The 54,408-nt window shown below is 71.3% G+C and carries 63 protein-coding genes (2 of these 63 only partly in view); 36 read left to right on the top strand and 27 right to left on the bottom strand.

Translation table 11 applies throughout. From position 1 onward, the window contains the following. On the top strand, positions 1–32 hold the final stretch of the coding sequence (locus ACFMQL_RS37850; RefSeq protein WP_364069183.1) for an isochorismatase family cysteine hydrolase. Its footprint begins 622 nt before the window's first position; the window shows 32 of its 654 coding nt (coding positions 623–654); its start codon lies off the left edge, out of view; its stop codon occupies positions 30–32. On the opposite strand, the gene ACFMQL_RS37845 is transcribed toward ACFMQL_RS37850, so the two are convergent. Beyond that, entirely contained in the window at positions 19–906 is an 888-nt protein-coding gene (locus ACFMQL_RS37845; protein ID WP_364069185.1) for a LysR family transcriptional regulator, read from the bottom strand. The genes ACFMQL_RS37850 and ACFMQL_RS37845 overlap by 14 nt on opposite strands. 84 nt (positions 907–990) lie before the next feature. On the opposite strand from ACFMQL_RS37845, the gene ACFMQL_RS37840 reads away from it, so the two are divergent. Further along, positions 991–1,719, top strand: a complete 729-nt coding sequence (locus ACFMQL_RS37840; protein WP_364069187.1) for an amino acid racemase — start codon at positions 991–993, stop codon at positions 1,717–1,719. Between the two features lie 43 nt (positions 1,720–1,762). Here ACFMQL_RS37840 and ACFMQL_RS37835 read toward each other — a convergent pair whose 3' ends face one another. Then, a complete protein-coding gene (locus tag ACFMQL_RS37835) occupies positions 1,763–2,431 on the bottom strand; it encodes a response regulator transcription factor (RefSeq protein ID WP_364069189.1) in 669 nt (222 codons plus the stop codon). Beyond that, positions 2,428–3,606 (bottom strand): sensor histidine kinase, encoded by a 1,179-nt coding sequence (locus ACFMQL_RS37830; RefSeq protein ID WP_378789604.1) that lies wholly within the window; start codon positions 3,604–3,606, stop codon positions 2,428–2,430. Before ACFMQL_RS37830 ends, ACFMQL_RS37835 begins: the two co-directional genes overlap by 4 nt. A gap of 204 nt (positions 3,607–3,810) precedes the next feature. Between ACFMQL_RS37830 and ACFMQL_RS37825 the strand changes: the two genes are divergently transcribed. Continuing rightward, a complete protein-coding gene (locus tag ACFMQL_RS37825) occupies positions 3,811–4,029 on the top strand; it encodes a DUF5957 family protein (protein ID WP_364069193.1) in 219 nt (72 codons plus the stop codon). After that, positions 4,026–5,543, top strand: a complete 1,518-nt coding sequence (locus ACFMQL_RS37820; protein WP_364069195.1) for a multicopper oxidase family protein — start codon at positions 4,026–4,028, stop codon at positions 5,541–5,543. Before ACFMQL_RS37825 ends, ACFMQL_RS37820 begins: the two co-directional genes overlap by 4 nt. A 41-nt stretch (positions 5,544–5,584) precedes the next feature. Here the strand turns inward: ACFMQL_RS37820 and ACFMQL_RS37815 are convergent, their stop codons facing one another. Both ACFMQL_RS37815 and ACFMQL_RS37810 read right to left on the bottom strand, forming a co-directional pair. Next, positions 5,585–5,956 (bottom strand): cupin domain-containing protein, encoded by a 372-nt coding sequence (locus tag ACFMQL_RS37815; RefSeq protein ID WP_378789602.1) that lies wholly within the window; start codon positions 5,954–5,956, stop codon positions 5,585–5,587. Positions 5,957–6,008: 52 nt separating this feature from the next. After that, positions 6,009–6,473 carry a hypothetical protein gene (locus tag ACFMQL_RS37810; protein WP_364069199.1) on the bottom strand — a complete coding sequence of 155 codons (465 nt, stop codon included), beginning with the start codon at positions 6,471–6,473 and terminating at the stop codon, positions 6,009–6,011. A 471-nt stretch (positions 6,474–6,944) separates the two neighbouring features. Between ACFMQL_RS37810 and ACFMQL_RS37805 the strand changes: the two genes are divergently transcribed. Beyond that, entirely contained in the window at positions 6,945–7,121 is a 177-nt protein-coding gene (locus ACFMQL_RS37805; RefSeq protein ID WP_364069201.1) for a hypothetical protein, read from the top strand. Between the two features lie 108 nt (positions 7,122–7,229). Here the strand turns inward: ACFMQL_RS37805 and ACFMQL_RS37800 are convergent, their stop codons facing one another. The 4 genes from ACFMQL_RS37800 to ACFMQL_RS37785 all read right to left on the bottom strand — a co-directional run bounded on the left by ACFMQL_RS37800 (position 7,230) and on the right by ACFMQL_RS37785 (position 9,176). After that, positions 7,230–7,727 carry a hypothetical protein gene (locus tag ACFMQL_RS37800; protein WP_364069203.1) on the bottom strand — a complete coding sequence of 166 codons (498 nt, stop codon included), beginning with the start codon at positions 7,725–7,727 and terminating at the stop codon, positions 7,230–7,232. A 90-nt stretch (positions 7,728–7,817) separates the two neighbouring features. Then, positions 7,818–8,186 (bottom strand): DoxX family protein, encoded by a 369-nt coding sequence (locus ACFMQL_RS37795; protein ID WP_364069205.1) that lies wholly within the window; start codon positions 8,184–8,186, stop codon positions 7,818–7,820. After that, positions 8,183–8,959, bottom strand: coding sequence for an SDR family oxidoreductase (locus tag ACFMQL_RS37790; protein WP_364069207.1), 777 nt, complete (start codon positions 8,957–8,959; stop codon positions 8,183–8,185). Before ACFMQL_RS37790 ends, ACFMQL_RS37795 begins: the two co-directional genes overlap by 4 nt. Before the next feature lie 76 nt (positions 8,960–9,035). Further along, complete coding sequence (locus ACFMQL_RS37785) at positions 9,036–9,176, bottom strand: hypothetical protein (protein ID WP_364069209.1); 141 nt, start codon at positions 9,174–9,176, stop codon at positions 9,036–9,038. A gap of 90 nt (positions 9,177–9,266) precedes the next feature. Between ACFMQL_RS37785 and ACFMQL_RS37780 the strand changes: the two genes are divergently transcribed. The 3 genes from ACFMQL_RS37780 to ACFMQL_RS37770 all read left to right on the top strand — a co-directional run bounded on the left by ACFMQL_RS37780 (position 9,267) and on the right by ACFMQL_RS37770 (position 10,884). After that, positions 9,267–9,767, top strand: a complete 501-nt coding sequence (locus ACFMQL_RS37780) for a SigE family RNA polymerase sigma factor (protein WP_364069211.1) — start codon at positions 9,267–9,269, stop codon at positions 9,765–9,767. Beyond that, on the top strand, positions 9,764–10,039 hold the full coding sequence (locus ACFMQL_RS37775) for a hypothetical protein (protein WP_378789599.1): 276 nt from the start codon (positions 9,764–9,766) through the stop codon (positions 10,037–10,039). Before ACFMQL_RS37780 ends, ACFMQL_RS37775 begins: the two co-directional genes overlap by 4 nt. Positions 10,040–10,146: 107 nt before the next feature. Continuing rightward, positions 10,147–10,884, top strand: a complete 738-nt coding sequence (locus ACFMQL_RS37770; protein ID WP_378789597.1) for a hypothetical protein — start codon at positions 10,147–10,149, stop codon at positions 10,882–10,884. Here ACFMQL_RS37770 and ACFMQL_RS37765 read toward each other — a convergent pair. Next, positions 10,817–11,317, bottom strand: a complete 501-nt coding sequence (locus tag ACFMQL_RS37765) for a hypothetical protein (RefSeq protein WP_378789596.1) — start codon at positions 11,315–11,317, stop codon at positions 10,817–10,819. The genes ACFMQL_RS37770 and ACFMQL_RS37765 overlap by 68 nt on opposite strands. Positions 11,318–11,709: 392 nt before the next feature. On the opposite strand from ACFMQL_RS37765, the gene ACFMQL_RS37760 reads away from it, so the two are divergent. Next, the gene (locus ACFMQL_RS37760; RefSeq protein ID WP_364069217.1) at positions 11,710–12,384 is read left to right on the top strand and encodes a DNA alkylation repair protein; all 675 of its coding nucleotides are present in this window, start codon (positions 11,710–11,712) and stop codon (positions 12,382–12,384) included. Positions 12,385–12,854: 470 nt separating this feature from the next. Here ACFMQL_RS37760 and ACFMQL_RS37755 read toward each other — a convergent pair whose 3' ends face one another. Continuing rightward, on the bottom strand, positions 12,855–13,199 hold the full coding sequence (locus ACFMQL_RS37755; protein WP_364069219.1) for a VOC family protein: 345 nt from the start codon (positions 13,197–13,199) through the stop codon (positions 12,855–12,857). A 16-nt stretch (positions 13,200–13,215) separates the two neighbouring features. Then, complete coding sequence (locus ACFMQL_RS37750; protein ID WP_364069494.1) at positions 13,216–13,959, bottom strand: response regulator transcription factor; 744 nt, start codon at positions 13,957–13,959, stop codon at positions 13,216–13,218. Between the two features lie 467 nt (positions 13,960–14,426). Between ACFMQL_RS37750 and ACFMQL_RS37745 the strand changes: the two genes are divergently transcribed. Genes ACFMQL_RS37745 through ACFMQL_RS37665 form a run of 17 tightly spaced genes read left to right on the top strand, consistent with a single transcriptional unit; the run spans position 14,427 to position 31,439 of the window. After that, positions 14,427–14,660 carry an acyl carrier protein gene (locus tag ACFMQL_RS37745; protein ID WP_364069221.1) on the top strand — a complete coding sequence of 78 codons (234 nt, stop codon included), beginning with the start codon at positions 14,427–14,429 and terminating at the stop codon, positions 14,658–14,660. A gap of 11 nt (positions 14,661–14,671) precedes the next feature. Beyond that, positions 14,672–15,505: a cupin domain-containing protein gene (locus ACFMQL_RS37740; protein ID WP_364069223.1), complete on the top strand. Its 834-nt coding sequence runs from the start codon at positions 14,672–14,674 to the stop codon at positions 15,503–15,505. Next, positions 15,502–16,785 (top strand): beta-ketoacyl-[acyl-carrier-protein] synthase family protein, encoded by a 1,284-nt coding sequence (locus tag ACFMQL_RS37735; protein WP_364069225.1) that lies wholly within the window; start codon positions 15,502–15,504, stop codon positions 16,783–16,785. The genes ACFMQL_RS37740 and ACFMQL_RS37735 overlap by 4 nt, the downstream gene beginning before the upstream one ends. Then, on the top strand, positions 16,782–18,029 hold the full coding sequence (locus ACFMQL_RS37730) for a beta-ketoacyl synthase N-terminal-like domain-containing protein (protein WP_364069227.1): 1,248 nt from the start codon (positions 16,782–16,784) through the stop codon (positions 18,027–18,029). Before ACFMQL_RS37735 ends, ACFMQL_RS37730 begins: the two co-directional genes overlap by 4 nt. Beyond that, positions 18,026–18,925, top strand: a complete 900-nt coding sequence (locus ACFMQL_RS37725) for a cyclase family protein (RefSeq protein WP_364069229.1) — start codon at positions 18,026–18,028, stop codon at positions 18,923–18,925. The genes ACFMQL_RS37730 and ACFMQL_RS37725 overlap by 4 nt, the downstream gene beginning before the upstream one ends. Next, entirely contained in the window at positions 18,922–20,322 is a 1,401-nt protein-coding gene (locus ACFMQL_RS37720) for a B12-binding domain-containing radical SAM protein (protein WP_364069231.1), read from the top strand. Before ACFMQL_RS37725 ends, ACFMQL_RS37720 begins: the two co-directional genes overlap by 4 nt. After that, entirely contained in the window at positions 20,319–21,695 is a 1,377-nt protein-coding gene (locus ACFMQL_RS37715; RefSeq protein ID WP_378789592.1) for a coproporphyrinogen-III oxidase family protein, read from the top strand. The genes ACFMQL_RS37720 and ACFMQL_RS37715 overlap by 4 nt, the downstream gene beginning before the upstream one ends. A 23-nt stretch (positions 21,696–21,718) precedes the next feature. Then, positions 21,719–23,089, top strand: a complete 1,371-nt coding sequence (hemW, locus tag ACFMQL_RS37710; RefSeq protein WP_364069236.1) for a radical SAM family heme chaperone HemW — start codon at positions 21,719–21,721, stop codon at positions 23,087–23,089. 13 nt (positions 23,090–23,102) lie between these two features. Continuing rightward, entirely contained in the window at positions 23,103–24,284 is a 1,182-nt protein-coding gene (locus tag ACFMQL_RS37705) for an NAD(P)H-dependent oxidoreductase (RefSeq protein WP_364069238.1), read from the top strand. Then, positions 24,281–25,135: an alpha/beta fold hydrolase gene (locus ACFMQL_RS37700; RefSeq protein WP_364069240.1), complete on the top strand. Its 855-nt coding sequence runs from the start codon at positions 24,281–24,283 to the stop codon at positions 25,133–25,135. The genes ACFMQL_RS37705 and ACFMQL_RS37700 overlap by 4 nt, the downstream gene beginning before the upstream one ends. A 33-nt stretch (positions 25,136–25,168) precedes the next feature. Further along, the gene (locus tag ACFMQL_RS37695) at positions 25,169–26,425 is read left to right on the top strand and encodes an MFS transporter (protein WP_364069242.1); all 1,257 of its coding nucleotides are present in this window, start codon (positions 25,169–25,171) and stop codon (positions 26,423–26,425) included. Then, on the top strand, positions 26,422–26,697 hold the full coding sequence (locus ACFMQL_RS37690; protein WP_364069244.1) for a hypothetical protein: 276 nt from the start codon (positions 26,422–26,424) through the stop codon (positions 26,695–26,697). Before ACFMQL_RS37695 ends, ACFMQL_RS37690 begins: the two co-directional genes overlap by 4 nt. A gap of 5 nt (positions 26,698–26,702) precedes the next feature. Continuing rightward, positions 26,703–27,797 (top strand): LLM class flavin-dependent oxidoreductase, encoded by a 1,095-nt coding sequence (locus tag ACFMQL_RS37685; RefSeq protein WP_364069246.1) that lies wholly within the window; start codon positions 26,703–26,705, stop codon positions 27,795–27,797. 1 nt (position 27,798) lies between these two features. Further along, positions 27,799–29,034: an alpha/beta hydrolase gene (locus tag ACFMQL_RS37680; protein ID WP_364069248.1), complete on the top strand. Its 1,236-nt coding sequence runs from the start codon at positions 27,799–27,801 to the stop codon at positions 29,032–29,034. Next, complete coding sequence (locus ACFMQL_RS37675; RefSeq protein WP_378789589.1) at positions 29,031–30,506, top strand: acyl-CoA carboxylase subunit beta; 1,476 nt, start codon at positions 29,031–29,033, stop codon at positions 30,504–30,506. Before ACFMQL_RS37680 ends, ACFMQL_RS37675 begins: the two co-directional genes overlap by 4 nt. Positions 30,507–30,543: 37 nt before the next feature. Continuing rightward, on the top strand, positions 30,544–30,873 hold the full coding sequence (locus ACFMQL_RS37670; RefSeq protein WP_364069252.1) for a non-heme iron oxygenase ferredoxin subunit: 330 nt from the start codon (positions 30,544–30,546) through the stop codon (positions 30,871–30,873). Then, entirely contained in the window at positions 30,870–31,439 is a 570-nt protein-coding gene (locus ACFMQL_RS37665; RefSeq protein WP_378789587.1) for a flavin reductase family protein, read from the top strand. Before ACFMQL_RS37670 ends, ACFMQL_RS37665 begins: the two co-directional genes overlap by 4 nt. Positions 31,440–31,712: 273 nt before the next feature. On the opposite strand, the gene ACFMQL_RS37660 is transcribed toward ACFMQL_RS37665, so the two are convergent. After that, positions 31,713–32,885 (bottom strand): NAD(P)/FAD-dependent oxidoreductase, encoded by a 1,173-nt coding sequence (locus ACFMQL_RS37660; protein ID WP_378789585.1) that lies wholly within the window; start codon positions 32,883–32,885, stop codon positions 31,713–31,715. A 12-nt stretch (positions 32,886–32,897) separates the two neighbouring features. After that, positions 32,898–34,109 carry an erythromycin esterase family protein gene (locus ACFMQL_RS37655; protein WP_364069258.1) on the bottom strand — a complete coding sequence of 404 codons (1,212 nt, stop codon included), beginning with the start codon at positions 34,107–34,109 and terminating at the stop codon, positions 32,898–32,900. 90 nt (positions 34,110–34,199) lie between these two features. Between ACFMQL_RS37655 and ACFMQL_RS37650 the strand changes: the two genes are divergently transcribed. Further along, complete coding sequence (locus ACFMQL_RS37650) at positions 34,200–35,099, top strand: AraC family transcriptional regulator (RefSeq protein WP_378789583.1); 900 nt, start codon at positions 34,200–34,202, stop codon at positions 35,097–35,099. Positions 35,100–35,184: 85 nt separating this feature from the next. Here the strand turns inward: ACFMQL_RS37650 and ACFMQL_RS37645 are convergent, their stop codons facing one another. From ACFMQL_RS37645 to ACFMQL_RS37625, 5 genes are all read right to left on the bottom strand, one after another. Beyond that, positions 35,185–35,391, bottom strand: coding sequence for a hypothetical protein (locus ACFMQL_RS37645; protein WP_364069260.1), 207 nt, complete (start codon positions 35,389–35,391; stop codon positions 35,185–35,187). Positions 35,392–35,494: 103 nt separating this feature from the next. Then, positions 35,495–35,947 carry a VOC family protein gene (locus ACFMQL_RS37640; protein WP_364069262.1) on the bottom strand — a complete coding sequence of 151 codons (453 nt, stop codon included), beginning with the start codon at positions 35,945–35,947 and terminating at the stop codon, positions 35,495–35,497. 130 nt (positions 35,948–36,077) lie between these two features. After that, complete coding sequence (locus tag ACFMQL_RS37635; RefSeq protein WP_364069264.1) at positions 36,078–36,368, bottom strand: hypothetical protein; 291 nt, start codon at positions 36,366–36,368, stop codon at positions 36,078–36,080. Between the two features lie 260 nt (positions 36,369–36,628). After that, positions 36,629–37,564 carry an NADP-dependent oxidoreductase gene (locus ACFMQL_RS37630; RefSeq protein WP_378789581.1) on the bottom strand — a complete coding sequence of 312 codons (936 nt, stop codon included), beginning with the start codon at positions 37,562–37,564 and terminating at the stop codon, positions 36,629–36,631. Between the two features lie 8 nt (positions 37,565–37,572). Then, positions 37,573–38,184, bottom strand: coding sequence for a TetR family transcriptional regulator (locus ACFMQL_RS37625; protein WP_364069268.1), 612 nt, complete (start codon positions 38,182–38,184; stop codon positions 37,573–37,575). A 200-nt stretch (positions 38,185–38,384) separates the two neighbouring features. On the opposite strand from ACFMQL_RS37625, the gene ACFMQL_RS37620 reads away from it, so the two are divergent. Then, entirely contained in the window at positions 38,385–38,996 is a 612-nt protein-coding gene (locus ACFMQL_RS37620) for a class I SAM-dependent methyltransferase (RefSeq protein ID WP_378789579.1), read from the top strand. A gap of 167 nt (positions 38,997–39,163) precedes the next feature. On the opposite strand, the gene ACFMQL_RS37615 is transcribed toward ACFMQL_RS37620, so the two are convergent. Continuing rightward, on the bottom strand, positions 39,164–39,436 hold the full coding sequence (locus ACFMQL_RS37615; RefSeq protein ID WP_364069272.1) for a GlsB/YeaQ/YmgE family stress response membrane protein: 273 nt from the start codon (positions 39,434–39,436) through the stop codon (positions 39,164–39,166). Positions 39,437–39,610: 174 nt separating this feature from the next. On the opposite strand from ACFMQL_RS37615, the gene ACFMQL_RS37610 reads away from it, so the two are divergent. After that, positions 39,611–40,348, top strand: coding sequence for a PH domain-containing protein (locus ACFMQL_RS37610; protein ID WP_378789577.1), 738 nt, complete (start codon positions 39,611–39,613; stop codon positions 40,346–40,348). Between the two features lie 75 nt (positions 40,349–40,423). Here ACFMQL_RS37610 and ACFMQL_RS37605 read toward each other — a convergent pair whose 3' ends face one another. From ACFMQL_RS37605 to ACFMQL_RS37585, 5 genes are read right to left on the bottom strand one after another with little or no spacing between them, the layout of a single operon-like run. Then, positions 40,424–41,230, bottom strand: coding sequence for an LLM class flavin-dependent oxidoreductase (locus ACFMQL_RS37605; protein ID WP_378789576.1), 807 nt, complete (start codon positions 41,228–41,230; stop codon positions 40,424–40,426). Positions 41,231–41,285: 55 nt separating this feature from the next. Further along, positions 41,286–41,822 (bottom strand): hypothetical protein, encoded by a 537-nt coding sequence (locus ACFMQL_RS37600; RefSeq protein WP_378789574.1) that lies wholly within the window; start codon positions 41,820–41,822, stop codon positions 41,286–41,288. Between the two features lie 17 nt (positions 41,823–41,839). After that, positions 41,840–42,931, bottom strand: coding sequence for an MAB_1171c family putative transporter (locus ACFMQL_RS37595; RefSeq protein WP_378789572.1), 1,092 nt, complete (start codon positions 42,929–42,931; stop codon positions 41,840–41,842). A gap of 9 nt (positions 42,932–42,940) precedes the next feature. Beyond that, positions 42,941–43,411, bottom strand: coding sequence for a hypothetical protein (locus ACFMQL_RS37590; protein ID WP_364069282.1), 471 nt, complete (start codon positions 43,409–43,411; stop codon positions 42,941–42,943). A gap of 56 nt (positions 43,412–43,467) precedes the next feature. After that, positions 43,468–43,902 carry a helix-turn-helix domain-containing protein gene (locus tag ACFMQL_RS37585; RefSeq protein WP_364069284.1) on the bottom strand — a complete coding sequence of 145 codons (435 nt, stop codon included), beginning with the start codon at positions 43,900–43,902 and terminating at the stop codon, positions 43,468–43,470. 687 nt (positions 43,903–44,589) lie between these two features. Here ACFMQL_RS37585 and ACFMQL_RS37580 point away from each other — a divergent pair. Next, positions 44,590–45,942 (top strand): MFS transporter, encoded by a 1,353-nt coding sequence (locus ACFMQL_RS37580; protein WP_364069285.1) that lies wholly within the window; start codon positions 44,590–44,592, stop codon positions 45,940–45,942. Between the two features lie 51 nt (positions 45,943–45,993). Here ACFMQL_RS37580 and ACFMQL_RS37575 read toward each other — a convergent pair whose 3' ends face one another. Further along, positions 45,994–47,400, bottom strand: coding sequence for a glycoside hydrolase family 6 protein (locus tag ACFMQL_RS37575; protein WP_378789569.1), 1,407 nt, complete (start codon positions 47,398–47,400; stop codon positions 45,994–45,996). Positions 47,401–47,932: 532 nt separating this feature from the next. On the opposite strand from ACFMQL_RS37575, the gene ACFMQL_RS37570 reads away from it, so the two are divergent. From ACFMQL_RS37570 to ACFMQL_RS37550, 5 genes are all read left to right on the top strand, one after another. Beyond that, positions 47,933–48,526: a hypothetical protein gene (locus ACFMQL_RS37570; protein ID WP_378789567.1), complete on the top strand. Its 594-nt coding sequence runs from the start codon at positions 47,933–47,935 to the stop codon at positions 48,524–48,526. Positions 48,527–48,538: 12 nt separating this feature from the next. Then, positions 48,539–49,429 carry a hypothetical protein gene (locus tag ACFMQL_RS37565; RefSeq protein WP_378789566.1) on the top strand — a complete coding sequence of 297 codons (891 nt, stop codon included), beginning with the start codon at positions 48,539–48,541 and terminating at the stop codon, positions 49,427–49,429. A gap of 96 nt (positions 49,430–49,525) precedes the next feature. Then, the gene (locus tag ACFMQL_RS37560; protein ID WP_378789564.1) at positions 49,526–49,840 is read left to right on the top strand and encodes a hypothetical protein; all 315 of its coding nucleotides are present in this window, start codon (positions 49,526–49,528) and stop codon (positions 49,838–49,840) included. A 301-nt stretch (positions 49,841–50,141) separates the two neighbouring features. Beyond that, entirely contained in the window at positions 50,142–52,067 is a 1,926-nt protein-coding gene (locus ACFMQL_RS37555) for an AAA family ATPase (protein ID WP_378789562.1), read from the top strand. Next, positions 52,064–53,566, top strand: a complete 1,503-nt coding sequence (locus ACFMQL_RS37550; protein WP_378789560.1) for an ABC transporter substrate-binding protein — start codon at positions 52,064–52,066, stop codon at positions 53,564–53,566. The genes ACFMQL_RS37555 and ACFMQL_RS37550 overlap by 4 nt, the downstream gene beginning before the upstream one ends. Positions 53,567–53,573: 7 nt before the next feature. Here the strand turns inward: ACFMQL_RS37550 and ACFMQL_RS37545 are convergent, their stop codons facing one another. After that, the gene (locus tag ACFMQL_RS37545) at positions 53,574–53,768 is read right to left on the bottom strand and encodes a hypothetical protein (protein ID WP_364069297.1); all 195 of its coding nucleotides are present in this window, start codon (positions 53,766–53,768) and stop codon (positions 53,574–53,576) included. A 396-nt stretch (positions 53,769–54,164) separates the two neighbouring features. Here ACFMQL_RS37545 and ACFMQL_RS37540 point away from each other — a divergent pair, with 396 nt between their 5' ends. Then, on the top strand, positions 54,165–54,408 hold the beginning of the coding sequence (locus ACFMQL_RS37540) for a hypothetical protein (protein ID WP_364069299.1). It continues 545 nt past the right edge of the window; the window shows 244 of its 789 coding nt (coding positions 1–244); its start codon is at positions 54,165–54,167; the stop codon falls past the right edge of the window.

Here is a 54,408-nt window from a genome sequence, read left to right as displayed (position 1 = left end):
AGACCATCACCGACGGGCTCACGGCCGCCTGAGGAGCGGCAGCGCCCGCGCGAGCAGAGGGCTCGCGTCGTCCGCCCGGTACACCAGGTGCAGCCTGCTGACCGTGCCGCGGATCGGCCGCGCCGCGACGCCTTCCCGGCGCAGGGTGCGGTAGGAGCCGGCCATCACGGTGGCGCCGAACCCGGCGGCCACCAGCGCGAGGATGGTCTGCACGGTACGCCCCTGCTGCGCCACCCGGGGCGCGAACCCGGCCCGGTGGCACAGCGCGATCACCTCGTCGTACGAGCGGGGCGCGGACTCCCGCGGCCACAGCAGCAGCGGGAGGTCCGCGAGCGCGGAGGCGTCCACCGGCCCGGTGTCCCTGGCGAGGGGATGGGCGGCCGGGAGGAAGAGCACGAGCGGCTCGCTCGCCCACGGCTCGGCGACCAGCCCCGCGTGGCGCACCGGCAGCCGGTGCACCGCCAGGTCGAAGGAGCCGTCCAGCACCCCCTTGGACATCTCGACGTCGTCGAACAGCTCGACCAGGTCGAGCCGCACGCCGGGCAGCTCGTCGCGGAGCCGGCCGAGCGCCGTGCCGAGCCTGCCGTTGATCCCCGACCCGGCGAACGCCACCGTCAGCCGCCCGCTCAGCCCGCGCGCCGCCGCCGCGACGTCGTCGAGGATCGCCTCCGCCTCGGCGAGCACCCGCGCCGCGCGATCCACCAGCGCCCGCCCGGCCGCCGTCGGCGTCAGGCCGCGCCTGCCCCGGACGAACAGCTCGACGCCCAGCCGGTTCTCCAGCTCGCGCAGTTGCCTGCTGAGCGTCGGCTGGGTGAGGTGCAGCCGGCGGGCCGCCGCGCCGATCGAGCCCTCCTCCGCGATCGCGGTGACGTACGACAGCACCCGCAGGTCATACTTCCAGGGCATGACCGCGATGCTAATCCATGCCCGGCGCGTCGCCCCTGCCGTGCGCTCCGGGAGGATGGAGGGGCACCACGACAGGGAGGCCGCATGACCAGGCACCTCGGCATCCTCGGCCACAGCGCGGAGGGCGCGGCGCTGTGCTTCCGTACGTTCTGCCGGCTGGGCGAGGAGGCGCTCGGCGAGCACGAGCATCCGGACGTGACGCTGGACTGCATCTCGTTCGCGCGCTGCATGCCCGCCTACGACCGGGGCGACTTCGACGAGATCAGGGCGACCATGGAGGTCAGCCTCGACCGCCTCGCCGAAGCGGGCGCCGACTTCTTCGTCTGCCCGGACAACACCGTGCACCAGGCGCTGGAACGGCCGGGCCGCGACTTCCCCATCCCCGGACTGCACATCGCCCACGTGGTGGCCGGCCACGCGGCACGCGCCGGATATCGCCGGGTGGCCCTGCTGGGCACCCGCTACACCATGGACGGCCCGGTCTATCCGGCGGCGCTCGGGGCGCACGGCATCGAGGCGGTGGTGCCCGATCCCGGCGACCGCGAGCTGGTCAACGAGATCATCTTCAGCGAGCTGGTCAAGGGCGTCTTCACCGACGCCTCGCGCGAGACGTACCGGAAGATCATCCAGACGCTCGCCGGGCGCGGCTGCGACGCGGTGGCACTCGTCTGCACCGAGATCCCGCTGCTCGTCACCCCCGAGTCGTCGCCGCTGCCCACGCTCGACTCGACCAGGCTGCTCGCCAGGGCGGCCCTCGACGTCGCCGTCGGCCGCCGCCCGATGCCGGCCTGGCGCGGCGGCCCGCACCCGTAGATCAGCCCGTCCCCATGAGACGACCCGTCCACATGACCGGCGCTCACGCCTGACCGGCGCGGCCGGGAGGCACCAGCCCGCTCTCGTATGCGATGTGCACGAGCTGCGCGCGGTCGCGGGCGCCCAGCTTGGTGAGCAGCCGGCTGACGTACGTGCGCACGGTCGCCGGGCTGATGAACAGCCGCCCGGCGATCTCGTCGTTCGGGCGGCCCGCCGCGATCTCGGCGAGCAGCTCCCGCTCCCGCTCGGTGAGCTGGGCGATCAGCCCGGAGTCGGCGGGCCGGTACGTGCCGGCGACCGCGGCCATCACCCGCTTGGTCACCGACGGCGACAGCAGCGCCTCACCGGCCGCGACCGTGCGGACGGCGGCGCGCAGCTCCTCCGGCCGGGTCGTCTTGATGACGAAGCCCGCCGCCCCGGCCCGGATCGCGTCGAAGATGTGCTCGTCGGTGTCGAACGTGGTCAGCATGATCACCCGCACGTCGCGCAGCCGCTCGTCGGCGACGATCCTGCGGGTCGCCTCGATGCCGTCAACGCCCGGCATGCGGATGTCCATGAGCACCACGTCGGGCCGCTCGGCGAGGACCAGCTCGTACGCCGCCGCGCCGTCGCCCGCCTCGCCGGCCACCGTGATGTCGTCGGCACGTTCGAGCAGCGCGGCGAGCCCCGCGCGCATGAGGTCCTGATCGTCGACCAGCACCACCCGGATCACTGTCGTCCGACCTCCACAGGCAGCCAGGCCTCCACCACGAACCCGCCGTTCTCCGGCGCCTCCGCCACGTCCACCCTGCCACCGAGCAGCGCGGCACGCTCGCGCATGCCTTCGATGCCGAAGCCGGAGCCGCCGCCGGGATCATCATCGCGCCGGCCCGCGCCCCGCCCGTCGTCGGTCACCCGGATGCCCAGCCCGCCGCGCTCGTAGCGCAGCTCGACCTCGGCCCTGCTCGCCTCGGCGTGGCGGAGGGTGTTGGTCAGGGCCTCCTGAACGATGCGGTAGGCGGTGGTGTCGACGACGGCGGGCAGCGGCACCGGCTCGCCCTCGGCGCGCAGCTCCACCGCAAGGCCGCTCTCGCGGGTGGCGGCGAGCAGGCTGCCGAGGTTGCGCAGCGTCCCCGTCGGCGCCCGGTCCTCCGGCTCGCCGGGCGAGCGCAGCAGCCCGAGCGTGCCGCGCAGCTCGTGGATCGCCTCCTCGCCGGCGGACCTGATGGTCTTGAGCGCCGCCCGGACCGTCCCGGGGTCGTCGTCCAGCGCCTCCTCGGCCACGTCGGCCTGGACGGCGACCAGCGCGATCGTGTGTCCGATCACGTCGTGCAGGTCGCGGGCGATGCGCAGCCGCTCGTCCTGCACGCGCCTGCGCGCCTCCGCCTCGCGCTCGGCCGCCGCCTGCCGCGCCGTGCGCAGCTGCTCGGCGCGCAGCAGCCGGGTCGCCCGTACGGCGGCGCCGAGCGCGATGGCCGCGAACATCAGCCCGGCGGTCGAGGCCAGCTCGAAGCCGAGCAGGTAGGCGAGGCTCTCGCCCTCGCGCAGCCGGAAGAACGTGCTGACCGCGATCAGCGCGGCCCCGGTCACCGCCGAGATCAGCAGCTTGCCCGCCTCGGCCGCGGAGTAGAGCGCGGCGGCCACGGGCAGCGCCAGCCCGATCGCGGGATAGCCGGCCGCGTAGTAGGCGAGCAGCCCGGCCGCCGTCGCCACCAGCGCCAGCACGGGGAAGTGGCGTCGGACGAACATCAGCGCGCCGAGGCAGACGGCGAACAGGTACGCCAGGAAGTCGGGGCTCCGGGCGCCGCCCAGGTCCATCGCGATCGCCACGGTGACCACCAGCGACGTGCCCAGGCCGATCGCCGCGTCGGTCAGCACCGCGCGCCATCCGCTTCTTCCCAGCTCCACCCGGCACAGGATAGGCGAGCGGCGCTGACGGCCACAGTCGTCAGAAGTTGACACTTGATGTCGTCGAAAATCACCTCATGGCGCCGCACGTCATCCCCCAGAAGTCGACGCCGATCGACGACCGTGCGCCGATGTGCGCGGCACCCCCGCCTGCCTAAGGTCGTCGCCGTCCATGACTTACGGAAAGCAGAAGGGACACACGACATGCGCACCCTCGGCGTCGCCATCCTCGGCCTGTTCGTCGGACTGGCGGCCGGATTCCTGCTGTTCAGCGAGCTGGTGGCCAGGCTCGTCGTGCACGACGGCACGGTGGACCCGCCCTGGGCCTTCGTGATCGGGTTCGGCCCGCAGGTCCTCGCGGTGGCGGGCGCGGTGGTCGCCGTCGTCATCGATCGGCGCAGGGGCGGGGGTGAGGCGCGATGACGCTCTCGCGCCGGGAACTGCTGCGGATGGCCGCGGGCGGGCTGGTGCTCGCGCCGTTAACGGCCGCCTGCTCGGGCATCGTGGTCAGCGGCGGGGCCAACGTCGAGACCGAGTCCAGCGCGGGCGCCCTGCTGCGCAGCAAGGCGAAGCTGCCCGCGCCGTTCACGCTGCCGTTCCGGGTGCCGCCGGTGCTGCGGCCGGCCCGCAGCGACGGCGACACCGACCATTACGAGATCACCCAGCGGGCGGCGCAGGTGGAGATCCTGCCGGGGCTGCGCACGGAGGTGTGGGGGTACAACGGCATCTTCCCCGGGCCCACGATCGTCTCGCGGCGCGGGCGGCGCACCGTCGTACGGCACCGCAACGAGCTGCCCGTCCCCGTCGTCGTGCACCTGCACGGCGGCCGCACACCGCCGGAGAGCGACGGCTACCCCACCGACCTGGTCAAAGCCTCCGGCGGGACCAAGGAGTACGCCTACCCGCTCGACCAGCCCGCCGCCACGCTCTGGTACCACGACCACCGCATGGACTTCACCGGGCCGCAGGTCTATCGCGGCCTGGCCGGGCTCCACCTGCACCACGACGACGAGGAGGAGGCGCTGCCGCTCCCGCGCGGCGACCGCGACGTCCCCCTGATGATCACCGACCGGGCGTTCGACGAGGACGGCTCGTTCAGCTACCCCTCTGTGGACCCCTCGCTCCAGGGGAAGCCGGGCGTGACCGGCGACTTCATGAGCGGCGTGCTCGGCGACTGCGTGCTGGTGAACGGCGTGCCCTGGCCGGTCATGGAGGTCACCGCGGCCCGCTACCGCTTCCGCGTGCTCAACGCCTCCAACGCCCGGCGCTACCTGCTCGCGCTCGACCCGCCGCCGCCGGACGGCGCCGCGTTCACGCAGATCGGCAGCGACCAGGGCCTGCTCGCCGCCCCGGTCGGCCACGACGAGCTGCAGATCGCCCAGGCCGAACGCTTCGACGTGATCGTCGACTTCTCCCGCTACCCGATCGGCACGCAGGTCACGCTGCGCAACAAGCTCGGCAAGGACGGCACCGGCGACGTCATGCGGTTCATCGTCGCGCGCAGGGGCAGCGACGACAGCCGCATCCCGGACCGGCTCGCCGACATCCGGCCGCTGTCACGGTCGGACGCCGTGGCCGAGCGGGAGTTCACGTTCGAGCGCGGCGGCGCCGAGCACGACGGGGTGACATTGTGGACGGTGAACGGCACGCCGTTCAGCCCCGACACCATCGCCGCCACGCCCAGGCTCGGCACGGTGGAGCTGTGGAAGCTGCGCGCCCAGAACGTGCCGCACCCGATCCACATCCACCTCGCGCCGTTCCAGGTGCTCGACCCCGGCCCGTACGCCGGCGGCTGGAAGGACACCGTCGACCTGCGCAGCGGCGACCAGGCCGAGGTGCTGGTGAAGTTCGACGGCTACCGGGGCAAGTACGTCTTCCACTGCCACAACCTGGAGCACGAGGACATGATGATGATGGCCAACTTCGACGTGCGTTGAGGCGGGGCCGCCCGGCCGCTGCCGGGCGGCCCCGCCTCCCGCTAGCGGTTGCCGTACTGCTCGGTCTCCGGACGCTCGATCATCAACGCGTGCGCCGGCTGCTCGGCCACCGGGCGGTGCCGCACGCCCTTCGGCACCACGAACAGCTCGCCGCCGGACAGCGTCACCGGGTCGCGCCCCTCCATCTCGATGCGGAAGGAACCGTCCCAGCACAGGAACAGCTCGTCCTCGTCGTGCTCGTGCCAGGGGAACTCGCCCTCGAACCTGGCGATCCGCACCACGGTGTCGTTGGCGGCGGCGAGGTCGCGCGGCTGGAAGGGGCCGGGCAGCGTGGCGGCGACCTTCTCGATCGACACGGGCTCGATCGACACGGGCTCGATCGACACGGGCTCGATCGACACGGGCTCCGTCATGACGTTCATCCTCCGGATGACATCGAACGATCAACAGAGCCACCCAGGATATTCACCGCAGCCGCCACCGAGGTTTGAACACCGACAGCGTCGTCGCGGCCAGCAGCATGACGATCTGCGTGCTCAGCGCCGCGACCTGCCCCCACTGGCGGGAGGCCGCGACCTGCCGCGCGCCCTCGGTGGCCGCGGCCATCCCCTCGGGGTCGAACACGAAGATGCCCACCCCGATGACGGCCAGGAGCAGCACCAGCTTGATCGCCACCCAGTAGTAGCGCAGCAGTCCCCAGTGGCTGCCCAGGCCCAGTGCGACGCCGGTGATGAACGCGGTCATGCTCAGCGGCACGCCGCCCGCGAAGATCATGAAGGGCATCAGCCGGTACGCCGTGTGCGCCAGCGCCAGGTCCTCGGTCAGCGTGGCGACCGTGTTGAGCACCACCAGCCCCCACACCTCCCCGGCCAGCGCGACCGAGACGACGATGTGAACGACCAGCAGGGTCTTACGGATGCGCGGTGCCATTGCTCTCGCCTCACCTCTGTCATCGGCATGTGCGGCCATCGTCGCGGCTTCGCATCCGCGCGGCGTCCGCCCATGGATGGCGCTCCCGGTACGCCGTGAGGTGTAGGCGAGGCGTCAGGCGGAGGGCCCAGCAGAGGACCCGCGGAGGACGCCGCAGAGGACGCCGCGGAGGACGCCGCGGAGGACGCCGCCGACGACTCCGAGGGGGACTCCACGCCGCCCGCGATGATCTCGACGGCGCGCCGGCCCGCCGCCAGGACCTCCCCGGGCGAGGCGCCGTGCTGCTGCGCGACGAGGCCGGCCACGCCCATGGCGCCCCAGAAGCCGCCGACCACGGCGGCCGCCGTGATGAGGTCGAGCCGGTCGGGGTAGGTCCGGTGCAGCGCCTCGGCGAGGCGCGGCTGCTGGTCGAACATCAGCGACAGCCCGCGTGCGCGCAGCGCCGGCTCGGACAGCAGCAGCCGCGAACGCGTGGTGGACAGGGCGACGTCCAGCTCGTCGTCGGCGGCGAACCCCTGCACGAGCAGGTCGTGGAGCCGGAGCAGCAGCGTCCAGCGGCTCGCCGGGCTCGCGCTCCGCGATCGCCGCGACGAGCCGGTCCAGGCGGTCCTCCGCCTGCAGGAAGAGCGGCTCCCGGTCACCTGGTGACACGACCGCGTCCCGGCACGCGCGAGGCGTACCGGGAGGTCGCACGGAGTCTTGAGCGAGGCCGCGCGCGGGGTCCGGCCCCGGCGGGCCGGCCGCTGCGCGCCGGGTTCAGCGGGCGGACCGGCCGCCGCGGAGCCTGCGCCACACCTGGGCGCACCAGGCGACCACGCCGACGGCCGCGCCGCTGCCGAGACCGATCATCATCGCGATCCCGCTGGTGTACACGCGGAGCGCGAGCTCCCGCCAGGCGGGGTCGAAGCCGGCGGCGAAGGCGACCGCGCTCTCCGGCGGGCTGTGGCCGAGCGAGGGCCCGACGTCCCAGAGAACCTGGTGGACGATCAGCAGCGACAGGCCGTACAGGGCTCCCAGCACGAGGAAGTCCAGGAACGGCCGGCGCGTGCCGCGTACCAGCGCGACCACCACCCACGCCGCGAACGGCGCGAGCGCGAGCACGTAGTACAGCAGCGAGCTCTCCGGGGCGACGATGCCCAGGTCGGCGAGTACGGTGCGGGGCAGCCCGGCCGCGACCAGCGCCAGCATGAGCCCCACCGGCATGTCGGTGGCGGGGAAGCGGCGGGCGGTGGAGTTGAGGATGTCAGCGGTCATGGCCCGAGTGTGTTCCCGGACCGAGGGCCGGGACATCGGCTCCGGGGCGCGCCCTCCGCCGCGCTCTCTACACCCTGCGGTGTATCCCCGTCACGTCTGCACGGCGTAGACGCCGAAACCGATCACGGCCACGCACGCCGCGGCCGCGAACAGCGGCACGTTGACCGCCACGGACAGGTACTCGCGCCGCCGGAGATGCAGCCGCATCGCCAGCACCATGATCACCGCGAGGCCGGCGGCGGCCAGCGGGGTGAGCGCCGACGCGATGCCTGTGGCGGCCGGCAGCACCACGCCCGCCGCGCCGGCCGCCTCCGCGAGCGCGATCAGCCGGACCGACCGCACCGAGTAGCCGCTCAGCGCCTCGGGCAGGGCGTCGGGGGCCCGGACGACCTTCAGGAGCGCGGAGACCAGGAAGATCGCCGCCAGCGTGCCCTGGACCGCCCAGAGGAAGGCGTTCACAAGCCGGCCGCGGACACGCCGCCGTCGATGGTGAAGACCGCGCCGGTGGTGTAGGCGGAGCGGTCGGAGGCGAGGAACGCGACCAGGTCGGCGACCTCGCGGGGGAGCGCGGCACGGCCCAGCGGGAACATGGCGGTCAGCTCGGTGTGCCGCGACTCGTCGCCGAAGCGGGCGCGGGCCTGGGCCTTCATCAGGGTCTGGATGCGTTCGGTCGCGACCGGACCCGGGTTGACGCCGACGACGCGGATCCCGTCGGCGAGGCTGCGCCCGCCCAAGGCCTTCGTGAACGTCATCAGCGCGGCGTTGCCGGTACTGCCGGCGATGTAGTTGGCGTCGTAGCCCTCGCCGGACGCGCCGATGTTGTTGATGATCACACCGTGGCCGCGCTCCTTCATCCGCGCGTACAGGTGGCGGGTCAGGTTGATGTAGCCGTACACCTTCAGCTCCCAGCCGTGCCGCCACGCCTGCTCGTCCACCGCGTGCAGCGGGCCGCCGGGGATGTCGCCGGCGTTGTTGACCAGGATGTCCGGCACCTCGACCGTCGTCGCGAACCGGTCGAGGTCGTCGCCGCGCCGCAGGTCCACGACGTGGGCGCGGGCGTCCACCCCGTGCTCGTCCGTCAGTCTGGCGGCCAGCTTCTCCAGGTCGGGGCCGCTGCGGGCGGCCAGGTCGAGGTCGCAGCCCTCCTCGGCGAGCACCTCGGCGATGGCCGCGCCGATGCCGCGCGACGCACCCGTGATGAGGGCACGCTTGCCCCGCAGATGCAGGTCCATGTCGTCCACCTTTCGGGAACCGTCAGTTTCGACAAGCATTGACGAAACTAGCGGTTCCGTCAACTGGGCGGCATGATCACGGATCGCCGTGACCCACGCCCCCGCCGGAGCGGGCGCGGAAGGCGCGGAACGCGGCGTCCGGATGCTCGGAACGGGAGGCGTAGGCGGCGGCGATGCGGTCGTACGTCGCGGTGGCCCGTGCGGTGAGATCGTCCATCACGCGAGTATCCGCCGGGCACGCCATGCTTCAACAGTTCGGACCTCCCGGCCGTCTACCCCGTGACGGTACGAGGAAAGGCAGAAGTCATTGGACGACGAGCCCCGCTTCGAGGACTTCGTGGCGGAACGAGCCGACGCGCTCCTGCGCTACGGCTACCTGATCAGCGGCGACCCGCACGACGCGGCCGACCTGACGCAGGAGGCGCTCATCCGGCTGCATCAGGCGTGGCCCCGCGTACGCCGCAAACACGCCCCGGAGAGCTACACCAAGATGATCATGGTGCGGCTGCACATCAGCACGTGGCGGTTGCGCAGGCGCGAACGGCCCGGCTGGGCGCTGCCCGAGGTCGCGGGCTTCGACGCACCGCCGTCCGACAGCGACGAGGGCCTGTGGGAGGCGCTCGCCACACTGCCCCGCAAACAGCGGGCCGTGCTGGTGCTGCGCTACTACGAGGACCTGTCCGACGCCGACATCGCCGCCGTGCTCGGCATCTCGCGCGGCACCGTACGCAGCCACGCCTCGCTCGGCCTGGCCAAGCTCCGTTCCATGCTGCCCAGCACCTCAGAGATCAACGGGAGCCCCGCATGACCGACCCCCTGGAGTCCCGCCTGCGCGCCGCGCTGGGCCGCGCCGCCACCCGCGCGCCGCAGGCCCCGCCGAGGTTCTCGGCCGAGCTGGTGGCCAGGTCCCGGCGGCGCAGGATGCGCAAGAACGCGGTGCTGGCCGGCGTCTGCGTCGCCGCCATCGCCGCGCCCGTCACGATGCTGATCGCGGGCGGCGGCGATCCCGGCTACGTCGCCGCCGTCGTCGCGTCCACCCCGGCCCCGCCCAGCGAGCCGGCCCCATCGGCGAGCGCCTGACGATCGAGAACCCCTCAGAGCGGCGCCCCATCTCGTTCTGGTACGCCAGGACGGCGAACGGCGACACCGTCCTGTGCCACCAGCGGCTGTCGCGGACGGGAGCGAGCGTGGAATCCTGCGGCGACCGGCCGGTGGACGGCGAGCAGGCCACCGAGCAGGGCGACACCAGGACGTTCCCGCCCCCCGCCACGGGCGAGGTGCTGCACTTCGGCAGCGCGGGAGCCGAGGTCGCCCGGGTCACGGCCGTACTGAAGGAAGGAGAGCGCGTCACCGGCACGCTCGCCACACCCCGGGGCGCCCCGCAGGCCGTCTGGACCGTGACCGTCCCCGCGGACGAGCCGGTCACGGCGATCGAGTTCGCCGGCCGCGACGGCAAGACGATCAAGCGGATCGCGCCACGGCCGCTGACGGTGCCCGAGGCGACGGCCAAGCCGGTCGGCGACACGGTGAGGATGCCCGCCAAGCTCGAGGCCGGCCTTTACGAGACCCCCGGCAGGACGCTGATCTGGAAGCTCGGCGGGCAGGCCGTGGGCCTGCACCACCTGGACGGCGCGCGGACGCCGCTCGGCATGGGCGGCGACCGCAGGAACGCGGAGCTGCGCGAGCACGGCAAGCGCTGGTTCGGCATCACCGGCGAGGAGACCGCCCGCGTCGCGCTGGTCTTCGCGGACGGCACGTCGGTCAGCGCCGCCACCAGACCGGATCCGTGGAAGCTCGGCGGCTTGCGGATGTTCGCGGGGACGCAGGAGCGCACCGGCGACCTGTACGCCGAGGGCTTCACGATCGTCGGCTACGGCGAGGACGGCGCCGAGCTCTGGCGTGAGAAGCACGATCCCGCGCGCTGAACGCCCCGGCAGGCGGGCCGGGCCATCCGAGCGCTCCGGCGGGGAGGACGAGGCTCACCGTGGTCCCCTCACCGCGTACGGCGTTCACGCTCAGCCCGCCGCCCAGCCGCGCGGCCTCGGCCCGGCGCGCCTCGCACGTCTCGGCCGCCGTTCCCTGCCCGTCGTCGCTCACCGTCAACCGCAACCCGCCGGAGCCCACGGTGAGCGCGACGCAGACCGCACGGGCGCGCCCCTGCCGCTCCACCTCGTCCAACACATCGCCGATCACGCCGTGCACGAGACCGTCCACCCGGCTCGGAAGGGCCCGGCCGGGCAGGGCCCACACCTCCACCGCGACCCCGGTCCGCGACGACCACTCCGCCAGCCGCTCCTCCAGCGCAGCCGCCCGGCTGACCGGCTCGGTTCCCTTGACCACGTGTCTCACTCCGATCATCGTCCGCGAGGAGACCGGGCGGCTTGCTCACCACGCGGCTCCATGGCCAAGATCATCCCACCGATTCGCACGTTCCGTTTCCACCCCAGGCTGACACGGTCACCTGATCCCGTTCGCAGCCCGCTGAACCTCTCAGACCTTGAGAGCGCGCCTCGGCGAAAACGCGGCGACCGGATCAGCGACGCGTCCACGCCATGTTGACGGTCTCGGCCGCGACCACTTCGACGGCAGGCGGAGCGCCGCCCTCACGCTCTTCGTGACGATCACCGGGATGGGATGGAAGGCGGCCGTCCGGACGGTGAGAACCGCCCCGTGATCGTCTCTCGACACTCTGCCGTCCGACCGCGCCTTTTGGCCGCGCTCGACCAGCCCCGGCTCGTAAGGTAGGCGGCGTGACGACTGGCACGGTGGACGAGCTGCGCGCCGCGCTGGCAGGGGCTTCGGTGCCCGAGTTGCGGCGCAGGACGGAACGGCTCTGGCGGGAGTGGCAGGACCGGCCGGGCGAGCTGCTGGAGGCGCTCGTGGCGCTGTGGGAGCCGGACGGCGAACGTGAGGTGCGCATGGGCGCCGCCATGCTGCTGGGCGCGGTGGCGGTGGCGGAACGGGCGGCCCTGGAGGTCATGACCACGACCTGTGCCGATGACGCCGACTGGCGGGTGCAGGAGGCGCTGGCCAAGGGGCTCGACTGGCACTGCGCGCTGCGGGGCTGGGCGGAGAGCGTGCCGCTGCTGGAGTCGTGGCTGACGCACGGGCATCCGAACGTGCGCAGGGCGGCGGCCGAAGGACCTCGGGTGTGGACCGCCCGCCCTCACTTCAAGGACCGTCCCGATGAGGCGTTGCGGCTGCTCGGTCTGGTGCGCGCCGATGACAGCGCGTACGTGCGCAAGTCGGCCGCCAATGCGATCAGCGACATCAGCAAGAAGCATCCTGAGCTGGTGCTGGCCACGCTCTCCGGCTGGACGGACACCACCTCGGCCGGCGCGTGGACGATCAAGCACGCCTGCCGGCACCTCACCAAGTCCCACCCCGGCGAAACCGCCGAGATCCTGGCCGGACTCGGAGGATGACCGCGAGTCGGGACCACGGGCCGGCCCGCGGTCAACGCTCGAATCGAGCGACCGTCACCGCACCTTTTTCGCGTGCCGCCGGATGTGCTCCTGCGCGGCGGCGATCACCGAGGCGTGCCGGGCCGCCGTGCTCGCCTGCGCGAACGGACGCCCGGGATGGACCCGCGCCGGCTGCTCCTCGCAGGTCGCCCTCGGCCAACGCCTTCGAATGCCGCTCCGGCCTCGCGCCAGGCGCCCACCGCCGCCGCGCCACGACACCGGCCCCGCCCGCGCTGCCCGGCCCGCGGCGCTTCTCGCGCGACTGCCGCGCACGCACGGCCCCGCACTATGACCGAGCGTATTCGACAACTCAGAGCCGCGATCCGGGCGAATCCACCCCTGAGGTCGAATTGCGCGAAGAAAGACAGCGCTTTCCGCCATGCAGATCCCGGAAAATCATCCGATTTTCGATGGTTCTTCGGTAATAACGGTCAGCCTACGCAGAACTCGTTGCCCTCCGGGTCGCGCATCACCGTCCAGGTGAGTTCGTCCATGCGGCGCGTCGCGACTGCCGTGGCTCCCAGCTCGCGCAGCCGCCGGATCTCGGCTTCGGGGTCGGAAGCGGCCAGGTCGAGGTGGAGACGGTTCTTGGCGATCTTGCGTTCGGGCACCTTCACGAGGATGAGGTGCGGGTCCTGTCCGCCGGGGCCCGGCGTGAGCCGGGCCGAGCGCTCGTCGGCGTGGGTGATGCCGTAGCCCATGGCCGCGCTCCAGAAGCGGGCCAGGCGCGGTGGGCTCTCGCAGTCGATCACGATGTTGTGCACGGACAAGGCCATCGCACCACCCCGGACGTCAGCTCTGCCGGACGCCGTTGAGCACCAGGCGTTTGCGCTGTGCGGTGGGGGAGCGGTCATACTCCATGTGGCCGCACATCATGCGGTGATGTAAGCCATGCTCGTGCGCGAAGATGACCAGCTGGACCCGGTCGCGCACGTTGAGCTTGGTGCACAGGCTTCGCACGTGCGACTTCACCGTGCTCTCGCTGACCCGCAGCATCCGGGCGATCTCGTCGTTCCGTAAGCCCCGGAGCACCAGCCCGAGGACCTCACGCTCCCGGGGTGTCAGGCTCTCGACCTCCGGCAGCGCCTGGGGAGGCCGGGCCTGGGTGCGGCTGAACTCGGCGACCAGCCGCGTCAGGCCATGACTGGTCAGCACCGCCTCGCCGGCCCGGACACGGTGGATCGCCGAGATGAGCTGTTCAGGTCCGATGTCCTTGAGGAGGAAGCCGCGGGCGCCGAGGCGGAGCGCGCGGAAGAGATCCTCATCCGGGTCGGTCGGGCCGAACATCAGGACCTTGACGCCCGGGACGCCGCCAGGGCCGCAGATCTCGGCTGTGGCCTGAAAGCCGTCCATCTTGGGCATCAGCGTGTCCATGAGCACCACGTCGGGCCGCAGCTGCCGGCACAGCCGGACCGCATCGAGGCCGTCGACGGCTTCCGCGACCACCTTGATGCCGGTGCGTTCGCAGAAGGCGGTGCGCAGCCCGATGTGGATCACCGGTTGGTCGTCGGCCACCACCAGTCTGATGACGCTCATCAGCACACCGCGGGTGAAGTAGCGCCTGTAGGGTCGATCATGATCATTTCGGCTCCCCCAGTGAATGATCGATACAGGGTCTGTGATAGCAGCCCACCCGTTCGCGCATCATCGCGTCCAATTGACCACATCTGCTCCAGAAGCGTCAAACAGTCGTATATCTGGAGATTGACGGCGATAGTTACTTTTCGTCATTCGCATAGTTGCTCCGGCACGTCACCGGTGGAAAAGCGGCCTCTCCCGTTGCCCGATGGGCGACGAACGCCTCAGCCAAGAGACACGCCGGCGAAGCGGGCATCGTCCGGCGGACGAGTACGGGGTGTCCGAAAGGCGAGGGCCACTTCAGCGGCTCGGTTGAAGACGGGCCGTGCCGTCCTTTCCTAGGCTGACCGCGCCATGGAGATGGTCACGCCGTCACCGGCACAAGGACCATCGCGGGTAAAGGCGGGAAAGGCCAGGTGGTCGCCATGAACGTCGAGATCGTCACGCAACTGATGGCCGCAGTGGGAGCGGACGTGACACCGGAGCAGTTCGACCGGACGTTCGAGTCGCTGAACATCGACTCGCTGGCCAGGGCGGAGATCTCCGCAAGGGCCGAAGAGCGGTACGGGGTCGTCATCGAGGACCGGTTGACCGCCGACACCACGCCGGCCCAGCTCGGTGCACTGCTCGGTGAGCACGCACCCGCCGAGAAGGGCTGAGGGGACGCGTCATGGGCCACACCGACAACAGCATCGTGATCGAGGCGCCGATCGCGTACGTCTGGGCCAGGACCAACGACCTCCGCTCGTGGACGGACCTGTTCACCGAGTACGCCAAGGTCGAGGTGCTGTCCGAAGAGCCCGGCCACATCACCTTCAGGCTCACCACCCATCCCGACGAGGAGGGCAAGGTGTGGTCGTGGGTGTCGGAGCGCCGGCTGGACCGCGAGCACTGGACGGTGCGGGCCCGGCGCGTGGAGCCGGGCCCGTTCCAGTTCATGAACCTCTACTGGACCTATGAGGCGCTCACCCCCGACACCACGCGGCTGCGCTGGGTCCAGGACTTCACCATGCGGCCCGACGCGCCAGTGGACGACGCGGCGATGGAGGCCCGGCTCAACCGCGGCTCGGCCGAACAGCTCCGCGTCATCGCCCAGCGGATCAAGGCCTCACGCTCCCGGCCGCAGAGCTTCGCTTCCACCCGCTCGGTGCGGCAACGGGGCGGGGACATGCGCACCCTGCTCAACCCCGCCTCGACCGGCAGCGCGCACGGCATATCCGGCGCTGTCGAACTGGCACCGGGCGAAAAGGTCAACGAGCACTACCATCCCTACTCCGAAGAGCACCTGTTCGTCGCCGAGGGCACCGTACGCGTCGACATCGACGGCGAGCCCCACACCCTCAAGCCCCGCGACGCGGTGTTCGTGCCCCGCGAGGTCCGCCATCGGGTGACCAACGTCGGGACCGGCCCGGCACTGGTGGTCTTCGCGCTCGGCCCCCTTGCGCCCAGCCCCGAGCTGGGCCACGTCGACACCGAGGACGCGCCCTCGCCGGCGGCGACATGAGCCGGCGGGTAGTGGTCACCGGCATCGGGGTGCAGGCGCCCGGAGGGGCGGGGGCCGACGCGTTCTGGGCGAGGCTCGTGTCCGGACGCTCGGCGATCCGCCGCATCAGCACCTTCGACCCGGCTCCCTTCCGCTCCCAGATCGCGGCGGAGTGCGACTTCATCCCTGAGGAGTGGGGCCTGACGCCGCGCGAGATCCGGCGCTGCGACCGGTTCGTGTTACTCGCCCTGGCCGCGGCCCGCGAAGCGGTCACCAGCAGCGGACTCGACCTCGAGGGCGCGGACGCCGGCCCGGCGGTCGGCGTCTGCCTCGGCAGCGCGGTCGGCGCGACGATCCGCCTGGAGGAGGAGTACGTCGTCGCCAGCGACGCCGGCCGGGACTGGACGGTCGCCGCCGACCACAGTCTCCCCTTCCTCTACCAGGCACTGGTCCCCTCCAGCGCGGTGAGCGAGCTGGCCGCCCGCTACGGCGCCCACGGCCCCGCCCTCATGGTCTCGACCGGCTGCACGTCGGGCATCGACGCCATCGGCACCGCGTACGAGCTGATCGCCGACGGCGAGGCCGACGTGATGATCGCGGGCGCCTCCGACGCGCCCATCTCGCCCATCACCGTGGCCTGTTTCGACGCCATCCGCGCCACCACGGCAAGGAACGACGCGCCGGAGACCGCCTCCAGGCCGTTCGACGCGACCCGCGACGGGTTCGTGCTCGGAGAGGGCAGCGCCGTTCTGGTGCTGGAGGAACTGGAGCACGCCAGGCGGCGCGGCGCGCCGATCCACTGCGAGATCAGCGGCTACGCCGGCCGCGCCAACGCCCACCACATGACCGGCCTGCGCCCGGACGGAATCGAGATGAGCGAGGCCATCCTCGACGTGCTGCGGCAGGCCAGGCTCGCGCCCGGCGACCTCGGCTACATCAGCGCACACGGCTCCGGCACCAAGCAGAACGACCGGCACGAGACGGCCGCCTTCAAGCGGGCGCTCGGCCCGGCCGCCGCTCAGGTGCCGATCAGCTCGATCAAATCGGTGGTCGGTCACTCGCTCGGCGCCATCGGAGCGATCGAGATGGCCGCGTGCGCGCTGGCCATCCGGCACCAGGTCGTGCCGCCCACGGCCAACCTGACCACGCCCGATCCCGAGTGCGACCTGGACTACGTGCCGGTGACCGCGCGCGAGCACCGTATCGGCCACGCCCTGTCGGTCGGCAGCGGGTTCGGCGGGTTCCAGTCGGCCATGGTCGTCTCCGCCCTGGCGAAGTCACGGAAGGAAGGCATCGCGTGACGGAACCCGCCTCGCTCGTCATCAGTGGCATCGGCGTCGTCGCACCCACCGGTATCGGCGTCGCCGCGCACTGGAAGAACACCCTCGACCGGCGTGCCGGCATCCGGCCCGTCGACCCGGCCACGGCCGGCGACAGCGGCATCCGCGTGGCCGGCGTGGTCAGCGACTTCGACCCGGCGGATTTCGTGCCCCGGCGGCTGCAGGTGCAGACCGACCGGTGGTGCTGGATGGGCCTGGCCGCGGCCGAGATGGCACTCGCCGACGCGGCGATCAGCGACTTCGACCCCTACCGGCTGGCGATCCTGACCGCCGCATCCGAAGGGGGCAACGAATACGGCCAGCGCGAGATCCAGGCGCTGTGGCGCGACGGTCCCCGGGCGGTCAGCGCCTATCAGTCGATCGCGTGGTTCTACGCCGCGCTCGCCGGCCAGGTCTCCATCCGCCACGGCGCGAAGGGCCGCTGCGGCGTGGCCGTCGCCGACGCGGCGGGCGGCCTGCACGCCGCGGCCCAGGCACGCCGCCTGCTCCTGCGCGGGCAGGCCGACCATGTGCTGCTCGGCGCGGCCGAAGCGCCGCTTTCGCCGTACGCGCTCCTCTGCCAGGCATCGCTCGGCCGGCACAGCACCGCCGGTGCCGCCGCGGGGGCCTACCTGCCCTTCAGCGAGCAGGCGGCCGGGTGGGTCCCCGGCGAGGGCGGCGCCATGCTGGTCCTGGAGCGCGCGGAGACGGCGCGCGCCCGCGGCGCGCAGATCTACGCCGAGCTGGCCGCCGTGGCGAGCACCCACGACGCCCACCACCCCGCCGACCCGCCGCCGACGGCCGCGCACATGGCCGCGGCCATCGCGCTCGCGCTCGAACGAGCCGGCGTGACGCCCGGCGAGGTGGACCTGGTCCTCGCCGACGGCGACGGCAACAGGCGATGGGACGCGCTCGAGGCCGAGGCCCTGATCTCGGCACTCGGCCGGCGGGCCGCGGACGTCCCGGTGGCCGTGCCCAAGACGCTCACCGGCCGGCTGAACTCCGCCTGCGGCGTGCTCGACCTCGCCTGGGCCGCGCTCGCACTCTTCCACGACGTCGTCCCGCCCGCCTGCGAAGACCTCGATGGACGGCCGGTCATCGCCGGCCTCGACGTCGCGCGCGCCCCTCGCCGGGACGCGAACCTGCACACGGCACTGGTGTTCACCCGCGGCGTGGGCGGCTTCAACGCCGCCGCCGTGCTCAAAACGGCTGGAGGCCCGTCATGACGACCGTCGAGCCGCACCGGACGGGCCGCGTCGCCCTGCCCGCCACCGGCCGGCTGATCGACCTGAGCATGCCCATCGAACCCAGCCCCTTCGACCCCGCCGTCATGCGCAGGCGGCTGTGGCGCCACGAGCACGGGGGACGCCGCATCGGCCGCAAGGCCGTCTTCAACCGCCGCCTGCCCCTCCGGCTCAGGCTGGCCAGGGCCGCCCGGTACGTCGCCGGCGGCCGCCGCATCGGTCCCGGCTGCTTTCCCGACGGCCTGTTCCTCGGCAACGAGGTGTTCACGCTGTCCGTGCACGCGGGCTCCCATGTGGACGCACCCTTCCACTACGGGCCGCGTACCGGGGATCGCCCGGCGCTGCGGGTGGACGAGATCCCCCTCGACCGCTGCGTCGGCCCGGGCGTGCTGCTGCGGCTGACCCACAAGCTGACCGATCACGGACCGGCGCAGAGCATCACCGCCGCCGACATCCGGCAGGCACTGGCCAGGATCGAGCACACGCTTTCCCCCGGTGAGGTCGTCCTGATCCACACCGGGGCCGATCGCCTGTGGCCGGGGCCGCGCTACTTCACCGCTCATCCCGGCATGACCGTCGAGGCCACCGAGTACCTCCTCGAGCAGGGCGTCACGGTCATCGGAGTGGACACCGCGGGCTTCGACCTGCCCGCGCCGGTGATGATCGAGCGCTACTACCGTTCGGGGGACGCGGCCCACCTGTGGCCGTGCCATCTGCTCGGCCGGCGCCGCGCATTCCTGCAGATCGAGCGGCTCGGCGGGCTCGACCGGCTGCCGCGCCCGACCGGCTTCACGGTCATGTTCCTGCCCATCCACGTCAGGGGTGCGGGCGCGGCCTGGACCCGCCCCGTCGCCATCGTCCCCGAGGAGGGCACGTGAAGGTCCTGCTCATCGCCACCAACAGGGAACGGCGGCCCTCCTTCGCCGTGCCGGCGGGAGTCGCCTACCTTCAGACGGCTCTCATCGACGCCGGCCACGAGGCCCGCATCCTCGACCTCTGCTTCGACCCCGACGACCGCCTGGCAAGCCACGTCACCGAGACGATCGAAGAGTACGGGCCCGACCTGATCGGCATCTCCGTCCGCAACATCGACAACGAGACCTACCTGCAGTATCGCGGCAACCTTGGCGACGTGCGGATCGTGCTGGAGGCATGCCGCGCGGCCTGCTCCGCGCCGGTCGTGCTCGGCGGGTCGGCCTTCTCGCTGATGCCGGTCGAGATCATGAACGTGCTGGACGCGGACCTCGGCGTCGTCGGTGAGGGCGAGCCCGCCATGGTGGCCATCGCCGACGCACTGGCGGAAGGCCGGCCCATCACCGACGCGCCGGGACTGCTGCGGCGCGAGGGGACGCAGGTGGCGGTCTCGGAGCCGGCCAGGGTGAGCGACCCCGGCTCGATCGTCGCGCCGCGCTACTTCGTCCCCGACAGCCGGTATTTCAGCACCCAGGTGGTCGGGCCGCAGCCCACGTACGGCATCCAGACCAAGCGCGGCTGCGCCTTCCGCTGCTCCTACTGCCCGGTGCCCTCGATCGAGGGCAAGCGGTTCCGGCTCCGCTCGCCCGCGCACATCGTGGACGAGATGCGGCACGTCCGCGATCTGGCCGGGGTCAGGCGGTTCTTCATCACCGACAGCATCTTCAACCTCCCCAGGCGGCATGCGATCGCCGTGTGCGAGGAGATGGTGGCCGCCGACCTCGGCGTCACGTGGATGGCCTACACCAACCCGCTGCAGTACGACGACCACCTGGCCCAGCTGTTCAAAAGGGCCGGCTGCGAGACGCTCAACTTCGGCTTGGACGCCGGCTGCGACGAGATGCTGACCAGCCTCCAGAAGGACTTCACCGTCGCCGACATCGAGAACGCCACGGCGTGCGCCCGAAGGGCCGGTGTCCGCATCATCCACTCGCTGCTCCTGGGCGGTCCGGGCGAAACGGCCGACACCGTGGCGCGGACGCTGGAGACGATGGATCGCTGCGCCCCGGACATCCTCACCATCGCCTTCGGCATCCGGGTGTACCCCCAGACCCCGCTGTGGCGTGGCATCGCCGGCAGGAGCGGCCGGCCCGACATCGACATGCTGCAGGCCGTTTTCTACGTCGACGAGGCGCTCGGGCCCGCCGAGTGCCGCACGATCCTCCGGCTCATCGAAGAGTTCGTCGAGAGCCACCCCAAGATCATGGTCCGCATGAACTTCGACCCCAAGAACCTGGAGGCGGAGGTCTCCACGAGCTCGCTCCGCATCTCCGCGCAGGCTGGCGCAGGAAGGAAGGCATGATGAGCGCGACCGCCGCTCTCCCGTACGCCGCCCGGGACCGCTACCCGGTCATGTGCTACCCGATGCCGTGGGCCCCGCCGCAGTACGAGCGGATCGCCGAGCAGATGGAGCTGGACCGGCCGAGCCGGGCCCCTCAACCGGCCGCCATGTACATGCACATCCCGTTCTGCGATTACCTGTGCGGCTTCTGCCCGTTCGTGAAGTACCTCAAGGACGAAGGCCGGGTCCGCAAGTACCTGGACGATCTCAAGTCCGAGATGGCCATGTACGCGCGGACGCCGTACTTCCGCAGCACCGTCTTCGGCTCCCTCTACATGGGCGGCGGGACCGCGAGCAGCCTGTCGGCCACGCAGCTCGCCGAGATCATCTCCTTCGCCCGCGAGCAGTTCACCTTCGCGCCCGACGCTGAGATCACCCTGGAGTGCAGCCCGATCACCGTCGGCCCGGAGAAGTTCGCCGCCGTCCGCAAGGCGGGCGTCAACCGGGTCAGCTTCGGCGTGCAGACCTTCGATAAGGAGATCGGCCAGGCGTCGGACGTCGCCCAGGACGGCGAGACCTCGCTGCGGGTGATCCGGCAGGCGCAGGAGGCGGGCATCGACCACATCAGCATCGACCTGATCTACAACCTGCCGGGCCAGGGCGTCGCTCCGCTGCTGACCGACCTGGACATCGCGCTGGACGCCGGGGTCAAGCAGATCACGCTGTTCCCGCTGTCGATCATGCCGCACACCAAGCTCTTCAGGGACGTCAACGAGGGCAAGGCCGGCCGCCCGGGCGACCTCGCCCATGAGCTCGAGCTGTGCCAGCAGGCCGGCGAGCACCTGGCCGCGCGCGGCCTGCGCCAGACCTCGGTGCCCGACTACTCGCTGCCCGACGTCACCTACCGGCACGCTCGCATCCACTTCACCGACTTCGGCGACCTGCTCGGCCTCGGGGCCGGAGCGATGGGCACGGTCAACGAGTACACCTACGTCAACGTGGCCGAACTCAAGCGCTACACCGAGCTGACCGCGCAGGGCGTGCCACCGGTCAACGCCGGTCAGCTCACCCCGCACGAGGAGCGGCCGCGCGCGACGATGGCCATGGGCCTGCGGATGCTCTCTGTCGCCCGGCAGACCTTCCGCGATCGCCACGGCCAGGAGCCCGAAGACGTCTTCGGCCCGCTGCTCGACGACCTCACCCGTCGTGACCTGCTGGTCTGCGACACCGACGAGATCCGCCTGACCGAGCTGGGCGCGCTGTTCGGCTACGACGTGGCCAAGGAGTTCTACTCCGACGAGATCAGAGCCCGCGGCCAGAAGCTCGCGGAATCGCTGGCCAGGAAGCGCGACGTGGCGGCGCCGGCCTCCGCCCGCCCCGCCACCACCAAGTAGCCCGCCACCCGAAGGAGCCCGGCGTGAGCACCGCAACGAAACCGTACGACAAGCGCGAACGCATCTGCGTCTCGCACTACCCGCTGCCCGCTGACCCGCCCGACGTCAGCGAGGTGCCGATGCTGATGAACCTGAACTCGCCGTCCACCCGCGACGGCGAGAAGGCCATGTACATCCATATCCCGTTCTGCGACAAGATCTGTAACTTCTGTCCCTTCAACAAGCAGCTCATGGACGAGGCGAAGCTGGAGAGCTACCTCGTCCGGCTGAAGCGGGAGATCACCACGTACGCGGAGAGCCCGCTGGTCAGGTCGTTCACCTTCGGCTCCCTGGCCATCGGCGGCGGCACGCCGAGCTGCCTGTCGGCCGAACAGCTGCACGACTTGATCACCCACTGCAGGACGGTGCTGCGCTTCAGCCCGGAGGCGGAGATCAGCGCCGAGGGCAACCCGTCCAACTTCACCCGCGAGAAGCTCGTCGCGGCACGGGAGGCCGGCTGCAACCGGATCAGCTTCGGGGTCCAGACCTACAACGACCGCTACGCCGGCATGCTGGAGATCCCGCAGGACCCGGCCACCTCCCGTGTGGCCACCCAGGTCGCCCGCGACGCCGGCTACGACAACGTCGGTATCGACCTGATCTACAACCTGCCCGAGCAGACCCTCGACGAGTGGCGGGCCGACGTCGAGGAGGCCATCGACTGGCGCTACGAGCACGTCACGCTGTTCTCCCTCATCATCCCGCCCTTCACCCGGCTGTTCTCGAAGATCGACACCAAGCGGCTCAAGCCGCCCGGCGACCACGACCACGAGGTCGCGATGTACCGCATGGCCGTGAGCATGCTGCGCGATGCCGGATACGAGCAGTACTCCGTCTACGACTTCGCGCTGCCCGGAAAGATCAACAAGCATGCCGTGCTCTACTTCTCCGAGCAGCAGGACCTGCTCGGCGTCGGCGCGGCCGCCTTCGGCTATCTCGGCAGGTACATGTACGTCAACAAGGGCCCTCTGGCCGACTACCAGGGCGCGGTCGACCGTGGCGAGCTCCCCGTGCTGATCGGCTCCCGCGCCGACCGCGACGAGGAGATGTGCGGCGCCATGGCCAAGGGCCTGCGGCTGTTCAGCGTCTCTCGCCCCAGGTTCCGCTCCCTGTTCGGCTGCGACCCCATCGACGTGTTCGGCGAGAAGATCGACAAGCTGGTCGCGCGCGGCCTGCTGGAGATCACCGACGAGGAGATCCGCCTGACCGAGGAAGGCGTCTTCTGGGGCAACAACGTCTGCCGCGAGTTCTTCTCCGCCCGCTACACCGAGATCGAGGCCATCCCTCGGGAGGTGCTCGCCCGAGGACGGCTCATGAAAGCCGGGCAGGCCGCGCCCCGGCGCATCCGCGACTGATCGGAGAACCGCGATGAAGTCGAAGAACGTGCTCGGGATCTGCGGCTCGCCGAAGACGACCGCCAAGAGCGCCAGCGAGTTCCTGTGCCGCGAGGCCCTCAAGGGCGCCGCCGAGCTGGGCGCCCAGACACGGCTCGTCCGCCTGGTCGACTATCCGATCGTCGACTGCGACGGCTGCGGCGACTGCATGAACAGGACCCAATGCCACCTGTTCAAGCACCCCGACGACCGCTACACCCGCCTGTACAAGGAGGTCCGCTGGGCGGACGCCTTCATCTTCGCCTCCCCGGTCTACGCGCTCGGCCTGCCCTTCACCTGGAAACAGTGGCTCGACCGGTGCGAGCCGGCCGACGAGGACGACCTGGAGTACCAGTACTACAACTACGAGGTCGCCGCCGACGTCAAGGGCAAGGCGTTCCAAGGCAAGGTCGCCGGCCAGATCATCACCTCCGGCGGCATCGGCCAGGAGTGGGCCATGGCCCAGCTCATGCCGCTGTGGACGAACGTCAAGCTGTCCGTGGTCATCAGCGTCGGGCTCAGCCTCATCGAATTCGACGAGCAGCCCGGCATCAGGACCAAACCGTGGGGCGTGGGCGTCGACAACGCGGAGTTCGCCATCGAGATCGCCCGCCAGGTCGGCCGCCGCGTGACCTCCGCGATCGGGTTCTCCACCTTCAACGTGCACGGCGCCTCGCCGCGGCTCGGCGGCTCGGAGGGCCGCGACTGCACCGAGCAGCTCCGCTTGCTGAAGGACCTGCACGACCGGTCCTTCGCGCTGCCGCAGAACGGCGGGCTGAGCCCGTTCGTCTTCGTCGTCTCCGGCCAGGACAAAAGCGAGGAGGCCGTACGGCGCATCCAGGCGATACTCAAGCGCTTCCCGGGGCTCGACGTGCGGCTCGTCGCCGTCGTCGACCAGCTGCCGCACTTCATCACCCGCGACTTCGTCAAGGAACGGATCGCCGAACAGCAGCACCCCGTGCCCGTACTGATCGACTGGGACCGCGCTTTCGCCCAGGAGCTGGGGCTCGCGGCGAACGTCGACCCGCACGTCGTCATCGTCACCCCCCAAGGACGGCTGCGCAGAGCGATCACCGGCACCAACACCACCCGGGAGATCGTCACCGAGATCGAGGAGATCGTCCGGGAGATGCGCAGCCTCGACCTGTCCGTGGCCAGCGAAGGAGCACGGTCATGATGCCGCTCACCTGGAAACTGCCCACCACCTGCGATGCCGTGGAACTGTCGGACGGCGCCCGGCTCTTCTACCGCATGTCAGGACCCGAGACCGCCGCGCCGCCCGTGGTGTTCCTGCACGGCAACCGCGACAACCACACCCACTTCGCCGAGCTGATCTCGCTGCTCGACCCGACGCTGCGCTGCCTCGCGCTCGACCTGCGCGGGCACGGCCTGTCGTCCAAGGAGGACCACCCCCTGTCGGCCGCCCAGTGCGCCGCCGACGTGATCGAGGTGCTCGACCACCTCGGATGGGACCAGGTCATCCTCGCCGGGCATTCCCTCGGCTCCGTCACCGCCATGATGCTGGCGCTGGAGCACCCGGAACGGGTCGCCGGCCTCGTCCTCATGGGCTCGGCCGCGCACTACGAGATGAAGTGGAAGCGTCCGGAGGTGACCGAGGAGACCTACCGCCAGGTCATCGAGGAGTCCAACAAACGCGCCGCCCCCTTCTTCTTCCTCGACGGCTACCCCGAGGTGGCCAATCGGGTCATCGCGAGCTGGTCCTGGGTGCCCTGGTCCGTGCACCGCAACCTCATCCGGCTCACCCATCCCGACCTGCGCGAGCGCGTACGCGACATCGCCGCGCCGACCCTCGTCGTGGCCGGCGAACTGGACCGCAGCACCCCCGTGGAGAGCGCACGCTACCTGGCCGAGACCATCCCCGGCGCCCGCCTGCACGTGGTGCCCGGCACCGGTCACTTCATGTTCATGGAAAAGCCCGTCCCCGTGGCGGCGGCCATCGCAGAATTCCTGGGTGTTCAGCTCGGCGGCTCCGGCGGCTGCGGCTCCGGATGCGGCTGCGCGTCCTGAACCTTGTCGCCCATACCCCAAGGAAACGATCCGATGACACGATCCGAACCACGACCCGGCCCCGCACCCGCCACCGACCTCAGGCTGAGCGGCCTGCTGACCACCGAACGCGGCCGGGGGCTGGCCGTCTTGTCCGGCGCCGTCCTGGTGCAGTGGGCCGCCATGATGTCGGTCTTTCCCGCGCTGCCGTCGATCTCCGGCTCGCTCGGGGTCGGGCCGGACGCGCTCGGCCTGGTGCTGATGGTGTCGTCGCTGCTCATGACCGTGCTCAACGTCCCGGCCGGCGTCGCCGCCGACCGCTACGGGCGCAAGCCCGTCATCGTCGGCGGCCTCGCGGTCAGCGCCCTCGGCGTGCTGGTGTCCGCGCTGTGGGCGGCCGCCTGGCCGTTCCTGACCGGCTGGGTGCTCTTCGGCATCGGCCGCGGCCTGTTCACCTCGCCGGCCTTCACCGTCCCCGCCGACACCTACGGTCCGCATGAACGGGGCAAGGCCATCGGCATCCTGGCCGGCGCCATCGGGACCGGCTCCGTGCTCGGCTACGTCGCGGGCGGCCTCGCGCTGACCGCGGCGACCTGGCAGGCCGTGCTGGCCGCAGACGCCGCGCTCCTGCTGGCGGCGTGCGCGCTCACCTGGTTCGCACTGCCCGAGACGGCCCAGGAGCGGCACGTGGCACCGCTGCGCACCGCGGTCGCCCAGACCTTCGCCTGGTACCGGCGGCGCGTGGTGCTGCTGTCGGGCATCGTGGCCGGCCTGTCGTTCGCCGTCGGCGTCGCGGCCACCTTCCTCGTCCCGTTCAGCCTGACCGGGCTCGCCGCGTCACCGTTCGTGATCGCGCTCGTGTTCATCCCGTACGAGCTGGTGGCCTCCGCGGGCACCGTGCTGGCCGGGGCCATCTCCGACAAGGTGGGCAGGCGGCTGCCGCTGCTGATCGCCCTGCTGCTCGTCGCGGCGGCCCTGGCCGGCCTGCCGATCGCCGGAGTCACCGTGTGGAGCGTGGCCTTGGTCTACGCCATCGTCGGTCTCGCCGAAGGGCCCGTCATCTCGCTGTCGACGACCATGGTCACCGACGACGTGCTCAAGGCCGACCCGCGCCGCATCGGTGCGGCGCTGGGCGCCAACCGCCTTGTCCAGGGCATCGGCCCGATCCTCGGCCCGGTGGTCGGCGGCCTGCTCGCCGAGCGGGCCGGGCTGGGCGCGCGCTACTGGATCCTCGCTGCGGTGCTGGCCGCCACCGCGGTACTGGTCGCGTTCCTCCCCGAAACCTGGGCGGGGAAGGAGGCGGCGCGATGACCGGCACGGAGGACGAGCCGCTGGAGGCGCTCGCGGTGATGCGGGAGCCGGGTGGCGAGCGTGAGGTTCGCATGCATCCCAACGCGGGCAGGCCTGCCGCTGGCGCGATCGGCGACATCAGCGAGAAGCATCCCGGGCCGGTGCCGGCCAGGCCCTCCGGCTGGACGGACACCACATCGGCCGGCGCGTGGACGATCGAACACGCCTGCCGGCACCTTACGACATCCCACCCCGACGAAACCGCCAGAATCCTGGCCGAACTGCGGGAGTGATTCGAATGCCGCTCACCTTCGGCAGCTTCAACCTGCCCACCTTCGACCCCGAATCCGACGGGCCGCCCGACCGCATGCTCTCCCGCATCCAGACGCTCGCCGTCCTGGCCGAAGACCTCGGCTTCGACAGCGTCTGGCTGGCCGAGCATCACTTCCAGCCGCACGGCGGGATCCTGTCGGCCCCCGACGTGCTGCTGGCCGCACTCGCGGCCAAGACCCGGCGCATCCGGCTCGGCCTCGGCGTCGTGCAGATCCCCTACCACCACCCGCTGTCGGTCGCCGAGCGGGTCGCCACCCTCGATCAGGTGAGCGGCGGGCGGCTCGACCTGGGCATCGGCAGAGCGTTCCTCAAGTGCGAGTACGACGGCTTCGGCATCCCCATGGAGGAGAGCCGGGCCCGCTTCGCGGAGAACAGCGAGATCCTCCTCCAGGCCCTGCGAGGGGAGAGCTTCGCCCACGAAGGCCGTTTCTTCCGCTTCCCCGAGCTACGGGTGGAGCCCCGATGCCTGCAACGCCCGCACCCGCCGGTGTGGGTGGCGGCGGCCACGACCCCGGAGACGTTCACCTGGGCGGGGGAGAAGGGGCATCACCTGATGATCGCGCCGCTGCTCTCACCTGACCTGGCCTCGCTGTCGGAGAAGGTCGGCCTGTACTTCGCCGCCAGGGAACGAGCCGGCCTCGACCCCGCGGCCGGCAAGGTGCTGATGAACGTGCACGTCCACGTCGACGACACCTTCGAGGCCGCCTTCGACACAGCCGCTCCGCACGTGATGCGCTACGTCGCCGAGACGCGCGCGGCCGGTGCGTCCACCATCGCCGCGTTCAAGCGCGACGGCGTGCCCCGCGACTTCACCCACTACCCGGCCCTCGGCATGCGCTGGGGCGGTTTCACCCCGGAGGACGCGGCCGGCAAGGGCACGATCGTCGTGGGCGCCCCCGACGACTGCGTCGTCAAGCTGGCGGACCTCATCGACAACCTGCACGTCACCACGGTCGCCGCCACGTTCGACTTCGGCCAGCCGATGGAGGCCGTGACACGGTCGATGCGGCTGTTCGCGGACAAGGTCATCCCTCAGCTCACCGGGGAGGAGACGGCCTGAGATGGGGGCCCGACGACCACCGCTGCCGTTCCGCGCCGCCATGCGGGTCCGCGGCGCGCTTCCCCTGCTCGGCCTGCGCCGCGGCGAGCCGCTCCTGCCCCGTCTGGTCTTCATGGGCGTCGATCCGGGAGAGGCGCTGGACGCGCTGCGCGCCATCCGCTCACCCGGCGCGTGGTGCTCCGTCTGGGAGGGGCTCGCCGAGCGGCACGAGCGGACCGGCCGCACGCTCGCCTCGGACGGCGATCACGTCACCGCGGCCGAGTGCCTCCAGCGGGCGGTCGCCTGCTACCGCGCCGCCGAGTACATGGAGTTCCGGCCGGCCGAACGCGCCCGCCTGTGGCGGCGGCTGGTGGCGGCGGCGACGGCAAGCGGCGACCTGCTGAACCCGCCCGTCCGGCGGCTGGAGATCCCGGTGGACGGCGTCGCCGTCCCCGTCACCCTCCGCGTCCCCGCCGGCCGGCGGCCCGCTCCCTGCGTGCTCACCCTCGGCGGAGTGGACGGAGTGAAAGAGGAGTTCCACCGCATCAGCGAGGCGTACACGGCCCGCGGCTGGGCCTCCGCCGCCCTCGACCTGCCCGGTCAGGGCGAGCTGCGCCGCTTCCACGACGTGCCGTGGCGGGCCGACGCCGAGGTGGTGATCGCCGCCGTGCTGGACACGCTCACCCGGCTGCCAGAACTGGACGCGGACCGGATCGCCGTGGTCGGCGGCAGCGCGGGAGGCTACTTCGCGCTCCGCGCCGCGGCCGCCGACCGGCGCCTCGCGGCCTGCGCGGTCATCTCCGCCCCTCTGGACCTGCTCGAGGTGCACCGCGTAGCGCCTCCGCCCATCCCGCAGACCATGGAGTACAACCTCGGCCTGTCCGGCCGCCGAGCCGTGGCGGCGCTCGCCGCGTTCCACGTGGACGACATGCTGCCCGCCGTCACCTGCCCGGTGCTGCAGATCCACGGCGATGCCGACCGCACCGTGCCCTGGGCGCACGCGAGCCGGCTCCGCGAGGCTCTGGGGGAGCGGCTCACGGTCTGTTTCCTGAAGAACGGCGATCACATGTGCTTCAACCGCCTCCCCGAGTGGGAGGCGCGGCTCCGCTCGTGGCTGAGCACGGTCCTCGACGACGCTCCCGGCGACCGCGAGCCCTGCCCTCCCGGCAGCGGCCGCCTTCAGGCGCTGGACGGAGGCGCCGCCCAAAACCGCGGGGTGACAGCGGCCCGTTCCATGAGCAGCGAGGGCGGGACATGAGCGGGCTCGCAGACCTCGCCATCGCCGGCTCGGCGCACGCGGGCAACGGAACGTCCGACCCGGCCCGCGCCTGGCTGGACGGCCTGCTCGACCCCGGGTCGTTCGTCGAGTTCGGCGCCCACGGCCGGCACCGGGAGTCGGCACTCGGCATGGCCCGCCGGCGCCCCGCCGGCGACGGCATCGTGGCCGGTCTCGGGCGGCTGGACGGGCGGCCGGTCGCCGCGTACGCGCAGAACCCGCGCCAGCTCGGCGGCACCCTCGGCGAGGTCCACGGCCAGAAGATGGCCAGAGCCCTCGAACACGCGCTGCGCGGCCGCATGCCGGTGGTCGGCGCCATCAGCTCCGGCGGCGCCCGCATCCAGGAGGGCGTGGGCGCGCTCGACGCCTACGCCGCGGTCTTCCGGCTCAACGCCGCGCTGTCGGGCCGGGTTCCGCAGATCAGCGTGGTGCTCGGCTCATGCGCCGGGGGCGCCGTCTACTCGCCCGCGCTCACCGATGTCGTGATCATGACCAGGGACGGCTCCTCCATGTTCCTCACCGGCCCGCGCGTCGTGCACGCCGTCACCAAAGAGCAGGTCACTCCAGCGGAACTCGGCGGCTCTCAGGTGCACGCCACCCGATCGGGTGTCGTTCACCTCGTCGCCGACGATGCGGCGGACGCCATGGCCAAGGCCAGGAGGGTGCTGTCGTTCCTGCCCGGCTCGTGCTGGGAGCCGCCGCCGCCGGCCGCACCCGAACCTCCCGGCGTCATGCCGGACGTGCCACGCGAAGCCCGCAAGGTGTACGACGTGCGCGGCGTCATTCGCGGGCTGGCCGACGGCGCTGACTTCCTGGAGCTTCAGCCACGCTACGCTCCGAACATCGTGACCGGCTTCGCGCGGCTGGCCGGCCACCCGGTCGGGGTCGTCGCCAACCAGCCCCTGCGGCTGGCCGGCGTCATCGACGCTCGCGCGGCCGAGAAGGGTGCCCGGTTCGTACGCATGTGCGATGCCTTCGGCGTTCCGCTGCTCGTCCTCGTCGACACACCGGGCTTCCTGCCCGGACGCCGCCAGGAGGCCGAAGGCGTCATCCGGCGCGGGGCGAAGCTGCTGTTCGCCTTCTCCGAGGCCACGGTCCCGCGGGTCACCGTGATTCTCAGAAAGGCCTATGGCGGGGCGTACATCGTGATGAACTCCCGCAACCTCGGGGCCGACGCGGTGCTCGCCTGGCCCGGCGCCGAAATCGCCGTCATGGGCGAGGAGTCGGCCGTTGAGGTGGTGTTCCACCGCGAGCTGGCCGCCGACCCGGCGGCCCGGCCGCAGCTGATCGACCGCTACCGTGCCGCCGGAGTGGGCGGCGAGCGGGCCCTGGAACGCATGTCCGTGGACCGAGAGATCACGCCGGCCGGCACCCGGCAGGAGCTGGTCCGGACGTTCGCGGCCCTGCTGCCCTCCCTGCGGCCCGGCTTCCGCCACGACAACCTGCCTCAGTGACCTGCACGCCAGTCCGCACCAAGGAGCCGTGTTCGCCATGACCTATCAACTCATCTGTCACCTGTCCGACATTCCCGACGGCGGCCTGCTCGGCGTCGAGGCGTCGGGAACCCCGATCGCCCTGGCGCGCCAAGGCGACGAGGTCTTCGCCCTGCACGACGTCTGTCCGCACGCGGGCGCCACCCTGAGCGAGGGCGAGCTCGACGGCGGCACCCTGGAATGCTGGCTGCACGGCTCGTGCTTCGACGTCCGCACCGGCAAACCGGTGGCCCCGAACACGCTGCCGGTCACCACGTACCCGGTGAAGGTCGAGGACGGGCAGGTGTTCGTCGCGGTCACCCCGGCCGGCTCGGCGCCCGCTTCATGACGGGCTCGCCGTCCACGACGACCGCCCCAAGCCCTCCCGCGGGCGGCTCCGCCGGCGTCTCCCCGGAGCGGTTCCGCGGAGTGCTGGCCCGGCATGCCGCGGGCGTCGTGGTGATCACCGTCGCGGACGGGGGCGGCCCCGCCGGGCTCACGGTCACCTCGTTCACCTCGGCCAGCCTGCGTCCGCCGCTCGTCTCCTGCTGGGTGGACGAACGCTCCGAGACCCTGCCCAAGCTGCGCTCGGCCGGCCTGTTCGCCGTGAACATCCTGAGCGGCGGCCAGCCGGAGACGGCGGCGAGATTCGCCGGTCGGCGGGCCGATCGCTTCGCGCCGCCCACGCGATGGCGCCCCGGCCCGTACGGCCTCCCCGTGCTGGACGGCATCGCCGCCTTTCTCGCATGCCGCCCCCACAGCATCCTCAAGGCCGGCGACCACCACCTCATCCTCGGCCTGGTCGTCCACGCAGAGGCGCTCGGCCGCACCGACGACCCCTTGCTGTACCACCACGGCGCCTACGGGCGCTTCCTCCCCGCACCGTCCGAGCCCGCCGCCGCACACGAGCGCTGACGTCGGACGCGCACCGCGGCTCGGCCGCGCGGGAACCGCCCATGAGTCGGATCTCCGGCGACCGCCGGCGGGGCGGCGTGGTGAGCATGCCGACGAGGGCGCCGAGCGCCCAGCCTCGCCACCCGGTTCGTGAATCGGGCTGGCACGGTGGACGAGCTGCGCGCCGGCGCGTGGAGGACCAAACACGCCTGCCGGCACCTCACCACGTCCCACCCCGACGACACCGCCGAAATCCTGGCCGAACTCGGGGGCTCGCCGCGCAAGGGCCTGTTCTCAGGCCCCCGCCGGGTCGGCGTTGAGGAGTTGCGCGTACTCCTCGACGTTCAGGTGCCGCCCCTTGAGCTGGGACGTGAGCTCCGCGTCGAGGATGCCCAGCTCCAGCAGCCCGTCGCCGCGCTCCTTCGCGTGCCGCCTGATGTGCTCCTGCGTGGCGGCGTCCACGTAGTCCTCCCAGTCCGGTGCGTACGTCGCGCCGCCGTCCGGGCCGAGCGGGAGCACGATCCCCGGTGTCCCAGGCCGGTAGGCGGCCGGCTCGCCGTCACCCTGGAGCAGCGCGCGGATGTTGGCCGCGATCACCGACGCGTGCCGGGTCGCCGCGCTCGCCTGCTTGGCCTCGGGGATCGCGGTGACGTCGCCGAGCGCGAACACCCGCGACTGGCCGGGCAGCCGCAGCTCGTCGGTGACCGCGAGCCGCCCGTCCGGCCGCCGCGCGGAAACCAGGCTCCCGGCCAGGTAGCCGGTGTCGGGGACGCCGCCGAAGCAGCGGAACCAGATGTCGGCGGTGAGCCGTTCGCCGGAGTCGAGGGTGGCGGTGAACGTCGCGTACTCACCGGCTTCCGACGGGGGCTGCTGGCGCAGGCGCGCCCCGAGGACGACCCGGATGCCCAGCGCGTCGAGCTGGCGGCGCAGCTCCGCCCTGAACTCGGCGGAATACCCGCCGGAGACGATCTCGGACCCCGGGTCGAGGAGGGTGATCGACTTGTCGGGCCAGGCCGCCAGGATCTCCCCGGCCAGTTCGAGCCCGACAGGACCGGCGCCCAGCAGCAGGACGCGGCCGGCCCTCGCGAGCGCCTCGCGGGCCGCGTGGTACCTCTCCTTGGCGGCGGCGCTGTCCTCGACGTCCACCTTGGCGGGGAACGGGTAGGACGAGCCCGTCGCCAGCACGATGTAGCCGGCCTCGATCCGCTCGCCCGATCGCAGCCAGACGGACGTCTCGTCCACCCGCACGGCCCGGTCCCTGATGATCGTGCCGCGCTCGAGCAGCCGGTCGTAGGGGAGGAACATCCGGTCCGTCCAGCCCGGATCGGTGAGGCCGCGCAGCGCGGCGACGTTGTGGACGAAGGTGTCCCGAGGCTCGACGAGCACCACGTCGGTGACGCCGTCGAGCTCCTTGGCGACGGTGATGCCGCCGTATCCGCCGCCGATGACGGCCACGGTCGTACGCATATCGTTCTCTCCTCACAAGAGGGTGGTCGGGGTGACGGTGCCTACCTGCAGCACGGCGTCGAACCATTCGTCGAGCCGCCCGGCCGTCAGGTAGTGCTCGGGATCGGCTTCCGCCTTGTAGATCCCGCTGATGATGCGGAGCTTGTGCGGCCCGCCCAGCCAGTCGTCCACCGGCTCGGGCCGAGGCGAACGCAGGTCGAGCAGATAGCGATCAGGCCCCGCGGCGAGCACGGCGTCGGCCGACCCGGGCATCGGATCGGGAACGACCTGGCCCGGATGCAGGCCGCTCACATCGCCGCGCGCGAACGCGATCAGCAAGGAGACATAGCGCTCGCCCAGCCGTTCGCGCAGCTCGTTGCCGACGCTCTGGAACGGGCCGAGCAGGGCGGCGGGGATGACGCGGGGCGCGTTCGCGGTGAACGACATGCCCTCCCAGTAGGCGATCTTCACGCCGTCGTCGCGCAGCAGCGAGGTCAGCACGGCGACCGAGCGGCGCCTCGTCTCGGCGTAGTCGAAGCCGCCGCCGGCGAAGCTGCCGGCGTGCGCGTCCACGATCAGCTTCGCCTTCTCCAGCGCCACGCCTGGGTCGGGCAGCGCGGCCACCAGGTCGAGGGCGTCGCGCGCGTGCTCGACGAAGGGACGTCCAGGATGGACGCCCCGCGCGTGCTGCACGTGCTCGGGCACCTCGTGTGCGGTGACGATCGTGTCGTAGTGGCGGCGCAGCTCGGGGACCAGCCCGGGACGTACGCGGGCCACATGCTCGATCACGGCCTGGTAGTCCGCGGGCCGGGCGGACGGAGCGTCCAGCCCCACGATCCGCAGCGGGTCGGACCGATGCCGCCGGTTGAACGCCCGCGCCCACTCGACGACGGCGCGCAGCTCCGCGGTCCGCCACGGGGCCCACAGCTCGGACATCGCCGTACGGACGTCTTCGTCACCGCCGAGGACATAGGCGTTCACCCGCTCGACCGCCACCTCGTCGTCCTGGATCGCGAGGACGCGGAACCCCAGGTCCTCGACCAGCAGCCGCAGCACCCGGTGCGCCTGCGTCATCACCTCGTGCGCCGCGCGGGTCTGCTCGCCTATCCCGACGATCTCCGCATCGGCCAGCAGCTCGCGAAGCGGGTGGAGGTCGGTGAGCGCGTCCGCCGGGTCGGTGGTCGTCAGCGCGCGGGCGTGCTCGGCCACCCACCGCCGGGCGGCGGTCTCTGTCGTACGTGCCATGTGTCCGAGGCTACGAGCGTACGGTGAGACAATGAATGCTCAGCTGTGGCACTTTTATACGCGAACGTATCAAAGCGCGGGGTGAACGAGATGGACATCCTCAGCGACGTGATCTCCGCCGTACGGGTGGGCACGCCCGCCACCGAACGGGTCGAGTGGCGGGCGCCCTGGCGGCGCACCTTCCCCGACCTGCCGGGCACGGCCGGCTTCCTGGTGGTGCTCCAGGGCACCTGCTGGCTGATCGACAAGGCCGACGAGCCCGCCCACCTGGCACCCGGCGACGTCGTCTTCTCCCCGCACGGCGACGGCTACACCCTGGCCGACAGCCCGTCCACGACCGCACACGCCACCGGATCCACCACCGTCACCTTGTGCGGCGGCTACCGGCTCAGCCCCGAGTGGACCCACCCGCTCCTGCGCGAGCTGCCGGGCGTCATCCACATCCCGGCCCGCCCCGGACACCACGCGGGCCTGCGCGCGGCCGTGGAGGTGCTCGGCGCGGAGACCGGCAGCCGCCGCCTCGGCGCCGCCGCGCTCCTGCCCGTGGCGCTCGACATGCTTCTGCTGTACGTCCTGCGCATCTGGTTCGAAGAGCACCCCGGCGGCGAGCCCGACACCGGCTGGGCCGCAGCCCTCGCCGCACCCGACATCAGGGCGGCGCTCAACGCCATGCACGACGACCCCGCCCACCCCTGGACCGTCCAGGAACTGGCCGACCGGGCGAGGGTGTCCAGAGCCACCCTGTCCCGCCGCTTCGGCGCGCTCATCGGCCAGCCGCCGCTGACGTACCTGACCTGGTGGCGCATGACCACGGCCGCCCGGCTCCTCGTCCTCGACCCCGCCGCCTCCCTGGACTCCGTGGCCGCTCGCGTCGGCTACTCCTCGGAGTTCGCCTTCGCCAACGCCTTCAAGCGCCACTTCGGCCTCGCCCCGGGCGCCTACCGCCGCCGGGCCACGGCGATGCCGAGCGTGACCCCGGCACGGCCGTGACCTGGCCGAGCACGCGTACCAGGTGGGTGGCTTCGATGACGGCGGACACTACGGCCTCACCGGTGCGGTCAACGGGGCGCGCACGTCAGTCGCCCTGGGCGACGTCCGTGCCCCGGCCCGGCTCGCCCGCGGACAGCATCAGGTGCGTTCCCTGCGCGAGCCTGAACTCCAGGATGCCCTCGTCAGGGGACATCGGCGCGGTTCCGAGCAGGGCTTCGTCCCACTTCGCCGATGCGTCGAGGTCGCTGACTTCGACACCGAAGGTGACGCTCTTGATCGGTGGAATCGCCATGCGGTCGTGCCTCCGTTCCGTTGTTCCGTCTCACCGGATCGAGCGACCCGCCGCGCGCCGCGAGTGGCCCCCGCCTTGGCTAGCGCTCGGAGATCCGCGTGCGTTACGCCCGCTCCTCGTCGATGACCGGCATCGGCGGCCCGCCCGGCTGCCACGTCTCCAGGAACGACGCCTGCTGCCGCTGATCGACGAGCTCGACGTCCGCCCCGATGGAGTCGAGGCGGTGGTAGGCGAACAGACGCCCGTACGGGCAGCCGGAGAACGTCTCGGGAAAGCCGGAGGCGGCCAGCCGCTCGGCGCCCGCGGCCACGTCGGACGTCCAGAACCCGAGATGGTGGAAGCGCGGCGTGCTCGTGTCGCCCCACGGCCCTCCGGGCGCGGCCTCGATGAGCTCGATGAACGCGGGCCCCTCGGCGGAGAAGACGATGCGGTAGTCCCACTCCCCGATACGGCCGTCGCGCGGCTCGCGCCAGGCGACCCCGGCCGCGCTGGACAGGTCCCGCATCGCCGCCCGCAGATCGGGAACGGCGAAGCAGACGTGGTAGTAAGGCGACATCGCGGTTGACGCGCTCCTCCCGCAGAGACGACGAAGGCGATCAGATCTACCCGCTGCGCCTCGCGTCCGCAATCAGCGGCCCGTTCCGCCCGGCGTGGGCGATCAGCGACCGTCCCGCCTAAGTACGCGATCAGCGCGGGGCGCCCGAGTGCAGGATCTCGTGCGTCCACCGGTCGCGGGGCTGCGCGTGCAGGGTCCAATAGTGCTCGGCGATGTCGTCGGGGTCGAAGGCGGTGCCGGGGGCGACCGGGCCGTCCACGGTGACGCTCGCCGGGTGCACGCCGGAGGCGCCGTACGCCTGGTCGATCAGCGTGACCAGGGTACGGACGCCCGCCTTGCCCAGCGACAGGCTCACGTACTGCGGCTTGGGCTCGGGCATGCCGCCGGTGATGATGATCGTGCCGTGCCCGCGCGCCGCCATGGCGGCCGATCAGCAGCCGTGCGGCGGCGATCACCGCCAGAGCGAGGCGAACGTTCACCACGCGACCCCTTCACGCGACCGCAGCGGAAACGGCCTCGGCCGGCCGCCGGTGCCCGGGGTAGTGCCAGGCGAACCCGAACCGGCGGCGGGTGTAGCCGAACGCGATCCCGGCCGCCGGGTCGGCGAACGCCTCCGACCCCGCCCGCCTGGCCGCCCTCGGCCTGGAACCGTGACCCGGCAGGCCGAGGGCGGCGGAACGGTCAGGCGAACCGCAGGACGAAACGCCCGCGGACGCCGTGCTTTTCGAGCGAGCGGTGCGCGTCGGCGGCCTCGGCGGCGGGCGGCTGCCCGGCCACGCGCAGGGTGAGCCGCCCGTCGCCGGCCAGCTCGGCGAGCCGGTCCAGCTTCTCCGCCTCTTCGGCGTAGCCGCGGACGAAGATGGGAGCGACCCGCACCCGGTCGGTCCCGTCGCCCTGCCAGCCGCGTACGGTGACCAGCGTCCCGCCGTCCTTGACGGCCGGGAGCGCGGCGGCGTCCAGCACGGCGGCGTCCAGCAGCCCGTCCACGCCGTGAGGGTAGAGGCGGCGGACCTCCGCCACGAACCCGTCACCGCGCGGCAGCACCACGTCGGCGCCGCACGAACGTACGAACTCCTCGTCCTGCGGGGCGGCGTCGGCCACGACGACCAGCCCGGCCAGCTTGGCGAGCTGCACGAAGTACCCGCCGAGCGTCCCCGCGGCGCCCGTGACGGCCACCGTCGCACCGGCCGGGAGCGCCAGCGTGTCCAGCGCGAGCTGCGCGGTGAGGCCGTTCATCGGAACGGTGGCGGCCTCGGCGTCCGGCAGCCCGGCAGGGATCTTCGCCACCGACCGCGCCGGCACGACCAGGTCGGAACGGTAGCCGCCGTGCTCGCCCGACGGCACCACGATGGCCATGACGGCGTCCCCGATCTGGAACGGGCGGTCGACGTCCGGGCCGATCTCGCTGATGGTGCCGGCGACGTCCATGCCCGGCACCCGTACGCCGTCCGCCTCGCCCTGCCGCGGACGTGACCTGACCAGGGTGTCGGTCGGGTTCACCGCGGCGCTGGTGACCCGGATCCGCACCTGGCCGGGGCCGAGCGGCTCCGGCTCCAGGTCGAGCTCGACGAGCGCGTCCGGCCCGCCCGGTTCTGTCACTCCGATTGCGTGAACCACGATGCTCCTTAGTGATTGCTGTCGCCCCGTCGAGGTGCCTGCAGACCTTCGAGTATCAGGCCGCACACCTCGTCGAGCTGGGTCTCGATGCCCGGGTCCGGCCACTCGGCGGCATGGGCGAGGTGGTGGAACTTGGCCGTGGCGTGGAAGACCGCGCGGGCGGCGGCCTCCGCGTCACCGGTGCGGAAGCTCCCGTCATCGACGCCGTCGGCGACGATGGCCGTCAGCTGCCCCAACAGGTCGGCGACATGCCCGGTGGCGACGGCGCTGTGCGCGGCGGCGAGATGACCGTACGCGGCGAACAGCTCGGGATCCTCACGGATCTTGGCCTGCTTCAGCGACAGGACCGCATGCAGCCACCTGCGCAGCCGCTGAGGCGGCCGGAGCGTACGGTCGGCCGCGATGACGGCGAGCGTGTCGCGGTTGCGGTCGAGCCAGCGCCGGGTCACCGCCTCGCGCAGCGCCTGCTTCGACGGGAAGTGCTTGTAGACGGCGGCATGGCTGACCCCGAGCGCACGGGCGACGTCCACGACCGTCGCCTTGTCCGGCCCGTGGCGGCGCAGGATCTCCTCGGTGGCCGCCAGGATCGCGTCCGCGTCCAGCGGAGTGCGGGCGGCCATCAGTGCTTCAGCTCCACGCCGCCAGGCTAGCCGCCGAAGTTACAGATATCAAATCTTGTAACTTGATGCCCACTACAGTGCTTCCGCCCTCCGTCTTGAGTACGAGCGCACGGCTCCGACCTGAGGCCCATGACGGCCCGAGCGGCGGAACTCAGCGTGAGAGCATGCTTCCGCGCCCGCCTGAGGCTGACCGGCAGCCCTTGCCCGATCTGCTGCATCGCGCGCTCTTCAAGACGGTGTCGCTGCTCCCGCCCGGGGCGCAGGCGGTGCTGTTACGGCGCTACTTCGACTGGTGGCACCGCTCGCCCGATCCCTGGCATCTCCTGACCGACGACTACGAGCAGCACAAGTACGCCACGACGTTACGCCTGGTCCCTCATCGCCCTTATCGCCGCATCCTCGACGTGGGCTGCAGCGAAGGCGTCTTCACACACACGCTGGCCACGCGGTACCCCGACGCGGAGGTCACCGGAGTGGACGTCTCCGAGCGTGCACTCAACCGCGCCCGCGCCCGCCCCGCCCGCAAACGGCCGACGTTCATCCGCGCCGACCTGATCTCCTACCGCCCCGCCGACTCCTTCGACCTCGTCTTCTGCGCCGAGACGCTCTACTACCTAGGCCGCGGCGACCGCCTGCGGCTCGCCTCCGCCCGGCTCATCGAACTCGTCCGCCCCGGTGGCCTGCTCACCCTCGTCCACCCCTGGCCGGAGGCCGAACGCCTGTACGTCCACCTCGGCGGCCTGACACGCATCCTGCACCACGTCGAGGAAGAGGCGCACCGCCCCTTCTCCGTCACCGTCCTCGAGGCATGAGCATGATGGCGCCCGGCGAGCGGGCCGGCGTGGATGCGCCGGAGCTCGCCGGACGACGATCGCCATAACGTGCGGCGTGCGCCGTGCAGCGCGGCCGCTGTGACGTGCGGCGTGCGCCGTGCAGTGCGGCCGCTGTGACATGCGGCGTGCGCCGTACAACGCGGCCGCTATGACGTGCGGCGTTTGCCGTACAGGGCGGCCGCGCCGGCCACGCCCGCCGCCGCCAGCACGACCTGGATGATCAGCTCGATCCAGTCGATGCCTCGGGTGTCGGCGACGCCCAGCGCGGCGGCGATGGCCGTGCCGATGAGGGCGGCGACGATGCCGATCACGATGGTGAGCCAGAACGGGATGTTCTGACGTCCGGGAACGACCAGGCGCCCGAGAACGCCGATGATCACCCCGATGATGAGCGCGGAGATGATACCGGTGACTTCCATGCTGCGCCGCCTTTCTGGTGATCGCTTGACGGAGGTACGGCAGGTCGCAGAGACACGTCGGCAATCCGTTGCTTCCCGAATGCACAAACGCGCAAACGACAAGGTCCTGTAACGACGGGGTGAGCCGCCGCTGATCCGGGAGGGGTCCCGGCGGGCCGCGTTTACGATGCCGGTGTGACCGCCGATCACGCATTCCACCGCGAGTACCGGTATCCGTCAGGCGGTTGGCTGTGGACCGCCCTTGCCGCCCCCGCGGCCGCAGGTGTCCTGCTGGTCGTGCGCCTGGCTCTGGACGAAGACGTGCCGGCCTTCGTCCCCGTCGCCGTCGGGGCGCTGTTCGCCGCCCTCATCCTCTTCGCGGTGCGCGCGGGCACCGGGAGCGCGACGATCGTCGACGGAGACCGGATCACGATCAGAAACGCGTTCAGCAGCCACGCCACGCCCTGGCCGGACGTCCAGGGCATCGAGATCGAGATCAACCCCGGTGCGGGGCGCGGGGCGCCGGACCTGATCGTCGTCCTCTACGACGCGGAGGGCCGCCGCCGTATCCTGCCGCAGCTCAACGAGAAGAACCTCCCCGACCTGGAGGGCGAGGTGGAGGCTCTGCGCGAGGTGTGGATGCTGCGCAGGGGCGAGGACTGGGCGCCGGTCGGCAAGGCGGCAGACAAGATCGCCCGCGCCCGCAGATACCCGCGACCGCTGGTGCACGTCGCGGTCATGGCCATGTTTCTCGGACTCGCGGCCGGGGTCGTGATCTCCCTCGTCATGCTGGCCACGGGCATGTACGACGTCATCAACGAAAACCCCGTCACCGAGGCCCTGTTCCGCCCCATGACGCTGATCTTGGTGATGCCCTTCCTGGCGTACATCGGCACCTTCGTGATCGGGGCGATCATCCGCCGCCGTCGCTGAACCTCGCATCTGGAAACGCGCACTCCACCACAGTCGGGGAGGCATCGAGCTGCGCCGGTCAGCGTCGCAGGGATGTCACGCGGGCGGGCCCGCCTTGACCCGCCGCACCAGTTGCTCCAGCGAACCCCGGTAACCGTGGAGATGCTCAAACCACCACGTGGCGCCCGCATCCGCGTAAGCCTGGACCGGCGAGCCGGGGTCGCTCACCCCGATGACCGCCACGTCGAAGCCGCCGTCGGCGGCCCGATGCCGCCGCACCTCACCGACCTGAGCGGCCAGGGCCTCGGGGGAGAGCGTCATGCGGCCGTCCTGGTCGTCGCCCGCGACGATCCACCCGTCCCAGCGGGCGGCGCGCCGCAGCGCGCCCGCAGCCGTGCCGCCGACCCACACCGGAACCCGGGGCCGCTGCACCGGCAGCGGCGCGAGCCGCACCCCGTCGACGGTGTAGTGAGCGCCCCGGTGGCGCACCTCCTCGCCGGACCAGAGCGCGGCCAGCACCTCTAACGCCTCGTCGAGCACGGCCCCGCCGGGACGCGCCGCGCCGAAGGCGGTGAACTCCCGCTCCACGCCGCCGAGCCCGGCGCCCAGGATCGCGCGGCCGCCGCTCAGCCTGTCGAACGTCGCCACCGTCTGCGCCAGCCGCTCCGGGCGGTGCCCGGCCACGGGCGTCACCGCCGTGCCCAGCCTGATGCGGGACGTCGCCTGCGCCGCCGCACCCAGCGCCACCCACGGGTCGGCCGACGGCACGCCCCAGGCGAAGCCGAGATGGTCCCACACCAGCACGGCCTCCCACCCGGCCGCTTCGGCCTCCCGGGCGAGGGTCACCAGGTGCGCGGGCTCGGCGAGGTCACCGAGGATCGCGACGTCGATGCCGTACCGCATGCCCCCACTCAAGCACCCGGCACCGACAGTTCGACGGAACGCGGGCACTGGCGGCTTACAGCATCACGGCCAGGGTGACCGCCGTGGCGGACGCTCCCGCGACGGCGCCCGTGACCGCCTGGGCGGGCGTGTGGTCGCGCAGCACCGTACGCGCCCACCCGATCAACCCCACCAGCACGGCCCCGGCGGCGAGCACCACGGCGGGCCACGGAAGCACCCAGGCGAGCATCACCACCGACCCCGCCGCCACCGCGGTGTGGAAGGAGATCTTCCAGGCCAGCGTGACCGGCCCGACCACGGCCAGCGTGGCGAGCATGATGACCACGCACGCCACCATCACCATGGGAGCCCCGAGCACGACCAGCAGGGCCAGCGCCACGACGACGAGGGCGACGATGACCGCGATCAGCTTCGGCCGCTGGGACCGCTCACCGATGTGCCAGTCCCCGAACCACCCCTTGCGGACCCCGCCGAAGATGACGATCGCGGGCACGCCACCGCACAACCCGGAGGCGAGCGCGCCCCAGCCGACCCCGGGCCACCCCGACGTGACCGCGCCCACCACCAGCGGCAGGCCCATCACGAACCACATCGGGGCGAACACATCGGTCAGGCGCCGAGCGAGGCGGACCTGCGGCCGCTGCCGAGCTGCTTGAACGCCTTCGCGACCTGTCGCAACCACTGTGTCTCTCTTTCCATGTCACCGGCGAAATCAGGGCCGGGGATGCGACCGGACGGCACCCCCGGCTCGTGTCCTGCGCGAGCCGCGCCCAGGGCGTCGGCGACCCACCGCGCCACCCGGGCGGGGTCGTCGCTCGACGGCGGCTCGGCCACCGTCGTGAGGTTGAGCATGCCGTCGCGGATCTCCAGCACCCGCCGCACCACCCGGGCGCGCAGGTCCACCTTCAACGGCAGCGAAAGGTCGGGGTACTGCGCCGTCAGCGCGTCCCACAGCGGACGCAGCTCGCGCAGCGCGGCCAGGTGGCGCAGCCTGGCCACGCCCAGCCGGCAGGCCGGAATCGACGTGCCGGCCGTGATGCCGACGACGCACGCCAGCAGCGTCACCCGCCCCAGGACGGGGATCTCCCGCAAGGTGGTGTCCGGGTCGAGGAGGGTGGCGAGGTTGACGGTCATGACGTGCGCCCGGTTGATCACCCCGGCGGCCATGCCGATCGTGGACAGCACCAGGCCGAGCCGCAACAGCGGCGGCGCCACCCGCGCGTACCCGGCGAACATCCAGCCCGCCGACGCCAGGCACGTCATCAGCCAGGCGTCGAACATCGCCAGATAGACGCGGCCCTCGACGGCCGTCGCGCCGGGGGAGTGCGCGCCGTCCACCCAGTAGATGCGGCCACCGCGTACGGCGAACATGGTGACCAGGACGCCCATCGTGAGCAGGGCGGCCGGCCAGATCCAGCGGGCCCGCGACGGCCGCCCCCGCCGGGTGATCGCCTCGACGTACGCGAGCAGGCTCGTCGCCGACGCCAGGCCGGTGAGATGCCGCAGCAGCGTCGCCAGCTCCGTGCCGGTGGCGGCGTCCATCCACGTCACCACCGCGGGCGCGGTGAACACCCGCGACAGAGCCAGCCCGGTGAAGGCGGCCCACAGCATCCGCTGCTCGTGCGAGCGCATCGCCGGACGGATGCGGGAGATCGACGCGCCCCACAGCAGGATCATGGCTAACCACTCGGCCAGGCCCACGCATGCCTCCTACGTCTCATATCCGAAGGTCCTGGACAGGCGGCGCAGGCCCTCATCGCCCCTCTCGGGCGGGGTGTACGCGCGCGTCAGAATGAGGGTGGCGAGCTCTTCGGCGTCGCGCTCCCACTGGGTCTCGTACCGGCCGCGCCCGTTCCAGCCGACGACGGGGCCGATCATGCGGCGCATGAACTCCTCGACGTCGCCCCCGATGCGGCCGTGCGTCAGCAGCATGTGGCTGATCTCGTGCAGCACGATGTTGACCCGCAGCAGCCCGGACGCGCCCGGCGCGACGAAGATGTGGTCGGCCCTGCGCGTGCCGAACCACAGCCCGGTCACCGCGCCCGCGGCCTCCGCGGGCAGGTCGTGCATGTGGAGCGGACGCCGCCGCTCGGCGCGGATGCGCTCAAGGAACGCATCCAGCGTGAACGGGTGCGGGATGGGCGCCGCCTCCAGGGCAGCCAGCAGCGTGGGAGACGGCATTCGTAACCTTTCCGCCGAGGCCCGGACAGACTATCGACCATCCGCTCAAGCCATGGTCACTGCGAGCGCGTCGGTTGATCATCGTCGGGGGTCCGTGCCGGATCGTCCAGACCTTCGGCGCGGCGCATCGCCTCGATCATCGTGAGCAGCGCGCTGCGCGAGATCTCCGACAAACCGGCCGTACGCTCGGCGATGTACTCCACGCCGAGCTGCTCGGCCCCCTGCCGGATCTGCGCCTCCAGCCGCTGATCTTCGGCGCTGAGCGGCGGCGGTTCGTCGTCGCCGTTGAGCCAGCCGTACGAGACGCCGAGGAGCTGTGCCAGGGCGGCCAGCCGGTCCCGGCCGACGTTCGTCTGCTTGCCCTTCGCGATGCGGCTGATGTAGGCGTGCGACATCTCAACGCCCTGCTCGCGCAGCCGCTTCGACGCCTCTCGGGCGGAATAACCCTTGGCAGCCAGGGCTTGGGTCAACCGCTCGGCCAGGGTAGCCATTCAGTCCCGCTCCTTCATGCCGGTTCGCCCCGGTTTGGGGGTTATCTGCACTCCGGCAGTGGAACCACAGAGTACACAATTTGTCCAGGTGTGACCCGGTAGTTGACAATGCTCCCCTGTCGGGGAAGGATCAAGCGCCCAGGTGTGAACTGCCGGTACACACGCAGGATCCTCATTCCCGACGTCCGACCTCATCGGAGAGCCCCCCGTGACCTTGCCGGACACAGACGGCCGACATCTCGTCCTGCGGCTCTCCCCGAACCTGTCCGCCCCTTTCGCATCAGCGGACGATCACGCGGCCGCGCGCCGTCAGGCGGCTTGCCCCCGCCCGGGACAGGGCCAGTGCGGTGGCCCGATCTCCCTCGCCGAAGGGCGGGGGCAAGTCTTTCCCATGATTGTCGCTACAGCCTGTCCACGGCCGGTGAGCCGGGTGGCCGTTGCGGGCCGGCGCGGGCCGCACTGGTAAGGTGCCGGGCATGTCAGGCGCTTCATGCTCGGCCGCGTGCGCGGCGGTGACCAGGACGCTCCGCTAGCGGCGGGACGTTCGCGGCACACCACCCTCCTTGCGCGAGAACGTCCGGTCGCTTCGTGATCAGTCCGGAGCGGCACCTTCGTGCTGCTCAGACGCCCCCATGAGCACCGGAGCGCTTGATGCTTTCCTCCCACGGGCAACGCCCGATCTCTCCCATGCGCGCATGGCTGGTGCTGTGCGCGATGTCGATGCTGCAGTTCCTTCTCGCGGTCGACGTGACCGTGGTCAACATCGCCCTGCCCTCGATCGGCAGGGACCTCAGTGCCGCAGGGCACTCCCTGACCTGGGTCGTGGTCGGCTACACCATCGCCGGTGGCGGGCTGCTGATGCTCGGCGGCCGGCTGGCCGACCTGCTGGGCCGCCGCCGCATGCTGCTGGCCGGCGCCTCCCTCTTCGGCGCGGCGTCGCTGCTGGCCGGGCTGGCGCCCACGTTCGAAGTCCTCGTTCTGGCGCGTCTCCTGCAGGGCGCCGGTGAGGCCACCGCGCTGCCGGCCGCGATGGCCACCGTCGTGGTGCTGTTCCCCGAAGGGCCGCGCAGGTCACGGGCGCTGGGCGTGTGGACCGCGGTCGCCAGTTGCGGGCTCGTCCTCGGGTTCGTCCTGTCCGGCGTCATCACCGCGCGGCTGGGCTGGCGGTGGACGTTCCTGCTCCCCGTGCCCGTCATCCTGGGCGTCATCGCGGCCGCCCTGCTCCTCATCGAAGCCGACCGGTCCGTGGCACGCTCATCCGGCCCGCTGGATGTGCCGGGGACGCTGCTGATCACCGCGTGCCCGCTGCTGTTCGCGTACGGGGTGGTCAGAGCCGGCGAACCCGGCATGAACCCCTGGCTGAGCGCGGCGGTGCTGGCCGGGGCGGCACTGGCGGGCGGCGCGTTCCTGCGCGTCGAAGCCCGCTCCGCGCATCCGCTGGTGCCGCGGGGCTTCTTCGCCCACCGCGCCCGCATCACCGCCAACGTCACCACCATGCTGCTCAGCGGGGCGCTGTCCACGTCGTTCCTGCTGTTCACGTTCTACCTGCAGGACGTCCTCTGGATCGGCCCGCTGGCGGCCGGGCTCACGATGCTGCCCATGGGAGTCGCCACGATCGCCGCCTCCCTGCTCGTTCCGCGCATGCTCGGCCGCTGGGGAGTGCGGGCGTGCGTGCTGGCGGGACTCGGGCTCACCACGGGCGCGATGGCCACGATCGCGCTCGTCGCCGTACTCGAAGCCGGAGCGGCGTGGCTGATCCCGGCGATGGTGCTGGTCGCCGCCGGGATGTGCTTCGGGCTGATCGGCCTGCAGTACCTCGCGGTCAGCGGCACCACCGGCGAGGACGCCGGGATCGCCTCGGGGGTGCAGCGGGCGGTCGACCAGCTCGGCGGCGCCTGCGGCGTCACCGTCTATGTGGGGATCGGATTCGCGCCCGGCCTGCACACGGCGAATCCCTTCGTTTTCGCCACCGTGCTCGCGGCCGCAGGGCTCCTCATCGGCGCCCTCGTTGTGCACCGGCGGCTGGTACGACGCTGCTGAACACCGGTGCGGCGGCGGGACAACGTCCACGCCGCCGCACCGCCAGGTGGGTCAGACGCCGTCGATGAGGCGGATGGCGATGTCAGGGCTGAACTGCCCGGCCGGGGTGGTCGGCGCGATGCCGCACTCGCCGTCGGAGTCGCCGGGGACCTTCACCCACAGCAGCATCTCCGTGCCGCCGGGGCCGCCGACCTGGGCGGGCGTGCCGAGCCGGCGACCGGCGGGGTTGCACCACTCGCCGTTGGAGCCATTGCCGTTGCGGCTGGTGTCGATCACCCACTTCGCGGTGCCGCCCAGCGCGGCGTTCACGGCGGACGCGTACGCGGCCGACTCGGAGGTCGTGTAGTAGTTGGAGACGTTCACCGCGAAACCGCGCACGTTGCTCACACCCACCTCGAGCAGCCTCTCGGCCATCTGCCCCGGCCGGTCCCCGAACCAGCCGGCGTTCGCCGCGTCGAGGTAGGCCCACGTGTTGGGCGCCTTGTCGCGGAACTGCTCGGTGGCGTACCTCAGCATGCCGACGCGGTCCCGCTTCTGGTTGTCGTCCATGCACTCGAAGTCGCCCAGCGAGTCGGGCTCGATGATGACGACGGCGGGACGGTCACCGATCGCGGACGCGAAGGCGGAGATCCACGCCTTGTACGCGTCCACGCTGCCGGCGCCACCGCCCGAGTGGCCGCCGCAGGCGTCCCGGCCGGGGATGTTGTACGCCACCAGCACGGGCAGCTTGCCGGCCGCGGCGGCGCCGGAGACGTAGGAGGACACGGCGGCGCTGATGTCGGGGTTCCAGTTGCCGAACCAGCGGGCCATCGGCTTGGAGGCGATGGCCGCCTCGATGCGGCCGGCCCTGTAGTCGCCGCCGTTGTCGCCCACCCAGCGGGCCGGGTTGGACTCGGGATCCACGTAGAAGCCGTCGGTCAGCTCGATCGGGCTCGAGGAGGACCCGCCGGCCTCGGTCAGCGACACGTTGTCGAGGTAGAACGTGTGAGCGGCGCCGCCGCCGAGCTGGAAGGTGACCTGACCGGCCGAGGTGGTCAGCGTCGAGGTGAAGGGGAAGCTGAAGCGCTTGCTGGTGGGGGAGAGGGAGATCGGCTGCGTCAGCGTGTTGGTGTAGGGGGCGTCGCCGAGCTGCACGGTGGTGACCGCGGAGACGTTCGTGCTGGCGAAGGCGTCGAACGAGAGCGTGTACGTCTTGCCCTGCGCCAGCGGGATGTCATTCTGGGCCACCATCGCGTCCCACGGGTTGGCGGTGCCGCCGGACACGCCGACCCGCAGCCGCCCGGCGTCGGTGGTCATCGTGGTGTTGGCCGAGTTCCACCAAGGGGCGGTGCCGTTGGTGAACGTGCCGTTGACGACCAGCTCGGTGGCGGCGGCCGGCGCGGGAGCGGCCGAGGCCGCGGCCGCGGGTAACGATGTCAGGGCCGTGGCAAGCGCGATCGCGAGGGTGAACAGTCGCACGTAGTGCTTCCCTTCTGGGGTGTTCTTGGATCTCGCGTTGTGAATATCACAAAGATCATGAAAAGTCGTGACATCTTGGGAAAAGTCACCGGAGTCGAACGCGACCAGGGCGAATGCGGATCCGGTCCGCGAGGCCCTACGACATAAGGACCAAAAGTGCATCAGCACATGGTGTTGGTGCTGTTTGTCCGGCATGGGCCAGACCTCGGAGCGGTATGACTCCACTTCGATACGGGCAGCGGGGGAGGGACCGGTGGCAAGGGCCTTTCTGGTCGTGGCGGTGATGCTCGGGATGGTCGCCGGGCCGACGGCAGGCTGCGGCTCAGATCGCTCAGATGTGAGGGAATCGGGAGCCGGCGCTCCGGGGCAGGCAGGGCCGGGTACGCGAGCACGGCCGGTCATCACCCCCGGGGGCAAACTCGTCTCGGAAGACAACAGCGGTGACCTTCCTGATGCCACGGCCCAGGTCTGCCGGGAATGTCAGCGAGGACTGGGAAAGTCCGACGCCAGCTTGGCCCCACGGATGGAAAGGGTGGCCAAATCCAGGAGCGGCAGCAACAGCACAAAGAGCGACAGCGCAAAGGCGGTAGCGCTGAACTGCGCGGCGGCGGCCCGCGCGAACGAGAGTGCGAAACAGGGAGCCCAGGGCTTCTCCAGCCGGTCGCAGAAGAATGCCGAGCTCGCGCTCGAGAACGCCGATAAGGCGAAAGCGGTCGAAGGCGCCATTCCCGCCAGCATACGGACGCTGGTGGCAGGGCTCGGTGCTCGCGCGGAATTGGTCGCCGCCGCCACCTTGGGACAGCAGGACCGAGTTCGTGCCGCTCTGAAGCGCCTGGAGGCGCTCGGATACGAGGCGGGCGATTATCTGCGGGACGCCTGCGCGGTGGCCGCCGACCCCGCCGCCATTCCCGAGTGCGAGAGCGCGACACCCTCGGGCGGCGAGACCGAAGCGCCGTCCGAGGGGCCGGAGACCACGGTGACCTCCGAGTCCGAGACTCCTCCGACCGAGCAGGGCGGCGAGACCGATGACGGAGACACGCAGCAGCCCGACGAGAAAGGGCCGACCGATGAAGTGGCCCCCGCGCCGCCCGTGGACGGCGACGATCCGGCCCCGGCCGAGACGTAGCGGCACCCGCCCATGAGCACTTCCGGGGGCGGCGATGGCGCGGACTTCACCCGTATCTGGGGGATCCTCACGCACATCGTGACGCCGACCACGCTGGTGGCGGCGATCATGATGTACTTCGGAGCGGTACGCGCCAACACCATGTACGGGCTTCTCGGCATCGACCAGAGCATGCTGGGCCTGTCCTTCCAGGACTACGTGCTGCGCAGCGTCGCGCTGGCCATCGAACCCCTGATCCTGGTTCTTCTGGTGGCCCTGATCGCTCCTCCGCTGCACGGCTGGGTGACGCGCTCCGCCGAGCGGCATCGCACCGCCGCGATGCGGGGCATCGCGGTCGCGACCGCGCTCGGGCTCGCAGGCGTCGTGACGGGACTCCTGGGCCTGGCCGGATGGGCTGCGCTCCGGCCCTTCGTCCTGCCGCTCTGCCTGGGCGCCGGCATCGTCATCCTGGTCTACAGCGCCGGCCTGTACGGCAGGCTCACCATGGGCCGGGCGACCACCGCCACCCGTCCGGTCGTACGGCGCGCGGTCTGCGGGGCGCTTCTGCTGCTCCTGCTGTTGTGGTCGGTCACCGAGTACGCGCAGCAACGAGGCAGGGAGGCGGCCGACCGGTACTGGGCCGATCCTGGGATGTTGCCGAGCACGGTCGTCTACGCGGCACGGCGGCTTTTCCTGGAAGGCCCCGGAATCACCGAGACCGTCCTTCCCGACCCGAACGCGATGTACCGCTACCGCTACACCGGCCTGCGCCTGCTGATCCATTCCAACCAGCGCTACTTCCTGCTGCCCGCCTGCTTCGCGACGAGCCCGTGGGCCCGGGCGATCGCACTTCCCGCCGACGCGTCGCTGCGGCTGGAGTTCCACGTACTCAAGATCCCGCCGGAGTGCCCACCCGGCCAGTGAGCACACCAGGCGTACGGCAGTCCTGCCGCCCGAACACCCTCTGCGACGTGAGTCGGGAACGCCCGGTGTGGCGCTCAGAGGGGACCAACGGCCATCATGCGGATCATGACCTTGTCGCTTGGCGCGTTACACGACGACCTGCCCGCAGTGCCCTCTTTCAAGCAGTACTACGACGACGACCTGCCCGCTTTGAACGAGTACTACGACCAGTTCACCGAGCCGACCTTCGCCGAGCAGGTGATGACATGGCTGCCCGCCCTCGCCGCCGGGGCGGCGGTTGGCTTCGCGGCCGGCGTCGTGACCACTCTGATCATCATCAAGGCGAGGCGGAGGCGGGCTCTCCTGAACACGGGGACGCACTCCGCCGGGCCTGCGCAGCCCGGGTGGCCGAACGGGCATCATTCACACTGAGCGCATTTGCCGGAAACTTTCCGTCTCTCATCAGCGACATCAACCGACTTAACAAGCTATTTCCTATAACACGATAAAAGATCCTCGCCGATGAAGCGGTCAGAAGACGGCCTGCGCATAGCGCCAGTTCAGTAAGCCGAGTCGCAGCCGGAACGATGCTCTCGAACTGACATGCGGCATTACAGGCCGGTCGCCGATGAATATTGGCGAATGGTCGACAAATATCACTTGTAGCACCGCGGAGTAGGTGAGTCCGGACGTAGCATGCTCACCACGGAATGGCGCTGCGGGAGAGTCGATCATGCGGTTGAAAGGCCGGCGAGGTGCGGTGACCCTGGTGCACGCGCTGTCCAAGCGCGATACCCCCCATGGGCCCGACAGACCGGTCCTGCTGCTGACCGGCCCTCGAGGAAGCGGCAAGACGGCCCTGCTCAACGGGATCGGGGAATATCTCGACGGCCGCCTGCCGTACGCGAAGGTCGATTTCGAGGAGCTGGCCAGGGACACCGTCTGCGACGTCCTCAACATGATCAGCATCGACTTCAACCGGCACGGCGCACCGTACGGCCGCATGGCGTTCCCCAGGCTGGTGCTCGGGCAGATCGCCATGGCCGAGCCCCGGCTGAACGAGGTGCGCGCCCTTGCCCGGCAGGAGCTGCAGGAACGGTTCGAGAAGTATCACCGGGTCGACGAGCTGCGGAAATTCTTCGCCCAGGCGGTGGGGACGCCGGCGTCCGGGGCCACACAAGGGATCGTCACCTCGGACCTGATCGACGCCGTGCTCGGCGTGGTGCTGATCGGGCTCAGGTCCTGGCGGGGGGCCCGCCCGGTGGTGATCGGCCCCGGTACGAGCTGGTACCGCCATCAGGACCGGGGCTTGGACCACGATCCCCTGGACGTGTTCATCAACCTGAACGCGTGGGCCCACGACAGGGACACCGCGGGCAACGGCGCGAAGGCCGATGAGCTCATGCTCTCGGCGTTCCTCGCCGACCTGCGCGCCGCGTTCCGGCGGCGGCGACGGCTGCGCGGGGCCGGTTATCGCTGCGTCATCATGCTGGACAACGCCGACACCAAGGCGGGACGAGCGTTCCTGGACGCCCTGATCTCCGCGGGCGAGCGCCAGGACACCATCATGGTGACCGCCACCACCCGCGGCCCGCTGACCACCGACGTGGCCGGATCGAACCGGCTGCTGCCCACGACGGAGACCGCGGACGTCGATAAGCGTTTAGACGCGCGGGACGACGCCGACGGCCACTGGTTCCCGGTACGTCTCGCCGACCTTACGACCGCGCACGTCCACGAGCTGGTCCGCGACCTGGACCTGCGCAGATGCAACGGCAAGCACGCCGAGATGGCCGTCTACGGCTTCACCCAGGGCCACGCCGGCGCCACAGCCCTGCTTCTCAGCGCCATCGCGCAGCACCAGGCCGACCCCATCGACCTCCGGCGGATCCTGGAGATGAGCCCGCAGACGGCGAGCGGGCCCCAGACGTATGGGGAACGGCTCCGCGGCATGCTCCTGGGCGACCTCCCCGACGCCGAAGCGGACCTCCTGGCCACCTGCGCCGCGGCGCGCGACATGGCAGAAGCGGTGCAGATGGCAGGGCAAGCCCCCTTGCCGGACGTTCGCGTCAAGCGCATCACCGACGCCGAGCTGTGGATGCCCGGAACGTCCACGGGCAGCCCGGTCATGCACCCGGTCGTACGGCGACTGCTGCTCCAGCGCCTCGCCGAGCGCGACCCCGGCGCGGAGAACGGCTGGACGACCGTGTACGGCTGGTTGCGCGGCAACGCCGAGAGCCACGGCGACACCACCGGCGAGCTGCACCACGCCCTCGCACTCGGCGAGGTCGAGTACGTCACCGAGGAGATGACCAGGCGGTTCCATCACCCCGACGTCCCGACGAAGACCTGGCTGGACGAGCTGAAGGCGGTGGTGGCGGCGCCCTGCCGTGCGCGTATCGAAGGACCTCCGCTCGACCACGTCAACGGCATGAAACGGTGGGCCGGGTACGAGCCGACGATCACCCACAGCGTGGCGACGCTGGTGGCGGGCCTGTGGGTGGCCAGCGAACCGCTGATCGACAGCCGGCGCGCGGCTCTGTACCAGCAGATAGAGAACGCCTTCTCCGAGCTGTCCGGCAAGTGCAGTAACGACTCGGAACCGCTGACCGCCGAGGCGGCGCGGTACGGAGCCCTGGCCACGAGGTGGGGTCGATGACGCAGACGCTGTTGCCGCTGGAGGAGAACCCGTGGCCCAGGCCGCCCCGCCGCAGGTGGAGCTGGATCGTCGCAGGGGTGTGCGCGGTGGTGCTGCTGGCCTATGGCGGGTTCCAGGTGGTCGATCACCTCTCGCGCTGCGCGCCGGGCGTGGCACGCGTCACGGTGGCCGCAGCCGGACGCGAGGAATGCGTGGGGATCAGCGACTCCTATGCGTTCGAGCCCCGGTTCCAGCATGTCGTGAACGCCCTGATCACAGAGAACGAGTTCGCCACGGCGGGCGGGGAGGGCACGTACGTCACGGTGGCGTTCGCCGCCGGCCTGACCAACCCGGACGGGCGGGTGGTCGCCGAGCTGGAGGGAGCCGTCGCCGGGCTGCGCCGGGCCAACCGCGAGAACCTCGTCGGCAGCAAACCCCTGATCAAAATGGTGCTGGCCAACATGGACAGCGAGCAGACCCACTGGCAGGAGGTCACCGACGACCTGCTCGAGATGGTGGACGGCCCCGACCGGCTGAGGGCCGTCGTGGGGCTCGGCCTGAGCAGCGACGAGGCGGTCAACGGCATGCGACGGCTGAGCGAGGCCGAGCTGCCCATGATCGCCGACGTCATGACCGCCGACGACATCACCAAGAAGCAGGCCAACGGCTTCGCGCGGGTCAACCCGACGGTCGGCGAGGAACTGGCGGCGGTGGCACAGTACGTGCGCACCACCGAGGAGCGCACCGCCGAGCAACGCAGCGCCATGATGGTGACCTACAGCGAGGAGAACGACCGCTACGCGGCAGCGCTGTCCAACGCCTTCAAGACTCGTTTCGGTGAACACTGGAAGCGCAGCGGACGGGTCAGCAACCCCTTCAGCCGGGACCCCGGCATCAACTTCGACCTCATCGTCGGCAGCCTGTGTGACGATGACTCGCCCGACCTCATCCTGTACGGCGGGCGCGGCAAAGACCTGCCGGCGTTCATCCAGTACCTCAGCCAGCGCAAATGCCACGACGACGAGGTCACCATCGTGACCGGCTCCGACGCGGCGCGCCTGCTCACCGACAGCCCGGAGAACAAGCCGGCCGTGGACGCCCTGTACTCCCAGGAGAAGCCGATCTCGCTGATCTACTCGCCGCTGGCCGAGCCCGCCGTCCTCCGCGGCGGCGCCGGGCAGCCTGCGGAGCCCCAGCTCGTCAAGCTGGAGCAGACCTTCAGGGACGTCGGCTTCGACCCCCGCCACCTGCGCACCGGCTGGGCGATCATGGCCCACGACGCCGTGCTGGTCGCCGCCCGGGCGATCCGGCTCGCGGCCCTGTCGAACCCCATCCCGCCGCCCCGCAAGGTCCGTGACCACATCTACTTGATGTCTCCCAAGGTCAACGGCGTGCAGGGGGCTTCCGGGCTCATCGAGATCGACCCGGAGACCGGCAACCGCCGCATCGAGCGGCTGCCCGTCCTGCGCCTGCTGCCGCGCGGCGAGCCCGAGATCCTCGGCCTGTACCCCGTACGCTAGGCGCCTCCTAGTCCTGCGCACGGGTCAGGAACGCCATGACGGCCACGGCGAGCCCGACAAAACCCGCGAATCCGCCCGCCCCGGTCAGCACGGCCACCGGAACGGCGGCACCGCCCAGCCAGGCCAGAACTCCGCCCGCGAAGGCGACGAAGAAACCGGCGGTAACGATCAGGGCGACCCACAGTCCCCGGTTGTTGTTCATGGCGTTCCTCACGTCGTCGTGAAGGGTCAAGGTCATCGAATGCCCGTTTCCAGGTAATGGAACGGCAAAGCGTGATCACGATGCCTTGCAGCGGTACGCGATCACCAGCAGGCAAAAAGGAGTCGAACGATGTCGATGCGGAGCGTAACGATCAGAACGGATTCGTTCCCCGGCGGAGGATGGCGTTCGGCTTCGTTCGGGCTCCTCCGATGTCCGTCTGGACATGCCGCGTGAGCTGGGGCGAAGCGGGGGAGGTCAGGCCGAACGACCTCGAATGAGTGATCGGCGCGCGCCTTGCACCGCATCGATGGCAGCATGATTGTCGTCACGATTCGTAGATCCCATTCGTCACGGCGTGACTCCCCCAGTAGAAAGATCACGAATCGATCGCCATCGATGACCCAACCGCACAACCCTGCGCACCGCGCTTTCATCGACCAGCTCAACCGGCTGCGCGAACAGGCGGGCAACCCGCCGCTGTCCCACCTGCGCAGGCTGTCGCGCAGACGGCTGCCCAACGGCAGAGAGGGGCGCGAGCTCGCACCCAGCACCACGCAGGAGATCCTCAGCGGCAAACGCCGCCACCTGCCTCAGTGGAGCTGGGTCGTCTCGTTCGTCGCGGCCTGCCACGAGGCGGCCA

The organism is Nonomuraea fastidiosa, from assembly GCF_042751225.1.
Taxonomy (GTDB): Bacteria; Actinomycetota; Actinomycetes; order Streptosporangiales; family Streptosporangiaceae; genus Nonomuraea; species Nonomuraea fastidiosa.
The sequence above is the reverse complement of the archived record's forward strand: the minus strand, read 5'-3'. Positions and strand labels throughout refer to the sequence as shown.

Coding starts and splice junctions, on each gene's coding strand:
- ACFMQL_RS37845 (WP_364069185.1), bottom strand. CDS start 906: ATGCCCTGGAAGTATGACCTGCGGGTGCTGTCGTACGTCACCGCGATC.
- ACFMQL_RS37840 (WP_364069187.1), top strand. CDS start 991: ATGACCAGGCACCTCGGCATCCTCGGCCACAGCGCGGAGGGCGCGGCG.
- ACFMQL_RS37825 (WP_364069193.1), top strand. CDS start 3,811: ATGCGCACCCTCGGCGTCGCCATCCTCGGCCTGTTCGTCGGACTGGCG.
- ACFMQL_RS37820 (WP_364069195.1), top strand. CDS start 4,026: ATGACGCTCTCGCGCCGGGAACTGCTGCGGATGGCCGCGGGCGGGCTG.
- ACFMQL_RS37815 (WP_378789602.1), bottom strand. CDS start 5,956: ATGACGGAGCCCGTGTCGATCGAGCCCGTGTCGATCGAGCCCGTGTCG.
- ACFMQL_RS37810 (WP_364069199.1), bottom strand. CDS start 6,473: ATGGCACCGCGCATCCGTAAGACCCTGCTGGTCGTTCACATCGTCGTC.
- ACFMQL_RS37800 (WP_364069203.1), bottom strand. CDS start 7,727: ATGACCGCTGACATCCTCAACTCCACCGCCCGCCGCTTCCCCGCCACC.
- ACFMQL_RS37790 (WP_364069207.1), bottom strand. CDS start 8,959: ATGGACCTGCATCTGCGGGGCAAGCGTGCCCTCATCACGGGTGCGTCG.
- ACFMQL_RS37785 (WP_364069209.1), bottom strand. CDS start 9,176: ATGGACGATCTCACCGCACGGGCCACCGCGACGTACGACCGCATCGCC.
- ACFMQL_RS37775 (WP_378789599.1), top strand. CDS start 9,764: ATGACCGACCCCCTGGAGTCCCGCCTGCGCGCCGCGCTGGGCCGCGCC.
- ACFMQL_RS37765 (WP_378789596.1), bottom strand. CDS start 11,317: ATGATCGGAGTGAGACACGTGGTCAAGGGAACCGAGCCGGTCAGCCGG.
- ACFMQL_RS37755 (WP_364069219.1), bottom strand. CDS start 13,199: ATGGCCTTGTCCGTGCACAACATCGTGATCGACTGCGAGAGCCCACCG.
- ACFMQL_RS37750 (WP_364069494.1), bottom strand. CDS start 13,959: ATGAGCGTCATCAGACTGGTGGTGGCCGACGACCAACCGGTGATCCAC.
- ACFMQL_RS37745 (WP_364069221.1), top strand. CDS start 14,427: ATGAACGTCGAGATCGTCACGCAACTGATGGCCGCAGTGGGAGCGGAC.
- ACFMQL_RS37740 (WP_364069223.1), top strand. CDS start 14,672: ATGGGCCACACCGACAACAGCATCGTGATCGAGGCGCCGATCGCGTAC.
- ACFMQL_RS37735 (WP_364069225.1), top strand. CDS start 15,502: ATGAGCCGGCGGGTAGTGGTCACCGGCATCGGGGTGCAGGCGCCCGGA.
- ACFMQL_RS37725 (WP_364069229.1), top strand. CDS start 18,026: ATGACGACCGTCGAGCCGCACCGGACGGGCCGCGTCGCCCTGCCCGCC.
- ACFMQL_RS37715 (WP_378789592.1), top strand. CDS start 20,319: ATGATGAGCGCGACCGCCGCTCTCCCGTACGCCGCCCGGGACCGCTAC.
- ACFMQL_RS37705 (WP_364069238.1), top strand. CDS start 23,103: ATGAAGTCGAAGAACGTGCTCGGGATCTGCGGCTCGCCGAAGACGACC.
- ACFMQL_RS37700 (WP_364069240.1), top strand. CDS start 24,281: ATGATGCCGCTCACCTGGAAACTGCCCACCACCTGCGATGCCGTGGAA.
- ACFMQL_RS37695 (WP_364069242.1), top strand. CDS start 25,169: ATGACACGATCCGAACCACGACCCGGCCCCGCACCCGCCACCGACCTC.
- ACFMQL_RS37690 (WP_364069244.1), top strand. CDS start 26,422: ATGACCGGCACGGAGGACGAGCCGCTGGAGGCGCTCGCGGTGATGCGG.
- ACFMQL_RS37685 (WP_364069246.1), top strand. CDS start 26,703: ATGCCGCTCACCTTCGGCAGCTTCAACCTGCCCACCTTCGACCCCGAA.
- ACFMQL_RS37680 (WP_364069248.1), top strand. CDS start 27,799: ATGGGGGCCCGACGACCACCGCTGCCGTTCCGCGCCGCCATGCGGGTC.
- ACFMQL_RS37675 (WP_378789589.1), top strand. CDS start 29,031: ATGAGCGGGCTCGCAGACCTCGCCATCGCCGGCTCGGCGCACGCGGGC.
- ACFMQL_RS37670 (WP_364069252.1), top strand. CDS start 30,544: ATGACCTATCAACTCATCTGTCACCTGTCCGACATTCCCGACGGCGGC.
- ACFMQL_RS37665 (WP_378789587.1), top strand. CDS start 30,870: ATGACGGGCTCGCCGTCCACGACGACCGCCCCAAGCCCTCCCGCGGGC.
- ACFMQL_RS37660 (WP_378789585.1), bottom strand. CDS start 32,885: ATGCGTACGACCGTGGCCGTCATCGGCGGCGGATACGGCGGCATCACC.
- ACFMQL_RS37655 (WP_364069258.1), bottom strand. CDS start 34,109: ATGGCACGTACGACAGAGACCGCCGCCCGGCGGTGGGTGGCCGAGCAC.
- ACFMQL_RS37650 (WP_378789583.1), top strand. CDS start 34,200: ATGGACATCCTCAGCGACGTGATCTCCGCCGTACGGGTGGGCACGCCC.
- ACFMQL_RS37645 (WP_364069260.1), bottom strand. CDS start 35,391: ATGGCGATTCCACCGATCAAGAGCGTCACCTTCGGTGTCGAAGTCAGC.
- ACFMQL_RS37640 (WP_364069262.1), bottom strand. CDS start 35,947: ATGTCGCCTTACTACCACGTCTGCTTCGCCGTTCCCGATCTGCGGGCG.
- ACFMQL_RS37635 (WP_364069264.1), bottom strand. CDS start 36,368: ATGGCGGCGCGCGGGCACGGCACGATCATCATCACCGGCGGCATGCCC.
- ACFMQL_RS37625 (WP_364069268.1), bottom strand. CDS start 38,184: ATGGCCGCCCGCACTCCGCTGGACGCGGACGCGATCCTGGCGGCCACC.
- ACFMQL_RS37615 (WP_364069272.1), bottom strand. CDS start 39,436: ATGGAAGTCACCGGTATCATCTCCGCGCTCATCATCGGGGTGATCATC.
- ACFMQL_RS37605 (WP_378789576.1), bottom strand. CDS start 41,230: ATGCGGTACGGCATCGACGTCGCGATCCTCGGTGACCTCGCCGAGCCC.
- ACFMQL_RS37600 (WP_378789574.1), bottom strand. CDS start 41,822: ATGTGGTTCGTGATGGGCCTGCCGCTGGTGGTGGGCGCGGTCACGTCG.
- ACFMQL_RS37590 (WP_364069282.1), bottom strand. CDS start 43,411: ATGCCGTCTCCCACGCTGCTGGCTGCCCTGGAGGCGGCGCCCATCCCG.
- ACFMQL_RS37585 (WP_364069284.1), bottom strand. CDS start 43,902: ATGGCTACCCTGGCCGAGCGGTTGACCCAAGCCCTGGCTGCCAAGGGT.
- ACFMQL_RS37580 (WP_364069285.1), top strand. CDS start 44,590: ATGCGCGCATGGCTGGTGCTGTGCGCGATGTCGATGCTGCAGTTCCTT.
- ACFMQL_RS37565 (WP_378789566.1), top strand. CDS start 48,539: ATGAGCACTTCCGGGGGCGGCGATGGCGCGGACTTCACCCGTATCTGG.
- ACFMQL_RS37560 (WP_378789564.1), top strand. CDS start 49,526: ATGCGGATCATGACCTTGTCGCTTGGCGCGTTACACGACGACCTGCCC.
- ACFMQL_RS37555 (WP_378789562.1), top strand. CDS start 50,142: ATGCGGTTGAAAGGCCGGCGAGGTGCGGTGACCCTGGTGCACGCGCTG.
- ACFMQL_RS37550 (WP_378789560.1), top strand. CDS start 52,064: ATGACGCAGACGCTGTTGCCGCTGGAGGAGAACCCGTGGCCCAGGCCG.
- ACFMQL_RS37545 (WP_364069297.1), bottom strand. CDS start 53,768: ATGAACAACAACCGGGGACTGTGGGTCGCCCTGATCGTTACCGCCGGT.